The 52,655-nt window shown below is 68.4% G+C and carries 47 protein-coding genes and 4 pseudogenes; 30 read left to right on the top strand and 21 right to left on the bottom strand.

Annotation, left to right across the window (positions count from 1 at the left end):
* Positions 1-97 precede the first annotated feature (97 nt).
* Complete coding sequence (gene pcrA / locus AB4Z09_RS19315; RefSeq protein WP_442240473.1) at positions 98-2,548, bottom strand: DNA helicase PcrA; 2,451 nt, start codon at positions 2,546-2,548, stop codon at positions 98-100.
* 386 nt (positions 2,549-2,934) lie between these two features.
* Here pcrA and AB4Z09_RS19310 point away from each other — a divergent pair, with 386 nt between their 5' ends.
* The gene (locus AB4Z09_RS19310) at positions 2,935-3,228 is read left to right on the top strand and encodes a chorismate mutase (RefSeq protein WP_114718170.1); all 294 of its coding nucleotides are present in this window, start codon (positions 2,935-2,937) and stop codon (positions 3,226-3,228) included.
* Positions 3,229-3,298: 70 nt separating this feature from the next.
* Here the strand turns inward: AB4Z09_RS19310 and AB4Z09_RS19305 are convergent, their stop codons facing one another.
* Positions 3,299-4,750, bottom strand: coding sequence for an NAD-dependent succinate-semialdehyde dehydrogenase (locus tag AB4Z09_RS19305; protein ID WP_181818636.1), 1,452 nt, complete (start codon positions 4,748-4,750; stop codon positions 3,299-3,301).
* A gap of 77 nt (positions 4,751-4,827) precedes the next feature.
* Here AB4Z09_RS19305 and pgi point away from each other — a divergent pair, with 77 nt between their 5' ends.
* Positions 4,828-6,477, top strand: a complete 1,650-nt coding sequence (gene pgi, locus AB4Z09_RS19300) for a glucose-6-phosphate isomerase (RefSeq protein WP_442240472.1) — start codon at positions 4,828-4,830, stop codon at positions 6,475-6,477.
* Positions 6,478-6,489: 12 nt separating this feature from the next.
* Here the strand turns inward: pgi and AB4Z09_RS19295 are convergent, their stop codons facing one another.
* The gene (locus tag AB4Z09_RS19295) at positions 6,490-7,287 is read right to left on the bottom strand and encodes an FAD:protein FMN transferase (RefSeq protein ID WP_114718167.1); all 798 of its coding nucleotides are present in this window, start codon (positions 7,285-7,287) and stop codon (positions 6,490-6,492) included.
* A 64-nt stretch (positions 7,288-7,351) separates the two neighbouring features.
* Positions 7,352-7,960 (bottom strand): TetR/AcrR family transcriptional regulator, encoded by a 609-nt coding sequence (locus AB4Z09_RS19290; protein WP_442240471.1) that lies wholly within the window; start codon positions 7,958-7,960, stop codon positions 7,352-7,354.
* 78 nt (positions 7,961-8,038) lie between these two features.
* Between AB4Z09_RS19290 and AB4Z09_RS19285 the strand changes: the two genes are divergently transcribed.
* From AB4Z09_RS19285 to AB4Z09_RS19240, 10 genes are all read left to right on the top strand, one after another.
* The gene (locus tag AB4Z09_RS19285) at positions 8,039-8,803 is read left to right on the top strand and encodes a crotonase/enoyl-CoA hydratase family protein (RefSeq protein WP_442240470.1); all 765 of its coding nucleotides are present in this window, start codon (positions 8,039-8,041) and stop codon (positions 8,801-8,803) included.
* 28 nt (positions 8,804-8,831) lie between these two features.
* Positions 8,832-10,106, top strand: a complete 1,275-nt coding sequence (locus tag AB4Z09_RS19280) for a hypothetical protein (RefSeq protein WP_114718164.1) — start codon at positions 8,832-8,834, stop codon at positions 10,104-10,106.
* Between the two features lie 87 nt (positions 10,107-10,193).
* Positions 10,194-10,715, top strand: a complete 522-nt coding sequence (locus AB4Z09_RS19275; RefSeq protein WP_442240469.1) for a hypothetical protein — start codon at positions 10,194-10,196, stop codon at positions 10,713-10,715.
* A gap of 43 nt (positions 10,716-10,758) precedes the next feature.
* A complete protein-coding gene (locus AB4Z09_RS19270; protein ID WP_442240468.1) occupies positions 10,759-11,640 on the top strand; it encodes a DUF4097 family beta strand repeat-containing protein in 882 nt (293 codons plus the stop codon).
* Positions 11,637-12,599: an ATP-binding cassette domain-containing protein gene (locus AB4Z09_RS19265; RefSeq protein WP_114718161.1), complete on the top strand. Its 963-nt coding sequence runs from the start codon at positions 11,637-11,639 to the stop codon at positions 12,597-12,599. Before AB4Z09_RS19270 ends, AB4Z09_RS19265 begins: the two co-directional genes overlap by 4 nt.
* A complete protein-coding gene (locus AB4Z09_RS19260; protein WP_114718160.1) occupies positions 12,596-13,387 on the top strand; it encodes an ABC transporter permease in 792 nt (263 codons plus the stop codon). The genes AB4Z09_RS19265 and AB4Z09_RS19260 overlap by 4 nt, the downstream gene beginning before the upstream one ends.
* Before the next feature lie 63 nt (positions 13,388-13,450).
* Positions 13,451-14,914, top strand: coding sequence for a dihydrolipoyl dehydrogenase family protein (locus AB4Z09_RS19255; protein ID WP_114718159.1), 1,464 nt, complete (start codon positions 13,451-13,453; stop codon positions 14,912-14,914).
* A 79-nt stretch (positions 14,915-14,993) separates the two neighbouring features.
* The gene (locus AB4Z09_RS19250) at positions 14,994-15,590 is read left to right on the top strand and encodes a hypothetical protein (RefSeq protein ID WP_174908735.1); all 597 of its coding nucleotides are present in this window, start codon (positions 14,994-14,996) and stop codon (positions 15,588-15,590) included.
* Between the two features lie 7 nt (positions 15,591-15,597).
* Entirely contained in the window at positions 15,598-16,236 is a 639-nt protein-coding gene (locus AB4Z09_RS19245) for an RES family NAD+ phosphorylase (RefSeq protein WP_258557582.1), read from the top strand.
* 40 nt (positions 16,237-16,276) lie between these two features.
* Complete coding sequence (locus tag AB4Z09_RS19240) at positions 16,277-16,735, top strand: SRPBCC domain-containing protein (RefSeq protein ID WP_220181874.1); 459 nt, start codon at positions 16,277-16,279, stop codon at positions 16,733-16,735.
* Between the two features lie 19 nt (positions 16,736-16,754).
* Here AB4Z09_RS19240 and AB4Z09_RS19235 read toward each other — a convergent pair whose 3' ends face one another.
* The 4 genes from AB4Z09_RS19235 to AB4Z09_RS19220 form a co-directional block, all read right to left on the bottom strand.
* Positions 16,755-17,558 carry an IclR family transcriptional regulator gene (locus AB4Z09_RS19235; RefSeq protein ID WP_442240467.1) on the bottom strand — a complete coding sequence of 268 codons (804 nt, stop codon included), beginning with the start codon at positions 17,556-17,558 and terminating at the stop codon, positions 16,755-16,757.
* Between the two features lie 31 nt (positions 17,559-17,589).
* The gene (locus tag AB4Z09_RS19230; RefSeq protein ID WP_442240466.1) at positions 17,590-18,804 is read right to left on the bottom strand and encodes a cytochrome P450; all 1,215 of its coding nucleotides are present in this window, start codon (positions 18,802-18,804) and stop codon (positions 17,590-17,592) included.
* Positions 18,805-18,817: 13 nt separating this feature from the next.
* Positions 18,818-19,780 carry a PDR/VanB family oxidoreductase gene (locus AB4Z09_RS19225; protein ID WP_174908730.1) on the bottom strand — a complete coding sequence of 321 codons (963 nt, stop codon included), beginning with the start codon at positions 19,778-19,780 and terminating at the stop codon, positions 18,818-18,820.
* A 243-nt stretch (positions 19,781-20,023) separates the two neighbouring features.
* Positions 20,024-21,088, bottom strand: coding sequence for an aromatic ring-hydroxylating dioxygenase subunit alpha (locus tag AB4Z09_RS19220; RefSeq protein WP_114718153.1), 1,065 nt, complete (start codon positions 21,086-21,088; stop codon positions 20,024-20,026).
* Positions 21,089-21,330: 242 nt separating this feature from the next.
* Between AB4Z09_RS19220 and AB4Z09_RS19215 the strand changes: the two genes are divergently transcribed.
* Positions 21,331-22,704: an MFS transporter gene (locus AB4Z09_RS19215; RefSeq protein ID WP_174908729.1), complete on the top strand. Its 1,374-nt coding sequence runs from the start codon at positions 21,331-21,333 to the stop codon at positions 22,702-22,704.
* Positions 22,705-22,734: 30 nt separating this feature from the next.
* Here AB4Z09_RS19215 and AB4Z09_RS19210 read toward each other — a convergent pair whose 3' ends face one another.
* On the bottom strand, positions 22,735-23,370 hold the full coding sequence (locus AB4Z09_RS19210) for a TetR/AcrR family transcriptional regulator (RefSeq protein ID WP_254622827.1): 636 nt from the start codon (positions 23,368-23,370) through the stop codon (positions 22,735-22,737).
* 177 nt (positions 23,371-23,547) lie between these two features.
* Here AB4Z09_RS19210 and AB4Z09_RS19205 point away from each other — a divergent pair, with 177 nt between their 5' ends.
* The 5 genes from AB4Z09_RS19205 (at position 23,548) to AB4Z09_RS19185 (ending at position 30,602) form a co-directional block, all read left to right on the top strand.
* A complete protein-coding gene (locus tag AB4Z09_RS19205; protein WP_174908727.1) occupies positions 23,548-25,209 on the top strand; it encodes a class I adenylate-forming enzyme family protein in 1,662 nt (553 codons plus the stop codon).
* A gap of 45 nt (positions 25,210-25,254) precedes the next feature.
* The gene (locus tag AB4Z09_RS19200) at positions 25,255-26,997 is read left to right on the top strand and encodes an N-acyl-D-amino-acid deacylase family protein (protein ID WP_174908725.1); all 1,743 of its coding nucleotides are present in this window, start codon (positions 25,255-25,257) and stop codon (positions 26,995-26,997) included.
* A 68-nt stretch (positions 26,998-27,065) separates the two neighbouring features.
* A complete protein-coding gene (locus AB4Z09_RS19195) occupies positions 27,066-28,625 on the top strand; it encodes a carboxylesterase/lipase family protein (RefSeq protein ID WP_174908723.1) in 1,560 nt (519 codons plus the stop codon).
* Entirely contained in the window at positions 28,622-30,103 is a 1,482-nt protein-coding gene (locus tag AB4Z09_RS19190; RefSeq protein WP_174908721.1) for a carboxylesterase/lipase family protein, read from the top strand. The genes AB4Z09_RS19195 and AB4Z09_RS19190 overlap by 4 nt, the downstream gene beginning before the upstream one ends.
* A 58-nt stretch (positions 30,104-30,161) precedes the next feature.
* The gene (locus AB4Z09_RS19185) at positions 30,162-30,602 is read left to right on the top strand and encodes a GtrA family protein (protein WP_174908719.1); all 441 of its coding nucleotides are present in this window, start codon (positions 30,162-30,164) and stop codon (positions 30,600-30,602) included.
* Here AB4Z09_RS19185 and AB4Z09_RS19180 read toward each other — a convergent pair.
* From AB4Z09_RS19180 to cobF, 6 genes are all read right to left on the bottom strand, one after another.
* Positions 30,585-31,451 carry an Fpg/Nei family DNA glycosylase gene (locus AB4Z09_RS19180; RefSeq protein WP_174908717.1) on the bottom strand — a complete coding sequence of 289 codons (867 nt, stop codon included), beginning with the start codon at positions 31,449-31,451 and terminating at the stop codon, positions 30,585-30,587. The genes AB4Z09_RS19185 and AB4Z09_RS19180 overlap by 18 nt on opposite strands.
* Positions 31,452-31,490: 39 nt before the next feature.
* A complete protein-coding gene (locus AB4Z09_RS19175; RefSeq protein WP_174908716.1) occupies positions 31,491-31,961 on the bottom strand; it encodes an SRPBCC family protein in 471 nt (156 codons plus the stop codon).
* 21 nt (positions 31,962-31,982) lie between these two features.
* Positions 31,983-33,230 carry an aspartate aminotransferase family protein gene (locus AB4Z09_RS19170; RefSeq protein WP_254622826.1) on the bottom strand — a complete coding sequence of 416 codons (1,248 nt, stop codon included), beginning with the start codon at positions 33,228-33,230 and terminating at the stop codon, positions 31,983-31,985.
* Positions 33,227-34,276 carry an SDR family oxidoreductase gene (locus tag AB4Z09_RS19165; protein WP_174908714.1) on the bottom strand — a complete coding sequence of 350 codons (1,050 nt, stop codon included), beginning with the start codon at positions 34,274-34,276 and terminating at the stop codon, positions 33,227-33,229. Before AB4Z09_RS19165 ends, AB4Z09_RS19170 begins: the two co-directional genes overlap by 4 nt.
* A gap of 146 nt (positions 34,277-34,422) precedes the next feature.
* Positions 34,423-35,556 carry an acyl-CoA dehydrogenase family protein gene (locus AB4Z09_RS19160; RefSeq protein ID WP_174908712.1) on the bottom strand — a complete coding sequence of 378 codons (1,134 nt, stop codon included), beginning with the start codon at positions 35,554-35,556 and terminating at the stop codon, positions 34,423-34,425.
* 177 nt (positions 35,557-35,733) lie between these two features.
* Complete coding sequence (cobF, locus tag AB4Z09_RS19155) at positions 35,734-36,480, bottom strand: precorrin-6A synthase (deacetylating) (protein WP_174908710.1); 747 nt, start codon at positions 36,478-36,480, stop codon at positions 35,734-35,736.
* Positions 36,481-36,583: 103 nt separating this feature from the next.
* On the opposite strand from cobF, the gene AB4Z09_RS19150 reads away from it, so the two are divergent.
* From AB4Z09_RS19150 to AB4Z09_RS19140, 3 genes are all read left to right on the top strand, one after another.
* Complete coding sequence (locus tag AB4Z09_RS19150; RefSeq protein WP_442240465.1) at positions 36,584-37,384, top strand: thymidylate synthase; 801 nt, start codon at positions 36,584-36,586, stop codon at positions 37,382-37,384.
* Positions 37,384-37,866, top strand: a complete 483-nt coding sequence (locus AB4Z09_RS19145) for a dihydrofolate reductase (protein ID WP_174908706.1) — start codon at positions 37,384-37,386, stop codon at positions 37,864-37,866. Before AB4Z09_RS19150 ends, AB4Z09_RS19145 begins: the two co-directional genes overlap by 1 nt.
* A 112-nt stretch (positions 37,867-37,978) precedes the next feature.
* Complete coding sequence (locus AB4Z09_RS19140) at positions 37,979-38,305, top strand: cupin domain-containing protein (RefSeq protein WP_114718140.1); 327 nt, start codon at positions 37,979-37,981, stop codon at positions 38,303-38,305.
* Here the strand turns inward: AB4Z09_RS19140 and AB4Z09_RS19135 are convergent, their stop codons facing one another.
* Positions 38,306-38,920 carry a TetR/AcrR family transcriptional regulator gene (locus AB4Z09_RS19135; RefSeq protein ID WP_442240464.1) on the bottom strand — a complete coding sequence of 205 codons (615 nt, stop codon included), beginning with the start codon at positions 38,918-38,920 and terminating at the stop codon, positions 38,306-38,308.
* A gap of 214 nt (positions 38,921-39,134) precedes the next feature.
* Between AB4Z09_RS19135 and AB4Z09_RS19130 the strand changes: the two genes are divergently transcribed.
* The 3 genes from AB4Z09_RS19130 to AB4Z09_RS19120 all read left to right on the top strand — a co-directional run bounded on the left by AB4Z09_RS19130 (position 39,135) and on the right by AB4Z09_RS19120 (position 43,675).
* Entirely contained in the window at positions 39,135-40,031 is an 897-nt protein-coding gene (locus AB4Z09_RS19130) for an AurF N-oxygenase family protein (RefSeq protein ID WP_174908702.1), read from the top strand.
* Positions 40,028-41,797 carry a DUF4873 domain-containing protein gene (locus tag AB4Z09_RS19125; RefSeq protein WP_302675476.1) on the top strand — a complete coding sequence of 590 codons (1,770 nt, stop codon included), beginning with the start codon at positions 40,028-40,030 and terminating at the stop codon, positions 41,795-41,797. The genes AB4Z09_RS19130 and AB4Z09_RS19125 overlap by 4 nt, the downstream gene beginning before the upstream one ends.
* Positions 41,798-41,992: 195 nt before the next feature.
* Positions 41,993-43,675 (top strand): sensor histidine kinase, encoded by a 1,683-nt coding sequence (locus tag AB4Z09_RS19120; protein WP_174908700.1) that lies wholly within the window; start codon positions 41,993-41,995, stop codon positions 43,673-43,675.
* A gap of 76 nt (positions 43,676-43,751) precedes the next feature.
* On the opposite strand, the gene AB4Z09_RS19115 is transcribed toward AB4Z09_RS19120, so the two are convergent.
* Positions 43,752-44,378, bottom strand: coding sequence for a hypothetical protein (locus tag AB4Z09_RS19115; protein ID WP_254622824.1), 627 nt, complete (start codon positions 44,376-44,378; stop codon positions 43,752-43,754).
* A 100-nt stretch (positions 44,379-44,478) separates the two neighbouring features.
* Positions 44,479-45,117: a response regulator gene (locus AB4Z09_RS19110; RefSeq protein WP_114718137.1), complete on the bottom strand. Its 639-nt coding sequence runs from the start codon at positions 45,115-45,117 to the stop codon at positions 44,479-44,481.
* A gap of 167 nt (positions 45,118-45,284) precedes the next feature.
* On the opposite strand from AB4Z09_RS19110, the gene AB4Z09_RS19105 reads away from it, so the two are divergent.
* The 3 genes from AB4Z09_RS19105 to AB4Z09_RS19095 are packed head-to-tail and all read left to right on the top strand — an operon-like array spanning position 45,285 to position 47,118.
* The gene (locus tag AB4Z09_RS19105; protein WP_174914502.1) at positions 45,285-46,076 is read left to right on the top strand and encodes an SDR family oxidoreductase; all 792 of its coding nucleotides are present in this window, start codon (positions 45,285-45,287) and stop codon (positions 46,074-46,076) included.
* Between the two features lie 60 nt (positions 46,077-46,136).
* Positions 46,137-46,451 carry a hypothetical protein gene (locus AB4Z09_RS19100; RefSeq protein ID WP_114718523.1) on the top strand — a complete coding sequence of 105 codons (315 nt, stop codon included), beginning with the start codon at positions 46,137-46,139 and terminating at the stop codon, positions 46,449-46,451.
* A gap of 10 nt (positions 46,452-46,461) precedes the next feature.
* Positions 46,462-47,118 carry a Dabb family protein gene (locus AB4Z09_RS19095; protein ID WP_442240463.1) on the top strand — a complete coding sequence of 219 codons (657 nt, stop codon included), beginning with the start codon at positions 46,462-46,464 and terminating at the stop codon, positions 47,116-47,118.
* On the opposite strand, the gene AB4Z09_RS19090 is transcribed toward AB4Z09_RS19095, so the two are convergent.
* Together AB4Z09_RS19090 and AB4Z09_RS19085 are read right to left on the bottom strand one after the other, a co-directional pair.
* Positions 47,103-47,258, bottom strand: coding sequence for a response regulator transcription factor (locus tag AB4Z09_RS19090; RefSeq protein WP_368077035.1), 156 nt, complete (start codon positions 47,256-47,258; stop codon positions 47,103-47,105). The two genes, AB4Z09_RS19095 and AB4Z09_RS19090, sit on opposite strands and share 16 nt — an antisense overlap.
* A gap of 345 nt (positions 47,259-47,603) precedes the next feature.
* Positions 47,604-48,539, bottom strand: a pseudogene (locus AB4Z09_RS19085) (ATP-binding protein); the annotation flags it as partial.
* Between the two features lie 167 nt (positions 48,540-48,706).
* Here AB4Z09_RS19085 and htpG point away from each other — a divergent pair.
* Complete coding sequence (gene htpG / locus AB4Z09_RS19080) at positions 48,707-50,665, top strand: molecular chaperone HtpG (protein ID WP_174908696.1); 1,959 nt, start codon at positions 48,707-48,709, stop codon at positions 50,663-50,665.
* Between the two features lie 1,356 nt (positions 50,666-52,021).
* Positions 52,022-52,145: pseudogene (locus tag AB4Z09_RS19075) on the top strand (hypothetical protein); the annotation flags it as partial.
* A 74-nt stretch (positions 52,146-52,219) separates the two neighbouring features.
* Here the strand turns inward: AB4Z09_RS19075 and AB4Z09_RS19070 are convergent.
* Positions 52,220-52,390 (bottom strand): annotated as a pseudogene (locus AB4Z09_RS19070) (hypothetical protein); the annotation flags it as partial.
* Here AB4Z09_RS19070 and AB4Z09_RS19065 point away from each other — a divergent pair.
* Positions 52,377-52,655, top strand: a pseudogene (locus AB4Z09_RS19065) (rod shape-determining protein); the annotation flags it as partial. The pseudogenes AB4Z09_RS19070 and AB4Z09_RS19065 overlap by 14 nt on opposite strands.

Raw genomic sequence — 52,655 nt, 5'->3', positions numbered from 1 at the left:
GGTCTCCTCAGGCGATGACCTGCCTACCGAGCAGCCCCGACCAGAAGCAACCCAGCCACGGAGTCGAATATCCAGCCTGCCGACCGGCCTCGTTGCGTCAGAGCTTGACCATCGGCACGCCACCGATCAGCATCAAGCGGACCTTGCCCGCCGAACCGAAGTCGATCGTCACGGTCGCGGTCGGTCCGGCACCCTTCGTCTCGAGCACCTTGCCGAGCCCATACTTGTCGTGACTGACCCGGTCGCCGACCGCGAGCACGAGATTGTTGTTGCGCCCCCGGGGAGCGCCGAAGCTCGGCGTCGTACCGGCCCCTCGGCCACCACCGCCGCCGAATCCCGAACCGCTGTAACCGGATCCACCGTATCCCTGGCCGCGAGCCCGGCCACCTCCGATGGCTCCACCGGCACCGAGTACGCCGGGATCCTCGCGGCGCCAGTTCACCAGATCCGCCGGAATCTCCTGCAGGAAACGCGATTCCGGGTTGGTGACCGGCTGCCCCCAGGCCGAGCGCACAATCGCACGGGTCAGGTACAGCCGGTGCCGGGCGCGGGTGATACCGACGTACGCCAGGCGGCGCTCCTCCGACAGTTCCGCCGGGTCACCGAGCGCGCGCATGTGCGGGAACTGCCCGTCCTCCCAGCCGGTCACGAAGACCACCGGGAACTCGAGCCCCTTCGCAGTGTGCAGCGTCATGAGCGTCACGACACCCTCACCCGAGTCGGGTACCTGGTCCGAGTCGGCAACCAGCGAGACCCGCTCGAGAAACGCCGCCAGCGAACCGGGGTCGGGCAGGCCTTCGTCGTCGCGTTCACCGGCCTCGCCGGACTCGTCACCGGCGGCGGACTCGTCCTCCGCGAACGCTGCGGCGTTGCGGGCGTCGGAGCTGAACTCCCTTGCAACGCTGACCAACTCGTTGAGGTTGTCGAGCCGGGCGCCGTCCTGCGGATCGCTGCTGGCCTCGAGCTCGCGGCGGTACCCGGTGCGGTCCAGGACAGCCTCGATGATCTCACCGATGTCGGAGAGATCGTTGCCGTCGGCGTCGGTGCTCACCATCAACGCCCGCAGCCCGTCCATCAGTTCGAGAAACGATGCTATGGCCTTCTGGGAGCGGGTGTTCAGCAGCGGGACGACGCCCTCGGCGCCGGCGCGGAGGGCCTGCGCGAACCCGACCCCCTTCTGCTCGGCGTACACCGACACGCACGCCTCCGCGCGGTCACCGATCCCGCGGCGGGGAGTGTTGAGGATGCGGCGCAGGCTCACCGTGTCGTCCTCGTTCGCGAGCACCCGCAGGTACGCGACGATGTCGCGTACCTCCTTGCGTTCGTAGAACCGCGTGCCGCCGACCACCTTGTACGGAATGCCGAGGCGGATGAAGATCTCCTCCAGCGCACGCGAGGAGTTGTTGGTCCGGTAGAACACCGCGACGTCGCCGAACTTCGCGTCGCCGGCGTCGACCAGGCGGTCGATCTCCGACGCCACGAACTGTGCCTCGTCGTGCTCGTTGTCGGCGACGTACCCGGTGATGAGCTCACCCTCGCCGGAGTCGGTCCACAGGCGCTTCTCGCGGCGGCCGGTGTTCCGGGAGATCACCGAGTTCGCCGCCGACAGGATGTTCTGCGTGGACCGGTAGTTCTGTTCGAGCAGGATGGTCCGCGCGTCCGGGTAGTCGCGCTCGAACTCCTCGATGTTGCGGATCGTGGCCCCGCGGAACGCGTAGATCGACTGGTCCGCGTCACCGACTACGCACAGTTCGGCCGGCGGCACCGTGTGCGGATCGACAGCGCCCTCGGCGGCCTCCCCCACCAGTTCGCGAACCAGCACGTACTGCGCGTGGTTGGTGTCCTGGTACTCGTCGACCAGCACGTGCCGGAACCGGCGCCGGTAGTACTCCGCGACCTGGGGGAACGCCTGCAGCAGCCCGACGGTCTCGCCGATCAGGTCGTCGAAGTCCATCGCGTTCGCGGCCCGCAGGCGCTGCTGGTAGTGCGCGTACACCCGGGCCACCAGCTTGGGCATCTCGGCCGGATCCCGGTCCGCGGTGGCCGCGGCCTCCTCGGGATCGATCAGCTCGTTCTTGAGGTTCGAGATGTGCGTGGCGAGCAGCCGCGCGGAGAAGCGCTTGGTGTCGATGTCCAGATCCTTGGAGATCATCGTCAGCAGGCGCCGGGAGTCGTCGGCGTCGTAGATCGAGAAGTTCGAGTTCAGGCCGGGCAGCAGCGCCGACTGTGCCCGCAGGATCCGCACGCAACTCGAGTGGAACGTCGAGACCCACATGCTGTTGGCGCGGGGGCCGACCAGTTGGGCCACCCGCTCACGCATCTCGGCGGCGGCCTTGTTGGTGAAGGTGATCGCCAGGATCTGGCCGGGCATCACGCCGCGCTCGGCCAGCAGGTACGCGATCCGTCGGGTCAGCACCGCGGTCTTGCCGGACCCGGCTCCGGCCACGATGAGCAGCGGCGATCCCGCGTGCAGGACGGCCTCTCGCTGCTGCGGATTGAGACCCTCGAGGAGGGCGTCGGTCGAACCGTGGGCACCGCCCGAAGACATACCTGACGACATACCTGCAGCGCCGATCGTGGACCCGGAAATAGTATTCATCGCCTGTCAACGCTACCGGCGAAGTCCGACACTTCGGCAGCTACCCGATCCCGTCGACGGTGAAGGCAGTCACCCCTGCTTGGGCTGGTCTCATTTGCGTGGCAAACTGGAGTAATGATCATTGCCACGCAGGGGCACCAGCCGGGCGCCCGATGGCGCTCGCCCCGCGAGCACTGGCGATTTCCCAGCGGGTACCGACCTATGGTGCCCGCGGCCTGATCCCCCGCGCGCCCCGAGGTCCACACCGGATCCCGGGGCGTTCTTGTGAGCTGGACCCGGATTCGTAACGACTCGAGGGCACCGAACGAACCCAGTTCTGACACGAGGAGAAGAATATGAGCAGTCCGACCGCACCTCCTTCATCCGAGTCACCCGTTCCCGCGAGCGAGGCCGAGATCGATGAACTCCGCAAGGAGATCGACCGCCTCGACGCCGAGATTCTCGCGGCGGTGAAGCGCCGCAGCGAGGTGTCCCAGATCATCGGCCGCACCCGCATGGCGTCGGGCGGCCCGCGGCTGGTCCACAGCCGGGAGATGAAGGTCCTCGAGCGGTTCAGCGAACTCGGCCAGGAGGGCCATACCCTCGCGATGCTGCTGCTGCGCCTCGGGCGCGGGCGACTGGGGCACTGACCTCACCGGCACCGACACGTCCTACGAGAACCGCCCGGTCCTGCGACCGGGCGGTTCTCGTATGCCGGGGTCAGGTCAGCGCGATGTACTTGGTCTCGAGGTACTCGGCGATGCCTTCGCTGCCGCCCTCCCGCCCGAACCCGGATGCCTTGACGCCGCCGAACGGTGCGGCGGTGTCGGAGATGACACCGCGGTTGACGCCCACCATCCCGGTCTCGAGGGCGTCCGACACGCGCAGGGCCCGGTCGAGGTCGCGGGTGTAGATGTACGCGGCCAGACCGAACTCGGTGTCGTTGGCGGCGGCGACAGCCTCCGCCTCGGTGTCGAAGCCGGTGATCGCGGCCACGGGGCCGAACACCTCCTCGCGCAGGATCCGAGCGGACGCGGGCACGTCGGCGAGGACGGTCGCGGGATAGAACCAGCCCGGACCCTCCGGCGCGTCGCCGCCGAGCAGGACCTCGGCGCCGGCCTTCACGGCGTCCTCGACGAGGTCGGTGACCGTCTCGAGCTGGTCCCGGTTGATCAGCGGCCCCAGTGTCGTCTCGGGGTCGATACCGGGGCCCATCTTCGACGCTGCCATGCGTTCGGTGAGCTTCGCGGTGAACTCCTCCCGGACGGCGTTCGCGACGTGGAAACGGTTGGCAGCGGTGCAGGCCTCGCCGCCGTTGCGGAGCTTCGCGAGCATCGCGCCGTCCACGGCGGCGTCGATGTCGGCGTCGTCGAACACGACGAACGGAGCGTTCCCGCCGAGCTCCATCGACGTACGCAGCAAGCCCTTCGCCGACTTCTCGACCAGCATCCGGCCCACCGCGGTGGAACCGGTGAACGTGAGCTTGCGCAGACGGGGATCCTCGAGTAGCGGTTCGGTGACGGCACCCGAGTGCGATGTCGGCAGCACCGACAGCACGCCCTGCGGGAGGCCTGCCTCGACGAACAGTTCCGCGAGCGCGAGCATCGTCAGTGGCGTCTCGGACGCGGGCTTGACGATCATGGTGCAGCCGGCGGCCAGCGCGGGTCCGATCTTGCGGGTGCCCATCGCGAGCGGGAAGTTCCACGGGGTGATCGCCAGGCACGGCCCGACGGGCTGCTTGCTGACGAGGATGCGCCCGTTGCCGGCCGGCGCCGACTGGTAGCGGCCCTCCATCCGGACCGCCTCCTCGGCGAACCACCGGAAGAACTCGCTGCCGTACTTCACCTCGGCGCGGCTCTCCGGCAGGGCCTTGCCCATCTCGAGCGTCATCAGCTGCGCGAACGTCTCGGCGCGAACGGTGATCTTCTCGAAGACCGAGCGCAACAGCTCGCCGCGCTCGCGTGCCGGGGTCGCGGCCCAGTCCGCCTGCGCGGCCACCGCCGCGTCGAGCGCCTTGACGGCGTCACCGGGGCTGGCGTCGGCGACCTCGGTGAGGACCTCACCGGTCGCGGGATTCCGAACGGGGAACGTGGCGCCGTTCTCGGCGTCGACGGGGGTGCCGCCGATCCACAGCTTGGTAGGAACGGCACGAATCAATTCGGCTGGGTTCATGACCTCCATCATGCGCCGCCTCTCCAGAGAATGAGAGCCGACAAGATGTTCGGGTCCAGTGCCGATAAGCTGCCTCCATGAGCACAGACATCACCGGTACCGCAGCCTGGAAGAACCTGGATGCGCATCATCGAGTGATCGAATCTGCCCATCTGCGAAAYCTGTTCGCTCAGGATCCCGATCGCGGCACCGCGCTGACGGTGACCGCCGCCGACCTGTACGTCGACTACAGCAAGCACCGCGTGACCCGCGAAACTCTGGACCTGCTGGTCGAACTCGCTCGTACCGCGCGCGTCGAGCAGCGTCGTGACGACATGTTCGCCGGCGCCCACATCAACACGTCGGAGGACCGCGCGGTGCTGCACACGGCGCTGCGGCTGCCGGCCGACGCGCAGCTGACCGTCGACGGCCAGGACGTCGTCGCAGACGTGCACGATGTCCTGCGTCGCATGGGCGACTTCACCGACCGGCTGCGGTCCGGGCAGTGGCGCGGCGCCACCGGCGAACGGATCCACACGGTCGTCAACATCGGCATCGGCGGCTCCGACCTGGGACCGGTCATGGTGTGCGGCGCACTGCGCCACTACGCCGACGCCGGGATCTCGGCGCGGTTCGTCTCGAATGTCGACCCGTCGGATCTGGTGGGAACGCTCGCCGACCTCGACCCGGCCACCACGCTGTTCGTGGTCGCGTCCAAGACGTTCTCGACGCTCGAGACGCTCACCAATGCGTCGGCCGCGCGCCGGTGGCTGGTCGACGAGCTCGGCGAGAGCGCGGTGCCCAAGCACTTCGTCGCGGTGTCCACGCACGCGCAGCGGGTTGCGGAGTTCGGTATCGACACCGCCAACATGTTCGGGTTCTGGGACTGGGTGGGTGGCCGCTACTCGGTGGACTCGGCTATCGGCCTGGCAGTGATGGCGGTGATCGGCAAGGAACGGTTCGCCGAGTTCCTCTCCGGGTTCCACGCGATCGACGAGCACTTCCGGACAGCACCGCTCGAGCGGAACGCGCCGGTACTGCTGGGACTGATCGGCGTCTGGTACTCGAGCTTCTTCGACGCCGAATCCCGTGCGGTGCTTCCGTATTCGAACGACCTGGCCCGGTTCGCCGCCTACCTGCAGCAGCTGACGATGGAGTCCAACGGCAAGTCGGTGCGCGCCGACGGCTCCCCCGTCACCACCAAGACCGGCGAGATCTTCTGGGGCGAGCCTGGCACCAACGGCCAGCACGCCTTCTACCAGTTGCTCCACCAGGGCACCCGCCTGGTGCCGGCCGACTTCATCGGCTTCGCCGAGCCCACCGACGATCTGCCCACCGCGGACGGCACCGGCAGCATGCACGACCTGCTCATGAGCAACCTGTTCGCGCAGACGAAGGTGCTCGCATTCGGCAAGACGGCCGAGGAGATCGCCGCCGAGGGCACCGCGCCGGAACTCGTGCCGCACAAGGTGATGCCGGGCAACAGGCCGTCGACCACGATCCTGGCTCCGCGGTTGACCCCGGCCGTGATCGGTCAGCTCATCGCGCTGTACGAGCACCAGGTGTTCGTGGCGGGCGTGATCTGGGGCGTCGACTCGTTCGACCAGTGGGGTGTCGAACTCGGCAAGGCCCAGGCCCTCGAGCTCGGTCCGGTCCTGACGTCGACGGAAGCGCCTCCGCAGCAGGATGATTCGTCTACCGACGCACTGGTGCGCTGGTACCGGAAGCAGCGCGGCCGCACCGTCTGACGTCGGCGACCCTCACGCCGCGTGCGGATGACTCCATCCGCACGTGGTGTAGACGCGCCCGTCGTAGTCGACGAGTCGGGCGGCCAGTTCCTGCTGCTCGAGCCAGGCCACCGCACCGAGGTTCCGTCGCTGCGACGACGCCGCGGCCGCGTAGGCCCACAACGCGTCCCCGGCCATCACCGACACCTGTTCCCAGCCGCCTCCCACCCCTTCGCTCGCCCGGGTGCGATCTGCGCCGGCGGTCGCCAGCGCGGTACCCGCCGGCAGTTCCACCGCCCCGTCGCCCGGGACGGGAACCTGCCATCCGCCGGCAGGACAGTGTCCGGCCGTGGCGACGTTGCCGCCGACGCGGACCAGCACACCGCACTCGAGTTCGTGGGCGACCAGCGCGGCCGCCCGATCCGCGGTATCCGCCTTCGCGGTGTCGCCGATGTCGAACGACACCCCCCACGGTGCGAGCACGGTGGCGTCGTCGATCTGGACGTCCGCGAACGTGGGCTCCGGGTGGATGGACGGAACACTCGACGGCGGCTCGTCGAAGGCGAGCGGGCTGACCACGCCGTCGGTCATGCGGGCCACCCAGAGCGCCGATCGCAGGAGCCCGGCCAACCGGACACTGACTCGCACCGGCAGCCCCTGTGCCAGGTTGACGGCGTGGATCTCGGCGTCGCCGCGGTGGAGGCTGCAGGCGGATTCCGCCTCGGACAGGACCGCACCGACCAGCCCCGCCGCGGGTCCCAGCGCCGCGGCTTCGGTGACCTGGACCTCGATCTCCTCGTTCCAGGCGCTCCATCTCGTGTCGACAAGCATGACGTGCTCCGTGAATCGAGAAATTCGCTGCACCCAGTATGCGCCTGCACGGCAAACGCACTGGTCAACGCGTCGAGCGGACACCACCGACCGCGGTGAGGGCGAACCGGACCAGGTCTTCGATCACGCCGGGATCGGCACCGCCGGACGCCAGTGGGCCGGCCAGTACCTCGGCGGTGGCGCCGACGAGCGACGCCGCCGCCAGCGGAACGTTCTGCGGCTCGAGTTCGCCGTCGGCGATACCGTCGGCGACGGCCGCGGCGAACGCGTCGGCGAAGGTGCGGCGGAAGATGAGACGCTCGGCGTCGACCGCCGCGTCGACAGGTTCCGCGAGCAGCGTGTACGCGAGCTTCGGGTTTCGCATGGCCCGACCGCCGAAGGTCTCGATCACCGCCGCGATCCGCTCGGCGGCCGAACGACCAGGTCCCGCAGCCGCGTTCACCTCCGCAACCTCACGACCGACGATCTCTCGGAACACCGCGACCACGAGGTCCGACTTGCCCGAGAAATGCGAGTAGACGCTGCCGGTCGCCACCCCCGCGCGGGTGGCGACGGCCGCGATCGTCAGCCCCTGATAGCCCTCCTCCGACAGCACCGCGACCGCGGCCTGGAATATGGCGTCGCGTTGGGCCGCGAGACGCGCCTCGACGGCGGGGGTTCGACGGTAGGCCATGGTGGTCAGTGTTCCAGTACGGCCCGCGAACCCACGATTCAACCCTTCCGGCGCAGCGGCCCCGGGTAGCGTCGAACCATGCCGGTGCGCACTGAACGAACCGGGCCCGTGACGACCATCGTGTTGTCCCGGCCCGAGGTGCGTAATGCGGTGGACGGGCCCACCGCCGCCGCGCTGGCCGAGGCGTTCCGCGAGTTCGAGAACGATCCCGATGCCGCAGTCGCGGTCCTGTGGGGCGACGGTGGCACGTTCTGCGCGGGCGCCGACCTCAAGGCACTCGGCACGGACCGGTCCAACCACGTCACACCCGACGGCGACGGACCGATGGGACCTACTCGCATGCGACTGTTCAAGCCGGTGATCGCCGCGATCGCGGGGCACGCGGTGGCCGGCGGTCTCGAACTGGCGTTGTGGGCGGACCTGCGAGTCGCGGAGTCCGACAGCGTCTTCGGCGTCTTCTGCCGGCGCTGGGGTGTACCACTGATCGACGGTGGCACCGTGCGCCTGCCCCGCCTCGTCGGCGCGGGACGCGCAATGGACCTGATACTGACCGGCCGCGCGGTCGACGCCGACGAGGCCCTCGCGATCGGCCTGGTCAATCGGGTGGTGCCGCCGGGGCAGTCGCGGGCCGCCGCCGAGGAGTTGGCGACCGAACTCGCCCGATTCCCGCAAACCTGCCTCCGCGAGGACCGGATGTCGGCGCTCGAGCAGGAGGGGTTGTCCGAGGAGAATGCCCTGGCGTCCGAGTTCCGGCACGGCATGGTGGCGGTCACCGTCGATGCGCTCGGCGGCGCCGCCCGGTTCGCGGCCGGCGAGGGCAGGCACGGCAGTTTCGGCAGCTGAGGCCCGCTTGGCGGTAACGTCCGATCCCATGGACCGGTTGACCATGGTGGACGAGATCTTCCTGCGCCGACATCACGGCTACGGGTTGCCGATCGTGATGCAGGGTTTGTGGCGCACCGCCGACGTCATGGATGGCGCGGTCCTCGCGTCGGTGCACGACGGGCTCAGGCACGGGGCCCTGGCCCGGCGGGTCGTCCGTCCGCGGGTGCCCGGCGCCCGATTGCGCTGGGTGACCAGCACCGACTGCTATCCCCTGCGGTACGACACCGAGACCGTGCCGGTCGACGACGTGCTCCGGTGGGCCGACGCGGAGGCCGCCGTCGACGTCGACCCCGAGTTCGGGCCGGGGTGGGCGCTGTCGGCGGCGCCGGTCGCCGACGGTGGCACCGTGATCTCCCTCGTGTGTTCGCACGTGATCGCCGACGCCCGCGGACTGATCTCCGCGGTCGACGCGGCCCTCACCGGCCGATCGACCCCACCGACCATCTCGCGCACGTCGGACGTGGCGGACGCAGCGCGCCTGGTCGGTACCGTCGTCGGGCGCGGGCTGGCGGCGACGCTGGGGCTGGCGTTCAGCGCGCGCCGGCGCCGTGAACTGCGGGACTTCGTCGACCAGACACCGGAGCCCGGGTCGGGCCAGGCCCACAGGCCGTCGGCGATGTGTAGCGCGATTCTCGACATCGACGCGACCGCCTGGGACGCGGTGGCCGCCGAACAGGACGGCACCGCGAACGGACTGTTCATCGCGGTGCTCACCGCGATCGCCGACGCCGCCGGGGTTCCGATGCCCCTGAACATCTGCCTGCCGGTCGACATGCGCAGTTCCGAGACGGCCGACAACTCCATCGTGATGACGGATGTGACTGTCGGACCGGAGGATTCACTCGCCGACATCCGCGAGCTGAGCCGGGAGGCGTACTCCCGCCCGCCGATGGGCGCGCCGTCGGGGTTCCCGGAGGAGATCTCCCAACTGCTCCCCGACCGACTGGCGCACCACCTGACTGCGGGCGCGGGCGAACGCGATGCACTCTGTTCCAACATCGGGCGGCTGCCCGACTCCGTCGGGTCACTCGGCCCGCACCGCACGACCGGCGTGGCGACCCGCGCCGTCCACCCGCGCCTGGCCGTGGACCACGACGCCGGCACCATGACGCGGCTGTCGGCGTACCTGTGCTCGTACGGCGACACGTACTCGTTGTCGCTGGTCGGGGTCGATCCCGCGTACTTCGACAGCGCCGACGAACTGCGTGAACTCGCCGTCGCACAGCTCGCGAAGCGGGGGTTGTCGGCGCAGGCCTGGTGAGCCACATGGCACCACTCGGCGCCATGTGGACAAGAATTTGATGCCAAACCCTTCCCATTGGCATCATGTTGGTGCCATAGTGGTGCCATGGACCTCACACCGTACGTCTCCGCACTCCACAACGATCTCGCCGTCGCGGCCGAGGCGGGCGGCCCGGACGCCCGCGCACTCGCGGAACGGTTGACGGCACCGCTGGATTCGGCGATCCGACTGGCACTGCTGGACGCGCTCTCGGCCGCCGCGAGCGAGATCACCAGTGAACTGGCCCCCGGTTCGGTCGATCTGCGCCTGCGCGGACGCGAGCCCAGCTTCGTCGTGACCCCGCCGCCCGCGCCGCCGGCGTTCACCGACCCCGGCGAGGGCTCCGAATCCGAGCCTCCGACGCCTCGTCCCGCAGAGACCGACGAGGGGCCGATGACCCGCATCAATCTCCGACTCCCGCAGGACCTCAAGGACCGTGTCGAGGACGCGGCCCGTACCGCCGGGCTGTCCGTCAACGCCTGGCTGGTCCGGTCGGCCGCCGCCGCGCTCGACGACGGCAGCGGCGCCCGACGGCCCGAGCGGCGCGCCCCGACCGGCGGCGACCGCTACACCGGCTGGGTCCGCTGACCCCGGCTGACCCCGCACACCATCGAACCCCCGAGGATCACCAATGCCTACTTTCGCCAGCACAGAACCGATCACCGCAACCCTCCAGTTCGCCGTCGGCGACGCCACCATCACCGCGAGCGATCGTGACGACACGGTCGTGGAGGTCCGCCCCAGCGACCCGAACCGCGAGACGGACGTGCGCGCCGCCGAACAGACCCGCGTCGAGTTCGCCTCGGGCCGACTGCTCGTACGAGCACCGAAGCCCCGAGTGCTCGGCGTGTGGGGCAAGGTCGGATCGGTCGACATCACGGTCGCACTGCCCTCCGGATCGGCGGTCGAGGCCGACGCGTCGGTGGCGGCGTTCCGCTCGACGGGCCGACTCGGCGACTGCCGGATCAAGACCTCGACCGGCGACGTCCGCCTCGGTGCCACCGCCGCACTGACCGCGCATTCCGGCGCCGGCGCGATCGTGGTGGAGAGTGTGTCCGGCGACGCCGACGTGAGCACCGGCTCGGGCAAGGTCGAACTGCCCCGCGTCGACGGCAGCCTCGTCGTCAAGAATGCCAACGGGCACAACCGGATCGGCAGCGTCATGGGAAGTCTCCGGGTCAAGACGGCGAACGGCGACGTGACCGTCGACCACGCCGGCGCCGACGTCACCGCCGCGACCGCGAACGGCGACATCCGGATCGGCGAGGTCACCCGTGGCACCGCGTCCCTGCGGACGGGACACGGCGAGATCGAGGTGGGAATCCGGTCCGGCACGGCCGCGCGCCTCGACGTACACACCTCGTTCGGCAAGGTCCACAACAGGCTCGCCGAGACGGCCGGACCGGCATCGACCGACCAAACCTTGGAACTCCAGGCCCACACCGGCTTCGGCGACATCATCGTTCACCGCGCAGAGGTCGGGCAGACAACTACCGGAAAGGCAGAGCTATGACGACATCGGTCAGCACCCGATCGGCGATCAGCGTTCGCTCGCTTCGAAAGTCCTTCGGAGACAATGTAGTGCTCGACGGCATCGACCTCGACATCGCGGAGGGAAGCGTCTTCGCCCTCCTCGGTCCCAACGGGGCGGGCAAGACCACCACGGTCCACATCCTGTCCACCCTCGTCCGCCCCGACGCGGGTGACGCGACGGTCGGCGGCCACGATCTGGCACAGGAACCCGACGCCGTCCGCCGCGCGATCGGCGTCACCGGGCAGTTCTCCGCGGTCGACAACCTCCTCACGGGCCGCGAGAACCTGATCCTGATGGCCGATCTCCACCACCTGGGCCGGGACGCCGGTCGGCGCCGGGCGAGCGAACTGCTCGAGCAGTTCGACCTGGTCGATGCGGCCTCGAAACCTGCCGGGAGCTACTCGGGTGGGATGCGGCGGCGACTCGACCTCGCGATGACGCTGGTCGGTAGTCCCCGGATCATCTTCCTCGACGAACCGACGACCGGACTCGATCCGCGCAGTCGACGCACGATGTGGGACATCATCCGCGAACTCGTCGCGGGCGGCGTCACGATCTTCCTCACGACGCAGTACCTGGAGGAGGCCGACCAACTCGCCGATCACATCGCCGTCCTCGACGGCGGCCACGTGGTCGCGGCAGGCACGCCGACCGAACTCAAGCGCCTCGTACCGGGCGGTCACGTCAGCCTGCAGTTCATCGATCCGGACGAGTTGGACTCGGCTGCAACATCACTCGCCGACGCCGTTCGTGACGACGACACCCTCACGCTGCAGGTTCCCGGAGACGGCAGCATCCGGTCACTGCGGTCGATTCTCGACCGACTCGACGCCGACTCGATCGAGGTCGCGAATCTGTCGATCCACACGCCCGACCTCGACGACGTCTTCCTCGCACTCACCGGCCGACCCGAAACACGAAAAGAGGCAGTGCGATGACCACGATGACGTACACACTGACGGACTCGGCGACCATGCTGCGGCGCAGCCTCCGGCACATCGTCCGGTACCCGTCGATGACGGTATTGCTCGTGGGGATGCCGATCGTCATCCTGCTGCTCTTCGTCTACGTGTTCGGCGGGACTCTCGGTGCAGGCCTGGGAGATCCGACCGGCGGGCGCTCCGCCTACGTCGATTTCGTGACCCCGGGCATCCTGCTGATGACGGTGGCCGGCGCCGCTCAGGGAACCGCGATCTCCGTCGCCACGGACATGACCGAGGGCATCATCGCCCGGTTCCGCACGATGGCGATATCGCGCGCGTCGGTGCTGACCGGTCACGTCGTGGGCACGATGATCCAGACGATGCTGAGCCTGCTGCTGGTCACCGGTGTGGCACTTCTCGTCGGGTTCCGCCCGACGGCCGGGGTCGTCGAGTGGATCGCGGCGATCGCGCTGCTGGCGGGTTTCACGTTCGCGATCACGTGGCTGTCCGTCGCGCTCGGGCTGGTGTCGAAGAGCGTCGAGACCGCGAGCAACCTACCGATGTTCCTGATCCTGCTGCCGTTCTTGGGTAGCGGTTTCGTCCCCACCGATTCCATGCCGACCGGCTTGCGCTGGTTCGCCGAGTACCAGCCGTTCAGCCCGGTCATCGACACCCTGCGCGGGCTTCTCCTGGGCGGTCCGATCGGCGCCGACGCAGCCCTGGCGGTCGCCTGGTCCGCCGCAATCGCCCTCTTCGGGTACGTGTGGGCGAAGCGCCGGTTCGAGCGTCGCTCGATACGCTGATCCCCACCCCCTGGCCCGACCGGAAGCGGCGCGAAACCGCCCGGTCGGGCCTACCGTGGATTCATGGCTCCCGAAGAGTTCGACGTCATCGTGATCGGAGGCGGGCCGGCCGGCGAGAACGCGGCGGCCTACGCCATTGCCGGCAGCGACCGCACCGCGGCGCTGATCGAGCACCAACTGGTGGGCGGCGAGTGCTCGTTCTGGGCGTGCATGCCGTCGAAGGCACTGCTGCGACCGGTGGAGGTGCTCGGCACCGCGCGGCACATGCCGGGTGTGGAGGAGAAGGTCAACGCCTACGGACTGGATGTCGAGGCGGTCCTCACGCGCCGCGACGGCTTCGTGCACAACCTCGACGACTCGTCACAGGTGTTGTGGGCGGATTCGGTCGGCATCGACGTCATCCGCGGCAGCGCCCGCATCACCGGGGCGCGGGAGGTGACCGTCGGCGACCGGGTGCTGCGGGCCCGGCACGCGGTCGTCCTCGCGACCGGCACGACCGCCTCCGTCCCCGGCACACCGGGCCTGCAGGAGGCGCTGCCGTGGACGTCGCGCGACGCCACGAACGTGCGGGAGATCCCCAGACGACTCGCGGTAATCGGCGGTGGCGTGGTGGCGTGCGAGGCCGCGACGTGGCTGCACGAACTCGGCGCCGACGAGGTGACGCTCGTCGTCCGCGGGTCCGGGCTGCTCGGACGCACCGAACCGTTCGCGGGCGAGATGGTCGCCGAGAAACTGCGCAAGCACGGCGTGAACCTGCGCTTCGGCGCGAACGTGGAATCGGTGACTCGCATTGCCCCGTCGGACACCGGCATCGGCCGGATCCACGGCGGACCCGTCACGCTGGCGCTGAGCGGCGACGGCTCGGACCCCGAACTCGAGGCCGACGAGATCCTCGTCGCGACCGGACGCACCCCCGCCACCGCCGGGCTGGGGCTCGAGACGCTCGGTCTGCCCGATCTTGATTCTCACGGCTACGTCACCGTCGACGATCACCTCACTGTGGCGGGCGTCGACGGTGACTGGCTGTACGCGGTGGGCGACGTCAACGGTCGGTCCCTGCTCACCCACATGGGCAAGTACCAGGCGCGGGTGTGCGGCGACGTGATCGCGGCGCGAGCGGAGGGCCGGCCGCTCGACGGGCCCCGGTTCGTCGCGTCCGCCGATCACGGGCAGGTGCCGCAGGTGGTGTTCACGACGCCCGAGATCGCCGCGGTGGGCCGCACCGAAGAACAGGCCCGTGACGACGGCCTCGACGTCGAGGTGCTGGCGGTCGACATCGACGTCGCGGGTGCCGCGCTGTCGCGGGACGACTACACCGGGCGCGCGGCGCTCGTGATCGACCGGGCCACCGACACCGTGGTGGGCGCGACGTTCGTCGGATCCGGGGTCGCGGAACTGGTGCACGCGGCGACGGTCGCGGTGGTGGGCCGGGTCCCGGTCGAGACGCTGTGGCACGCGGTCCCGTCGTATCCGACGGTCAGCGAGGTGTGGTTGCGGCTGCTCGAGGCGAGACGCAATCCGTCGTGAGCACCGCGAGGACGTTCCCCACCTCCTGGCCGACACGGTCGGTACGCGGTACGCTGGTGGCACATACGGAGGTGTGACCATGCTCGTCGACCGCGACCGTGCCCGCGACACGATCCACGCGCTGTCCGATCAGGATCTGGTCGAGCTGCTGGCAGAGGAGTTCTCCCGTCGGCCCAACCTGCGGCCGGTCCGCGACGACGTGACCGCGCTGATGGCGATGGGGCCGGCGCTGGCGCTGCAGCACGAGCGCGCCGTCGCCAACCCCGCCGCAGCCGCGGTGGCGCGCACCCGCATCGTGTCCTCCGCTCTCCGGTCGCTCGTCGACGAGCACGAGATGTTCGACTCCACCACCGTCAGCCGAGCCCTCGGCAAGTCGGCCACCAGCCGCAACACCGCCAGCCGCCTGGCGGCGGCGGGCACCGTCATCGCACTGCCCGCGTCCGGGCACAATCTCTTCCCTGCCTTCCAGTTCGACGCCGAACGCCGCGAGGTGCGCCCGATCGTCGCCGAGATCAACCGAATGATCGGCGCCAAGGACGATCCATGGGGCACCGCGTCGTGGTGGCTGTCCCCCACCGCCTTCGCCGACGACCCGCGCTCCCCTGCCGAGCTCGCCGTCGCGGGCGGGCACGAGCAGGATCTGCGGGACATGGCCGACGACCTGATCCACGGCTGAGCATCGCGTGATCTACCCGGATCCGCCGGCGCTGCTGCCACCCGCCCTGATCACCACGCTTCCCGCCGACACGTCGGTGTGGCGCATTCACAGCGCCGTGCGCGGCGCCGCCGACCTCAACCCCACCCCACGACCACGCCCGCGTGCCGGCGGCAGGTTCGACAGTCTCGACGGCTCCTACGCCTACCTGTATCTGGGGGACAGTCCCGCAGCCGCGGTCGCGGAGACGCTGTGCCGGAACCTGCCGGTCGACCAGTCCCCCAGACTGATTCCGCGGGTGCAGATCCGGGGACGCGTACTGAGCGAACTGCGAACCACCCGCCCGGTGCGGGTGGCCGACCTGACCGGCACCGGGTCGGCGCGCCTGAACGCGGGCGTCTGGCTCACCAAGTGCGACCCGTCCGGCTACCTCCACACCCGGCGCTGGGCCGCAGCCGTCCTGGCCGCCAATCCCGGCATCGACGGCCTGCAATACCGGCCCCGGCACGACGAGAACAACCTCGCCTGGATGCTCGCCGGCTCCCCCGGCACCATCGCGCACCCCGCGGTCACGGCGGTCGGCGGCGTCGTTCCGCTCGATTCGGCGGACGGGCACTACCTTCTCGGGGCGCTACTCACCGCCCACAATGCCGCTCTCGCGCCCTGATCACGCCCGCCCGGGACCGCACGAGTGCGACACTCACGGTGTGTCGTCGACGCGAATCATCAGGGTCCTGCACGCCCCGCGGGAACGGGTCTTCCGCGCCCTGCTGGATCCGGAAGCGATCGCGACCTGGCGCGTCCCGGCGAACATGACCGCGCAGGTGCACCGGTTCGACGCCCACGTCGGCGGGCACTACCGCATCTCACTCACCTACGACTCCCCCGACGTGGCCGGCAAGACCACGGCCCACACCGACACGTACCACGGCTACTTCCAGTCCATCACCGACGGCAAGCAGGTGAAGGAACAGATGGAGTTCGAGACCGACGACCCTGACATGCGCGGAATGATGAACGTGTCGATCAAGCTGTGGGACCACGCCGACGGCACCGAACTGGACGTCCTGCACACAGGCATTCCGCCTGGGGTCGATCCCGCGGACAACGAACTCGGCTGGAATGAGGCGCTCGATCGGCTCGCCGGGATCGTCGAACACGGGTGACGCCCGTGCCCGACATCGTTCAGTCCGGCAGCCCGCCTCCGTAACCACGGGCCGTCAGGCCGCCCGGCTGCAACGAACGGCCGATCGACCGCGCCGCAGCGCGCACCATCTGGGACAGTGCAGTCGTCTGCGCGGTCTCGGCGTTGACGACTATCGCGAGGGCGGCCGTGGCCACACCCGGGCGTCCGAAGATCGGTGCGGCGATCGACAGCGCCTCCATCGTGACCTGACGGTCACTGATCGCCAGTTCCCGCTTGCGAACCTCCGCGAGTGTTCGACGCAGCTCGTCCGCGGAGGTGATGGTCTTCTCGGTGAACCGTTCGAGCGGTCTCGACAGCACCTCCTCCTGCACCATGATCGGCGCGAAGGCCAACAGCGCGAGTCCGATGCTCGATGCGTGGATCGGGAATCGTCCTCCGACCCGGGTTCGGACAGGAACGGCGCGCTTGCCGCCGATTCGTTCGAGGAAGATGATCTCGGAACCCTCGCGTACCCCCAGCTGAACGTTCTCCTGCGTGATCTGCGACAGGTCCTCCATCACCGGCATGGCGAGCTCGCGCAGCATGGTGCCGCGGGGCGCGAGCGACGCGACCTCCCACAGCCGCAGCCCGATCCGGTACCGGCCCGAACCGTCCCGTTCGAGCGCGCCCCACCCGGTCAGGTCCGCGGCCAGCCGGTGCACGGTGGTGAGTGGGAAGCCCGTCAGGCGGGACATCTCACTGAGCGTCAGAACGGGTTGGTCCGGAGAGAAGACCTCGAGCAGGTTCAGTGCCCGCACGGTGACGGAACCGGTTGGGCCCCGGCGACTCCCGACCACGGACATGTCCAACACCCCACTCAAGGCCTTCATCGACTCAGACGGGATGCACCCGCACCGGAATGCTAGCCCAGCCCTTGAGGGTGTTGTTCAGCCTCGGGACGGCGGCGGCCGTCGGCTCGATCCGGCGTACCCGGCGTGCCAGGGCAGTCAGGATCGTCTCGGCCTCGAGCCGCGCGATGGGCTGTCCGACGCACTGGTGAATGCCCATTCCGAAGGCGACGTGGCCGCTCGCGGCGCGCTGGATGTCGAACTCCTCGGACCGGTCGCCCCAGTGCCGCTCGTCGCGGTTTCCGGATCCGAGGAACAGCAGCACCTTCTGGCCTTCCGCGATCCGGTGACCGGCGAACTCGGTGTCCGCGGCGGTGGTCCGGAAGAACGTCTGCACAGGGGACTCGAAGCGCAGCGCCTCGTCGAACGCGAACTTCGCCAGGTTGGGCCGTTCGTGCAGGATGCTCCACTGGGCGGGGTGCGCGGCCAGCGCGTGCAGGGCGTTCCCGATACCGAACACCGTGGTGTCCACACCCGCGGTGAGCAGCGAGCGCACCAGCATCGGCGCCTGAGCATGTGTGATCTCGCCGCGGTCGGCGGCTGCCCAGATCTGCGCACCGAATCCCGTGGCCGACAGGTTGGCACGCTCGCAGCTCTCCGAGATCCACGCCTGGATCGGCTCGGCGGTCTCGAGCGCCCTCGTCACCCGGTCGTTGCGGGGGCCGAAAGCGTTGAAGGCCATCGCGCCGTACGGGAGAAGATTCTCGCGGCCCTCTGCGCGCACGCCCACCGCATCCGGGAACACCTGCAGAGGGAACACCTCGGCCAGGTCGGTGACCGCATCGAACTCGCCACGACACACCAACGCGTCCACGAGCAGATCCGCCTGCTCCTGGAGGTGGTCTCGCAGTTGGCGGACCGATCGCGGCGACAGGATCGCACTCATCGCCGCCCGCACCGGGGTATGGTCCGGCGGGTCGGCCTCGAGCAGCAAACTCGGTGTTCGCCAGGGTTTCTCATGCTGGAAGTCACTCAGACCGACGCCCCGGCCGGAAACGAACGTGCGCCAGTCGGTGAGCGCGGCGTGCACATCCGTGTAGCGGCCCATCGCGAGGACGTCGTATCGGGGCAGGCGTACGACCGGTCCGGCGGCTCGCAGCCTGGCATGGAATTCGTACGGATTCGCCAGGGTCGCATCGTCGAACGGGTCGTCGTCGAGGCCGGGCAGGTCCAGCCGCACGGTCGAGGTCTCGGTGGTCATGTGTCCGCTCTCCTCACAGGTCCAGAACGAGTCGCGGGCACGCTGCTCGCGAAACGCAGATCATCATCGTGTCGTCGGCCGCTCGTTCCTCGTCGGTGAGCAACGAATCCCGGTGCTCGACGACGCCGCCGAGCACCGACGTCTCGCAGGTCCCGCACGTACCCTCCTGGCAGGAGGACAGCACCTGGACTCCCGCCGCGGTGACCGCCTCGAGGATCGAGGTACCGGGTGGCACGGTCACGGTCGTGCCGCTGAGCGCGAGCTCCACCTCGAACGGCTCGTCGAGGACCGGGGCGCCGAGTTCCCTTGCCGCGAAACGCTCGACGTGCAGCGTTCCGGCGGGCCACTGCTCACACCTCTCGGCGACCGCATCCAGGAGGCCGGCTGGACCGCAGCAGTACACGAGGGTGTCCGGAAGCGGTGTACCGAGGATCGCCGAGAGGTCGGGCCGCCCGGAGACGTCCTGCGCGCACACCTCGACGCTGTCCGGGTAGAGCGTCGTCAGCTCGTCGACGAACGCCATCGAGCCACGACGGCGGCCGCCGTACGTGAGCGTCCAGTCGGATCCCGCGGCGTGCGCGGCAGCGACCATCGGCAGCATCGGGGTGATTCCGATGCCGCCGGCGATGAAGATGTACCGCGGCGCGTCGCGTAGTTCGAAGTTGTTCCGGGGACCGCGGACCCGGACCGAGTCACCCACATCGAGCTTGTCGTGCACGTACTGTGACCCACCGCGGCCGTCCGGCTCTCGGAGCACCGCGATCCTCCAACAGCCGGGGTCGGAGGGATCGCCGCACAGGGAGTACTGCCGCACGAGGTCCGGCTGCAATACGACATCGATGTGCGAGCCCGGAGTCCATTGCGGCAGCGCAACCCCCGCTGGGTGGCGTAGTTCGAGGACGGCGACGCCGTCGACGACGTCGCTCTTGCGATGCACTTCGAGGTCGGCCTCGAATTCGTGTGACCGGACTGTCATGAGTTCACCAACACTCTCGGAGGGATGTAGGGGGTYGCTGTCTCGTTGGTCCCGGAGCCGGTCGTGTGGCCGGTCGGGTGGCCGAGCAACCAGTTCCACAGCTCGATCGGATCGTCGGCGACCCTGGTGGCGCCGCAGTGACACGTGCCTTCGAGGCTGTCGGATCCCGGCACCCAGACGATTCGTACGACGTTGCGGCCCTTCGGCCTTACGGCGGGTTCGGTGGCCATCGATGCGCTCTCGTCAGCCGACCGGGACGGATCGAGAGGGCCGCTTCACCATCTGCTCGAGCATCCTGCGCGCGGCCAGCGCACCGGCGTCGATGTTGATGCTCAGTTCCTGATAACCCGAGGGTTCGCCCGCGATCACCGTCTCGAGCAGATCGAGGGCGACCACGTCCTGGAGCACCACGGTGCGGTTGTTCTCCCGCAGGAAGTCGGTCACGTCCTGATCATCGAGCGCGAAATCTCTCGCCACCGACCAGAAGTCGTGCGTCGAGTGTTCGGTTTCGGGGGTGATGGCGTAGACCACCTCGACGTGGAAGGCCTGGCTGTCGGGACCCTCCTCGGGCGGCATCACACCGACGGGGGCAATACGACTGTGCAACAGGTACAGACATGGTGGGGTGTACTCGACGTCCTGCCATCGGGTGATGCGCCCTTCGATGCCGGTCGACTCGGCGTAGAACGGGGGGCACTCCGCATCGTCCATGTGCCGGCTCATGCAGATGACGCCCGCATCCTCGTCCACCTCGGTGCTGATCGGTGTCGCCGCGACCTCCGGTGTACCGATGTATCCGCCGTGCAGATAGGTCTCGTGGGACAGGTCCATCAGGTTGTCCACCAGGAGGCCGTATCGCGCCCGCAGCGGCTCCATGCCTCGCACGACCGCGTAGTCGGGGCTGTCCAGCCATGGGGCACGGGGAATCTCGGCCGAATCGGGCTCCGTCGGATCGTGCGGGTCCGGGATCCAGATCCACACGAAAGAGTCCTGCTCGACGACGGTGAAGCTCTTCAAGCGCGCAGTACGCGGGATCCGACTCTGGCCGGGCACCGCCACGCAGCCCCCGTCACGGCCGTAGGTGAATCCGTGGTAACCGCAGACCACCGTGTCGCCCTCGAGGCGACTCGGCGCCTGGGACAGCGGAAACCTGCGGTGCACGCAGCGATCCGACATCGCGGTGACTTCTCCGGATTCGGTGCGCCAGAACAGGATCGGCTCACCGCAGATGGTTCGGGCGAACAACTCGCGCCCCACCTCCGAACCGTAGGCCGCCACGTACCACTGGTTTCGGGCTATCGATGTCATCGTGTGCTCCCAACTGGGCGGCGCGTCTCGCGCACCTCGACTTCGGGTGGGGCCGGCAGGCCCGGTGACTGCATCCACTGTCACGGAACCGATATGACCGAGACCACTCGACTTCCGGATATCGGAAGACTGTGTGCCGTCTTCCGATATCCGGAATGGGGGTGGAATCGAGACGAGGCGATCCGCAAATGTTCTGCCGAGTGATCCGGCTCACATCACATCACTCGATCAAGGGACCGAACATGAGTATTGATCTGCGGGAGCGCATCGATTCCAGTCCGATGTCGCGATTCCAATGGGGCGCGGTGGCGATCTGCGTCCTGCTCAACGTCCTCGACGGCTTCGACGTGCTGGTGATGGCCTTCACCGCACAGTCGGTATCTCAGGAATGGGGACTATCAGGCTCCGAGGTCGGACTACTCCTGAGCGCCGGACTGTTCGGAATGGCGGGCGGATCACTGCTACTCGCGCCCTGGGCCGACACGATCGGCCGACGCCGGATGATCCTGCTCTGCCTGGCCATCGCCAGCGCCGGGATGACCCTGTCGGCGCTGAGCCCCAACGCCCTCGCACTGGGCCTCCTCCGCGCGCTGACCGGAGTCGGAATCGGCGGAATCCTGGCCAGCAGCAACGTCATTGCGAGCGAGTACGCGTCGTCCCGCTGGCGCGGACTCGCGGTGAGCCTGAACTCGACCGGCTACGCGATCGGCGCCACGTCGGGCGGCATCATCGCCGTGGTGCTGCAGAACAGTTTCGGGTGGCGCTCCGTTTTCCTCTTCGGCGGCGTCTGCACCGCGGCCATCATTCCCGTGGTGTTCCTGCGACTGCCCGAGTCACTCGACTTTCTGCTGACCCGGCGGCCGGCCAACGCACTCGCGCGCATCAACAAGTTCGCCGCGCGAATCGGGCAGCCGCAACTGTCCGAGCTTCCGGACCCGACCGAGGACGGCACTTCGCCGACCGAGTCGGCCGGCAAACTGCGGCAACTGTTCTCGCCTGAACTGCTTCGTCCCACCCTGCTGATCTGGTTCGCGTTCTTCATGATCATGTTCGGCTTCTACTTCGTCACCAGTTGGACGCCGAAACTGCTGGTGGCCGCGGGACTTTCCGCGAACCAGGGGATCACCGGCGGCGTGCTGCTCAACCTCGGCGGAATCTTCGGGGCCACCTTGCTCGGCGCCCTGTCCGCCAGGTTCGCGCTGCGATCGGTCCTGTCCGCCTACATGGTGATCGCAAGTGTTCTCCTGGTCGTCTTCGTGCCCGCCACCAGCTCCATCGTGGTCGGATTCACGCTCGGAGCCCTCATCGGGGTCTTCGTGAACGGCTGCGTCGCCGGGCTGTACGCGATCACCCCGTCGGTGTACGGACCGTCCGTCCGAGCGACCGGCGTCGGCTGGGGAATCGGCGTGGGACGGATCGGCGCCATCGTCTCGCCCATCGTCGCAGGCAAGCTGTTGGATCTGGACTGGACGCCCACACAGCTGTACATCCTCGTCGCCGGCGCGTTTATCCTCGGAGCGATCGCGGTCAGCAGACTGCAGTCCGAATCGAAGAAGACGACACCCGCACCGGTGGAGCCGTCCCCCGCGGGGATGCTGTCGGGCGAGCCCGCCTGACCGCGCACCCCCAGGGGACGAGCGCCGGCGTCAGTCACCGCCCGGGGCGCTGAGCGCCGGGAACCAGATGTCGGTGAGGACCTCCGCCGCCTGTTCGCGGGGAACCTCGATCGTCCCCTGGAGGGCCCATCGGGTGAAGAACCGTTCGAGCTGCGCGACCAGTAGTTCGATACGCAACCGGGCCTCGTCCTGCCGGTCCTGCGGCCAGCGCGCCAGGTACTGCGTCATCGAGTTGGGCAGGGCGAGGATCCCGTCACGGGACGTCTCGCGGAACGAGGGTTCCAGGGCGACCGCCTCGTCCCACGCGGGCAGGATGTCCTTGCACTCGTCGAACCAGTCGATGGCCCGGTTCACCCAGGCCGTGAACTCGGCGCGGGATCCGGTCTCGAGCACCCGATCGAGGTCCTCGTAGAACGCGAAGACACTCGGCACCATCTTCTCCGCACTGATGGCTCGCAGGATCTCCACCTTGCCGGGAAAATGCAGGTAGAAGGTGGCGCGGCTGCAGCCGACCGCAGCGGCGATGTCGTCGACGGTGACCGCCGCGTAGCCGCGCGCGCAGAACAACTCCCGAGCACACTCCATGAGCTTGGTCCGGGTCCACCGCTTCTGTTCTTCTCGCAGACTTCCGCGCCGGCTCTTGATCTCGTCCGCAGCAACTCCCACGCCCTAGACGATGGCGCACCCGGACGGGCGCAGGCAAGTCGAATCGCCGCTCGAAGGACGGATCGTCATTCACTTGACACATCGTCAGTCAATCAGAAAGTATGACGCACATCACTATAGATGTGCGCCGGTGTCGAGCACGGCGACGATCCTTGCCCGCATCGAAAGGAACTACCCGTGACCAAGTCTGTCGACCCGCAGGCCTACATCGCGTCCGTCATGGCCGGACTGACGGGCCCGGGCGGGCCGTTCGAACTCCACGAGGAGGATGTCCTCGGCGTCCGCATGCCGGTGATGAAGAACCGCGATCGGTCCCTGGGCGACGCCCTGGCGGCCTCGATCGCATTCGGCGACCGCGACTACCTGGTCACCGAGGACCGCCGGATGAGCTACGCCGAGCACGGTGCCGCCGCGGCGGCACTGGCCCGCGCCCTGCGGGAGCGGTACGGCGTCGACAAGGGCGACCGTGTCGGCATCCTCGCCGCCAACACTCCCGAGTGGGTCCTGTCGTTCTGGGCGGCGCAGGCGCTCGGCGCGATCGCGGTGGGCTTCAATGCGTGGTGGACGACGCGCGAGATCGAGTACGGGGTCGGCCACGCCCAGCCGTCGGTACTGATCGTCGACGCGAAGCGCGCCGCGCTCCTCGACGGGCTCGACCTGGACGTCCCCGTCCTCACGATGGAGGACGACCTGCCGAGGCTGATCGCCGAGTTCGCGGGCGCCGACCTGCCGGACACGACCGTTCTCGAGGACGATCCGGCGGTGATCCTCTACACCAGCGGCACCAGCGGCCGCCCGAAGGGCGCGGTGCACTCGCACCGGAACCTGTTGGCCGTCATCGGCTATCACCGTTACAGCGACGGCCTCGTCGCGGCCTTCACGGGCGGTGACCCGAGCTCCGATGCGCCGAGCGATCTGCGCTACCTGCTCACGTCGCCGCTGTTCCACATCGCCAGCCTGCACAACCTCGTCGTCCCGCGTCTGGGCACGGGCAGCGCCGTGGTGATCTATCAGGGCTCGTTCGACGCGGACCGGGTGCTGCGTCTGATCGAGCGCGAGAAGGTGACCAACTGGGGCGCGGTCCCCACCATGGCGGGTCGCCTGCTCGAACACGACGATGTGACTCGCTACGACCTGTCGTCGCTGACCTCGTTCGCGCTCGCCTCGGCGCCGTCGTCGCCGGGTTTCCAGCAGCGCCTGCGGGAGAAGCTGCCGTTCGCCCGCAACGCACTGGTCGACAGCTACGGGCTCACCGAGTGCAGTACCGCGATCTCGGTTGCGACGCCGATGGATCTGCAGGCGTTCCCCGGCACGCTCGGCCGGCCGATCATCGGTGTCAGCGTGGAGATCCGCGACCCGTTCGGCGAGCCGGTGCCCGACGGGACCGAGGGCGAGATCTGCGCGCGCAGCCCGTACGTGATGCTCGGCTACTGGAACGACGACGCGGCCACCTCCGCGGCCATCCGTCCCGGACGCTGGCTGCACACCGGCGACTTCGGGGTGATCGAGAACGGGATGGTTCGGCTCACCGGACGCCGCTCCGATCTGATCCTGCGCGGCGGAGAGAACGTCTACCCGGTGGAGATCGAGCAGTGCCTCGACGAGCATCCGGCGGTCGCGGAGTCCGCGGTGGTGGGAGTCGACCACCCCGACCTGGGGCAGGAGGTCGGCGCGATCGTGGTCGTCCGGCCCGGGATGGAGGTGACCGAGGACGAATTGCGGGAGTTCGCGTCCGAGCGTCTCGCGTACTTCAAGGTGCCCACCCGATGGAAGATCACCACCGATTCGTTGCCGCGCAACGCGACCGGAAAGACGATCCGCACACGAATCGCTCTGTGAGCGAACACGTTCCCCGCTCCCAGCGGTGAGAGAGGCAAGATCCCGATGAGTTACGACGCGATCGTCAAGAACGGCCGGTGGTTCGACGGCACCGGCGCCCCGTCCGCAACCCGACACCTCGGTATCCGAGACGGCCGGGTGGCCACAGTCTCGGCCGCCGCGCTCGACGAGACCGACTGCCCGCGGGTGATCGACGCGGCCGGCAAGTGGGTGATCCCGGGCATGCTCGACATCCACACGCACTACGACGTCGAGGTCCTGCTGCGTCCCCAACTGGACGAGTCGGTGCGGCACGGCGTCACCACCGTGTTCGTGGGCTCGTGCTCGCTGTCGACGGTCCATGTCGGGCCGTCGGACGCCGGTGACCTGTTCGGCCGGGTCGAGGCGATCCCCCGTCGCCACGTCGTCGACGGGCTCGAGGAGCGCAAGACGTGGAACTCGGCACGCGAGTACGTCGACGCGCTCGAATCGCTGCCGCTGGGAGCGAACGTCGCGGCGTTCATCGGCCACTCCGACATGCGGGCGGCGCTGATGGGCCTGGACCGGGCCACTCGCAAGGAGATCAAGCCGACCGCGTCCGAACTCGCCGCGATGGAGCAGCAGTTGACCGAGGCGCTCGACGCCGGCTTCGTCGGGATGTCCTCGCAGCAGCTGATGTTCGACAAGCTCGACGGCGAGGTCTGCCGGTCCCGCACGCTGCCGTCGACGTACGCGACCGCCAAGGAGCGTCGCCGACTCAACGCGATCCTGCGACGCCGCCGCCGGGCGCTGCAGGGCGGCCCGGATGTGGCCCGCCCGCAGAGCATGGTGGTGATGGCACTCAGCAGCCTCGGCATCTTCCGCAAGCCGCTCAAGACGAGCCTGCTATCGGCCGCCGACGTCAAGGCGATCCCCGGTGTGGTGAAGGTCTTTCCGCTGATGGCGAAGGTCATCAACGGCCTGGGCGGCGACTTCCGTTGGCAGCACCTGCCGGTCCCGTTCGAGGTGTACTCCGACGGCATCGACCTGCCGGTGTTCGAGGAATTCGGTTCCGGCGCGGCGGCCCTGCACCTGTCGAACCAGATCGACGCGCGCCGCGATCTGCTGGCCGACGAGAACTATCGCCGGCGCTTCCGCAAGGACTACGACAAGAAGTACGGGCCCCGGGTGTGGCACCGCGACTTCTTCGACGCCGAGATCGTCGAGTGCCCGGACGAATCGGTCATCGGGAAGACGTTCGGTCAGGTCGGGGAGGATCGCGGCGGCGTGCATCCCGTCGACGCGTTCCTCGACCTGGTGGTCGAGTACGGACCGAAGGTCCGCTGGCGGACCACGATCTCGAACCACCGCCCCGAGGTGCTGAATACGCTCGCCGCCGATCCCGGTGTGCAGCTGGGCTTCTCCGATGCAGGCGCGCACCTGCGGAACATGGCGTTCTACAACTTCGGACTGCGCTTCCTGCGACGCGTGCGCGACGCCGAGCGGGCGGGTACGCCGTTCCTGTCGGTGGAGCAGGCGGTCCATCGGGTCACCGGTGAGCTCGCCGACTGGTACGGCCTCGACGCGGGTCACCTCAGGGAGGGCGACCGCGCCGACCTGGTGGTCGTCGACCCCGAGCATCTCGACGCCTCGCTCGACACGTACGCCGAGTGCCCGATCCCCGAGTACGACAACCTCTCCCGGATGGTGAACCGCAACGACGACACCGTCTCGGCCGTCTTCGTCGGCGGCGAGTACGTCTTCGGCGACGGGCAGCCCGCGCCTACCCTGGGCAGCGCACGGACCGGGAGGTTCCTCGAGGCTCGGTGACGAGCCACCTCGGGACGTCGACGTGCTCGGCGGCCGCCGGGCACGCGATCCGTCGTATAGTCGCGACCATGACCCCCGGGCTGGACGTAACCACCGTCGACGGCGTCGTTCGGGGCCGACGGGTCGGCGATCTGCTGGCCTGGCGCGGTATCCCCTACGCCGCTCCACCCGTCGGCCCGCTGCGCCTGCGGGCACCGCAACCGGTAGAGCCGTGGACCGGCGTCCGCGACGCCACCGCGTTCGGCAATGCCGCACCGCAGCACCGGATGGGCACCGCCCTGCGACCGGGCAAGTACCAGCCGATGTCCGAGGACTGCCTCACGCTCAACGTGCTCGCCCCGGCGGCGCCCAGCTCGACGCCGCGGCCCGTCATGGTGTTCGTCCACGGCGGCGCCTTCACGATGGGCACCACGGCCTTGGGGATCTACCACGGGGACCGTCTGGTGCGCCGGGGCGACGTGGTGTTCGTGTCGGTCAACTACCGGCTCGGCTCGCTGGGATACCTCGACTTCAGCGAGTTCTCCACGCCCGCGCGGCCGTTCGACGCCAATCTCGGCCTGCGCGACCAGCTGGCCGCGCTGGAGTGGGTGCAGCGCAACATCGCCGCCTTCGGGGGCGATCCCGAGAACGTCACGCTGTTCGGCGAATCCGCCGGCGCCACCTCGGTGACCACGCTGATGGCGACGCCGGCCGCCCGTGGACTGTTCGCCCGCGCCATCGCCCAGAGTTCCGCACCCGTCCTCGTGAACGACGCACCGCGGGCGCGACGCTGGGCCCGGGAGTTCGTGTCGCTGCTCGGATCGAACGCAGACGACCCCGCGGCGGCCGCCCGCGCCCTGGACGACGCCACCTCGGCAGAACTCGGCAAGGCGGGGCATCGGCTGGGTGCCAAGGTGCTCGCCGAGACTCCCGGCCTGCACCCGTTCGGGCCGACCGTCGACGGCGACTTCCTGCCCGTGGCGCCATTGCAGGCATTCACTGACGGCACCGCGCACCGAGTACCGCTGATCATCGGGACCAACGCCCGCGAGGGCACCCTCTTCCCGAAGTTCCTCGACGGTCTGCCCACCGACGAGGCACGCATCGACGCGATGTTCGAGCTCACCGATCCGGAGGCCCGGGCGCGCGTCGTCGGCGCATACGCCGGCTACCCGGGTCCGGCAGCGGCGATCGATCTGGGCGGCGATCTGACGTTCTGGAGGCCGTCGGTCCAGATCGCCGAGGCTCACTCCGTCCATGCCCCCACCTACAGCTACCGTTTCGACTTCGCGCCGCGCCTCATGCACTGGCTCGACCTCGGCGCCACACACGCGTTCGAGATGTTCGCGGTGTTCGGTTACGGCGACTCCGCCGCCGGACGTGCGCTCACCGCCCCCGGTGGTCGACGCGGACTGCGCGTGGTCACCGACCGGGTCCAGGAGCACTGGATCTCCTTCGCCTGCAACGGAATCCCTGCGCCGTGGTGGCCACGGTACGACACCGACATGCGCCGTACCCTCATCCTCGACGTTCCCACCCGCGTCGAACGCGATCCGGGCCGGGAACGCCGACTCGCGTGGGCGGACTATCGCGGATACCTCGACGAGGACGGGGACAGGCACCCTGCCGTACCCGAGCACCGGGCATGACCGGGGGCGGCCTCGAGGTCGAGGTCACCCTCGCCGAAGGCGTGGTCCGTGGGCGCCGACTTCCGGATCTGTTGTCGTGGAGGGGAATTCCGTACGCTGCACCGCCGGTGGGAGCGCTCCGGCTGCGCGCTCCGGAACCGGTACAGCCGTGGGCCGGCGTCCGCGACGCCACCGAGTTCGGTCCCTCCGCGCCGCAGCAGCGCAGACAGGGCGACGAGAACTGCCTGACCATCAACGTGCTGAGGTCGGCCGACCCGAGCAGCGCCGCCAGGCCGGTCATTGTGTTCATCCACGGCGGCGCACACACGGCCGGAACCTCGTCGGCGCCGCTGTACAGTGGCGCCTCGCTGGTCCGCCGCGGCGACGTCGTGTTCGTCTCGTTGAACTACCGGCTCGGCGCCCTCGGCTACCTGGACTTCTCCGAGTTCTCCACGCCCGAACGACCATTCGATACCAACCTCGGCCTGCGCGACCAGGTTGCCGCATTGCAGTGGGTGCAGCGCAACATCGCCGCGTTCGGGGGCGACCCCGCCAACGTGACACTGTTCGGCGAGTCCGCCGGCGCCGACGCGGTCGTCACCCTGATGTGCACGCCCGCCGCGAAGGGCCTGTTCGCGCGCGCCATCGCCCAGAGCCCGCCCCCGGCCACCTCGAACGGCCGGGAACTGGCGGCGCTGTGGGCTCGCGAGTTCCTCGACATCGCGGGCGTCTGCGGGTCCGACGTGACCGAGTTCCTGACCACCGCCGCACCCGAACTCCTCGTGCAGGCGGCCACCACGCTCAGTACCCGTGGGGCCGACGAGGTGCCCGGCACCCGTCCGTTCGCTGCGGTCGCCGACGGTGACCTGTTGCCGGAGCACCCACTGAATGCGTTCGAGGCGGGAACCGAACACCGGGTGCCACTGTTGATCGGCACCAACGCGCACGAGGGCCGGATCTTCCCGCGCTTCCTCGACATCCTTCCCACGAACCGGGATCGGATCGAGAAGATGTTCGAAGACACCGATCCCGCGATCAAGGCTCGCGCGATCGGCGCGTATCCCGGATACCCCGGCCGGCGGGCCGCCGCGGATCTCGGCGGCGACGTCGTCTTCTGGGAGCCGTCGGTGCGCTGCGCACACGCGCACACGCGCCACAGCGACACCTACATGTACCGGTACGACTTCGCGCCCCGCCTCCTGCGCCTGACCGGCCTGGGGGCGACGCACGCGACGGAACTGTTCGCGGTGTTCGGTGCACGGGGGCCCGCGGCGCGCACCCTCACCTCGCTCGGCGGCCGCCGCGACCTGCGCGTCGTCACCGACACGATGCAGAGCCACTGGCTCCGCTTCGCGCGCGGTGGGCGGCCGCTCGGGACGTGGCCGCGTTACTCGCTGGAGCGCCGTGACACCCTGATCATCGACGCGGAGTCCCGCGTGGAGACCGATCCGCTGCGCACCCGCCGCGAGGCCTGGCTCGGATACCGGCACCGTCACTGAATCCCCCGTGAGCTACGGTTGCGAACTGCAACCAAATCTCAGGCTGTGGGAGACCTCGATGTCCGTGCTCGACAGGCGTCTGGGCGGCGACGGATGGGCCGCCCAGCTCACCAGGTTTGCCCTGGTGGGCGGATCCAGCAATATGCTGTACGCGCTGTCGTTCCTCGTTCTCGACGCCTACGGGACGCTGTTGGCGAACGCCGTCGGTGTCGCGACCAGCACGGTGCTGGCCAACGAGCTGCATCGACGCCGCACCTTCCGCGCCGCCGACCGGGTGCCCTGGTTCGCCGCCCAGTGGGAGGGCGGCGCGCTGGCCCTGCTAGGCCTGCTCATCAGTTCCCTGGCCCTGGCGCTGCTGCACTTCTTCTTCCCCGACGTCGGCGGCCTGGTGTCGATCGCGCTGGTGATCGCCGTGAGCGGCGTCGTCGGCGGGCTCCGGTTCATCGCACTGCGCGGCTGGGTGTTCGGCCGCCGGCAGCCGCTACTTCAGCAGTCGTGACATCCGCCGGTCGGCGAGGATCTTGCCGCCGGTCTGGCATGTGGGGCAGTACTGGAACGACCGCTCCGCGTACGACACCTCGCGTACCGTGTCGCCGCACACCGGGCACGGCATTCCCGTTCGCGCATGCACCGTCATCCCGGCCCGCTTCTCGCCCTTGAGCCGGGCCGCCTCCTGCCCCACCGAGCGCGCCGCGGCGTCGGACAGTTCCGACCGCATCGCGTCGTACAGCGCGTCGACCTCGTCGGACGTCAGTTTCGACGCCGTCGCGAACGGCGACAGCCGGGCGGCATGCAGGATCTCGTCGGAGTACGCGTTCCCGATTCCCGCGAGCAGGGACTGGTCCACCAGCGCGGTCTTGATCCGGGCCGACGTCCCGGCGAGCAGTTCCCCGAACTCTGGACGGGCCACCTCGAGCGCGTCGGGTCCGAGGCGGGCGATGCCCGGCACCTGATGCGGGTCGGTCACCACCCACACCGCGAGCCGCTTCTTGGTACCGGCCTCGGTGAGGTCGAAGGCCGGCGTCGCGCCGTTGGGGGTGAAGAAGTGCACCCGCAGCGCCAGCGGGCCCTTCCCCGGCTTCGGCGGCGCCGTGCTGGGGTTGTCGGCCCAGCGCAACCAGCCACCGCGGGACAGGTGCGTGATCAGCCACAGCCCGTCGCAGTCCATCGCGAGGTGCTTGCCGAACCGCCGCGCCCCGGTGACGTCGCGGCCCTGCAGCGCCGTGATCGGCGGATCGACCGTCTTTAGCACGCTCAGCGCGGCGACGTCGATGCGACCGACCACCGCCCCCACGGCATGGTCACGCAGGAACTGGGCCAGGGCCTCCACCTCGGGCAGTTCGGGCATGSGCTCAGCGTAGGCGCCGGCGCCGACAGCCGGGCGGGGTCAGACAGGTTCGTTGAGCGGCCCGACGTCGACCACGGAACCGAGCAAGCCTGTCAGGATGAGCACGATGTTGCTGCGCAAGGTGGACTCCGCAACCGGGTCGAGGATCTCCGCCAGGCTCGGTATCCCGAGGTCGAATCGGGTCTCGAAGCGGATCAGCACACCGTCACGATCCGGCTCCGGGTCGAGCTGCCAGGACCCTTCCATCGTCAGGAAGTCCCCGCTGAGTTGGGCGAATTCGATGCGGCGGGCGATCGGGTCGAGCACGTCCCGCTCGGTCCAGCGCAAGGTGCCCTTGCGGAACCGGACCAGCCAACTGGAGATGACCGACCCGTCCGCCTGCGCGGGTTCGAGTTCGAGGGCGAGGACGGTTTCCGTCAGTTCGGGATAGCGGGCGAAGTCGCTGATCCGGGCGTAGGCCGCTTCGGGCTGCACGTGCTCGGCGCGGATGTGCATGACTACGTGGCGCATGAGAACTCCAAAGGATCGTGTTCAGGTGAGGGTCAGGTCCTCGAGGGCTTCGGCGAGGACGCGGAGGAAGAGTTCGACCTCGTCCGTGGTCAGGATCGCCGGCGGGGTGAAGCGCAGCACGTTGGCCGCATTCAGTGAGTGGTTGGCCAGGACGTCACGTTCCAGAAGGTTCAGGAACAGTTCCCCGACCAGGCCGCTCGAGGCCATCTCGAGGCCCAGCAACAGCCCGCGGCCACGCACATGGGCCACGCGGCCGCCGCCGTACCGGGCCACAGCCGTCCGGATGCCCGCGAGGAGGTGCTCGCCGAGCATTGCTGCGCGAGCCGTGAGGTCCTCGTCGCGGATCACGCCGATGGCGGCACGGGCGGCCGCACACACCGCCGGCGACCCCGCGAACGTGGAGGTGTGGAGGTAGGGGTCCCGGGCGAAGGGCTCGTAGGACTCCCGCGTGGCCACCACCGCGGCAATCGGCATCACGCCCCCGGAGAGGCCCTTGCCGACCAACATCATGTCGGGCACCACGCCGTCGGCGTCCACACCCCACCAGCGACCCAGCCGACCGAGACCGGTCTGGACCTCGTCCACAATCAGCAACGCCTCGTAGCGGCGACACAATTCGGCGGCGTCGCGCAGGTAGCCCGGGGGCGGCACGTTCACGCCGCCCTCCCCCTGCACCGGTTCGACGATGAAGCAGCCGTGGCCGCCGGTTGCGCGTAACGCCACCTCCAGCTCGGCCGGATCGCCGAAGGCGACCTCCATGATGTGCGGAAGCAACGGTCGGAAGGGCTGCTGCAGCACGCCGTTCGCCGTGACGCTCAGCGCGCCGAGCGTCTTGCCGTGGAACCCAGCGCGGGTTGTGATCACAGCCGTCTTGCCTTGCGCGCGAGCCAACTTCAGCGCGCACTCGGTGGCTTCCGCACCGGAGTTGACGAAGTGCACCAGGTCCAGATCACCGGGGGTGATCTCGGCCAGGGCGGCGGCGGCACCGGCACTGACGGGGTCCAAGAACACCCGGGAGGCCATCGGGTGCCGCCGAACCTGATCGCACACCGCCTCCACGACTGCCGGGTGACGATGCCCCAGCAGATAGACGCCGTAGCCACCGAAGTCCAGGACCCGACGGCCGTCCGCGACCGTGATCCAGGCACCCGACGACTCGACCTCGACCAGGTCACCGATCAACCGCCCGAGCGCCGCCCGGCCGCTGCCGAAGTGCCTCCGGTATCGGTCGGTCAGCACATCGGAATCGAGCAGCATGCCGGTGCTCATCGGACTGCGCTTTCGACCACCGGCGGCTCCGCCGGCAACAGCTTCTTGACCTGGGCCCAGTAGATCAGCGAGCGCCTGAGCGCCTCGGTGAGGGCGTCCTTGGTGGCCCGATCACCGAATCCCAGCCTGTCCAGGTCACTGGGCATGGCATCGCTGGACTGGAACACCCACACGGACTCGAGAAAGTCGATGAACATCCGTCGTCGTCCGTCCGAGATCAGGTCGTCCAACAGCGGCAACAACAACCGGTCGACGGACTCGAAGGGCATGAACCGTGGCCGCACCGCGCCGATCCAGGCGAGCCGGGACACGTACTCGCACAGCTCGGCGATATCGGTGAACGTGAGTGCTTGATCTCCCGCGGTCAGCCAGTACTCGCCCTCGGTCACGTCCTCACGAATCAGTTTGCCGACGGCCTCGACGACGATGTCCAGGGGAACTGTGTCGACCAGGGATTCGATCTCCCCCGGGACCACCGGGAGATTGCCCCTGACCGCGTTACCCAACATGCGGTGCAACCCTTGGAAGGCGGCCATTCGACCGTCACGGGAGTCTCCGGTCACCACCGACGGCCGGAGGATGACGGCCGGAACCGAACCGGCGCGGATCAACTCCTCCGCCTCCGTCTTGGATTCCAAATAGGCGGCCAGTCCGGCGAAACGCTCGTCGGCCGGGGCCTGACGAATCACGAAGGCCGTACTCAGGTAGTAGAGCGGGGCGTCGGCGTCGGCCGCCACACGCAGCATGGACGCGGGACCCTGGACGTTGACCGCCCGGAGGCGCTCCGGATCCACGTTCCATTTGGTGACCGCTGCTCCGTGCAGCACGACATCGACCCGGTTCACCAGAGCGGCGTAGTCCGTGGCCGGCAAGCCCAGCGTGGGGTGCGTGAAATCACCGGCAAACTCGCTGACCCGTGGGTCGTCGATCGGGCGTCTGCCGCGCAGACACACGATGTCGAAGTCCTCGGCCATCGCGTCGAGCACGGCCCTGCCGATGACTCCGGAGCCACCGGTGAGCAGCAGAGTTCGCTTGCTCCGGGTCATCGGGAATCAGGGGCGAAGACCCCACCCTTCGGGCCGTGACGGGAAGCGTGATCGAACTGTTCGATCTTCATGTCGGCACCCCTTCGATGCGTTTCGATTTCTTCGATAGTTCCGGGGAATCACGCTGCGCGGCAACGCTATCGGCGCTACGCGATGGCCAGCGGGTTCCCGGCGAAGTAACCCAGCAATGGGCCGGCCATCTTGGCTCGGGCCGGCGGATGGAAGCCCAGTCCGTTGACCGCGGCCGCGAGGTAGCCGATCCGGTCCGAGGTGATGAAATTCATCCCGCCGAGCAGCTCAACTGCCCGGGGCACGGCGGCCGCGATCGCATCCTGCACGGCGTACCGCACCAGGAGCGCGTCCACGAGCAGTTGCCGGCTGTTCAGCTCGTCGGTCATCCGGCGGGCGATGTTCTCCACCGACGCCATCGCACCTTCCAACGTGACGACCAGTCGGAGCCGGTCGGATTCGCTGATCCGGTCCGAACCGAGCGCCAACTCCACCAGGGCGCTGGCGGCTCCGACGTAGGAACCGGTGATGAGCAGTTCGAACCACAGGAAGGCGGCATTCTGGATGTCGTCGAGTTGTTCGCCCTCGCTCACCGACGTGGTTACGACGAGATCCGACGGAACCAGCACGTCGTCGATGGTGACCTGATCGCTTTCGGCACCGGCCAGCGCGAAACTGGACCAGAACGAGCTGACCGAGACGCCGTCGTCCTTCGCTGGGATGAGCGCGACCGCGAGCTGTTCTCCCGGGCCGTCCGGCCGAGGGAGCATGACGCTGGCGGTCAGCAGATCCATGGAGCGCGACAGGCTGCATGGCTTCTTGACCCCGCTCAGCCGGACGCCGTCAGGTGTGGGGGTGGCGGTCATGGTCGGCTTCAGGATCTGCCCGTCCGGGCGCCCTTCCGCGAAGCCGGATGCGAGCAGCAGACTGTCGGCGGCGATGGCCTGCAGCAGCATCCAGTCCATACCGGTGTTCGTCTCGCTCACCGCAACGAGGCTCGCCACCGAGAAGTGGTGCATCGTGGTGGCGACCGCCAGCGACGGTGACCGCGAGCCGATCGCGCGCTGCACCCGGACGGCCTCGAGGGGACTTGCCCCGATGCCGCCCAGATCGGCGGGCACGAGGAGGCCCGGCCCACCGGCCTCCCGGAACACCGCGGTGCCGGGGCTGCCCCGCCGTTCCAGGTCGCCCGGCGGTATCGGCGTCAGCGCCTCGTCCAGACCGGGCAGACTGCGCTGCAGCACGCCGCGGTCAGTTTCGAGAAACCTCATATCTCCTCCACCGCCGTCCAGGTGTAGGGCTCGGAGCGAGGGTGACGCTCCAAGGTCGGATGTCCAAATCTCCCGGTTTCCAACCTCGTCCGACGGCGTCCCGCTGAACAGCAACCCGAGGGTGGACCCACACACTCGTAGGGGTGAGGAAATCCCACCCTGGGGTGGGCGGGCCTGTCAGCGACGGATCAGGTAGATGTCCATGATCCAGCCCTTGCGCTCGCGCAGTTCGGCGCGCACGCGCACGATCTCGTCGTCCACCTCGCGCAGCTTGCCGGAGATCAGTACCTCGTCGGGCAGACCGAGGTACGCACCCCACCAGATCTCCACCTCGTTGCCGGGGTCCGGGACGTGGGTGAAGCTGCAGTCCGCGTCGAGCATCACGACGGCGGTCCCGACGCCGTCGGGCAGCCCCTCGCGCAGCCGGCGTCCGGTGGTGACATGGACGGGCTCGCCGATCCGGTTGAGCACGATGCGGTGCTGCGCGGCCAGCGACTGGATGCTCGTGACGCCGGGGATCACGGTGTACTCGAACCGCACGTTGCCGCGCGCCAGGACGCGTTCGACGATCCGCAGCGTGCTGTCGTACAGCGACGGATCGCCCCACACCAGGATCGCGCCGACGCCGTCCTCGGCCGCGAACTTCTCCTCGAACACCTCGGCGCGGCGGTCGTGCCAGTCGTCGACTACGCCGGCGTAGTCGGACGGGGTCCGGTCCCGCGGCGGGTCCACGATGTCGACGATCCGGTACTCGCGCTCCATGTGCTCGGCGAGGATGGTGGTGCGCAGGTCCACCAGCTCCTGCTTCTCGTCGCCCTTGCCGATGACGAAGAACACGTCGGCCCGGTTCATGGCCTTCACGGCCTGGATCGTCACCTGGTCGGGGTCGCCGGCACCGATGCCGATCACGAGAAGCTCACGCATGCGGGGCACGCTATCGTCATTGCTGCACCCGATACACACAGGACCCAGCCGGTATCGTCGGCCGCCGAAGACGGTCGATCGTGCGCAGCCTAAGCTAGGGTCCGTGATTGTGCCGACGCCCTACGAGGATCTTCTGCGCCTGGTGATGGACTCCGGCACCGCGAAGGCTGACCGCACCGGCACCGGTACGCGCAGTGTCTTCGGGCRCCAGATGCGTTGGGACCTCGGCGAGGGCTTCCCGCTCATCACCACCAAGAAGGTGCATCTCAAGTCCATCGTGTACGAGCTGCTGTGGTTCCTGCGCGGCGAGTCCAACGTCAAGTGGCTGCAGGAACACGGCGTCACCATCTGGGACGAGTGGGCCGACGCGGACGGCGAGCTGGGCCCGGTCTACGGCGTGCAGTGGCGGTCGTGGCCCACCCCGTCGGGCGAGCACATCGACCAGATCACCAAGGTGATCGAGACGCTGAAGACCAATCCGGATTCGCGCCGCATCATCGTCTCGGCGTGGAACGTCGCGGACCTCGACGCGATGGCACTGCAGCCGTGCCACGCGTTCTTCCAGTTCTACGTCGCCGACGGCAAGCTCAGCTGCCAGCTGTACCAGCGCAGTGCCGACCTGTTCCTCGGCGTGCCGTTCAACATCGCCAGCTACGCGCTGCTCACCCACATGGTGGCGCAGCAGACGGGGCTCGAGGTGGGCGACTTCATCTGGACCGGCGGCGACTGCCACATCTACGACAACCACGTCGACCAGGTCACCGAGCAGCTCTCCCGGGAGCCGCTCCCCTACCCGACGCTGAAGCTGAACAAGCGCGACTCGATCTTCGACTACACCTTCGAGGACGTCGAGATCGTCGACTACCGCCACCACCCCGCGATCAAGGCGCCGGTGGCGATCTGATGATCGGCCTGATCTGGGGCCAGACCACCGCGGGCGTGATCGGCCGGGACAACACGATCCCGTGGCGCGTCCCCGAGGACATGGCCCATTTCAAGGACACCACCATGGGTCACCCCGTGGTGATGGGCCGGCTCACGTGGGACTCGCTCCCGCCGAAGTTCCGCCCCCTGCCGGGCCGCCGGAACATCGTCGTCACCCGTCAGAGCGGCTGGACCACGGCCGGCGCCGACACCGCGAACGGCATCGAAGAGGCCCTCGCGCTCGTGGGCGACACCGCCTGGGTCGTGGGCGGTACGCAGATCTACACCGCGGCAATGCCGTTCGCGGACCTGCTGTCGGTGACCGAGATCGACGCGGACATCGAGGGCGACGCCTTCGCGCCCGAGATCGGCGACGAGTGGGTCGTCGGAGACACCGGAGACTGGCACATCTCGGAGAAGTCCGGTTTGCGCTACCGGTTCCTCACGTACGTCCGCGGCTGACGGGCCACTGTCGGACGGTGGCCGAACCGTTAGGCCGATAACCCGGTCATCTCCGGCGCGGTGGGTCATACTGCGGGGACACCGCCCCTGCAGTCACCAGGAGTGACATTTGATGGACAAGACCTCATTGACGGCCCTCGCCCGGCAGCAGCTCAAACTGGCGTCCACGTCGTCCAGTGGACGCAGTTCGCAGACCGTGTACGGCGGCCATCAACGCAGCCTGCGTCAGACCGTGATCGCGCTCGGCGCCGGCAAGAGCCTGGCCGAGCACGACAGCCCCGGCGAGGCCACGCTGCTGGTGCTCAGCGGCAAACTGGCGCTCATCTGCGGCGAGGACTCGTGGAAGGGGTCGGCCGGCGACCTGCTGATCATGCCTGCGGCGCGACACAGCGTCGAGGCGCTCGAGGACGTTGCGTTCCTGCTGACGGTCGCGAAGTAGTCAGACCACCTGCGCGTCGGTCGCGGGCACGACCGCGATCGACAGCAGAYCGCCGACGAACCCCCGCACCGCGGCCTCGTCCGTGGTGTCGACGACTCCCTCGGTGACGATGAGCGAGGCCACCAACCGGAACGCCCACTCGCAGATCGCGCGGGGACTCACCGCCACGAACTGCTGCGGGGTGAACAGGCGCTCGAAGTGCGGCACCAGGAAATCGGCGCCTCGCTCGATCAGTGGCCTCGCGCACACCGTGAACCATGGCAGGACGATGTCCGGATCGTCTCGAAGTGCCTTCTGCAGCAGCGTGTGCCGGCGCGCGTAACACACCGCGAAGACGATGCAGTCGACGAATCCGACGTGCAGTTGATCGCGCCGGCGCAGCACCGGATCGAGCACCGCGAAGAACCGGGTGATCTCGCGCTGGAACAGTGCCTCGAAGATCGCGGTCTGGTCGCCCACGTACTTGTAGACCGTCGGGCGCGACAGCCCCGCCCGCTCGGCGATCTGGGCGTGCAGTCGCGGGCTGTAGCCGACGTCGATCAGGCACGCCTCCGCTGCGTCGAGGATGCGTTCGCGAAACGCGGTGGGGCTCAGATCTTGTGCACGGGAATTCACCGCAGGGAGTTTAGTAGCGCGGCTCGCCGATCGCGCCGGGGCAGTCACGACGCGATTACTGTTCCGCAGCATCACAGACACCATTGACGACCGTCGCGGATGCGCTTACGTTTTAGGTGATATCGGCAAACGACAAACACTGCGCCGTATCGGCTACGGCGTTCGTTCCCGCCCCTGCGGCGAGTCCCGCAGGGTACGCCCAGGAGGGACGGTCATGACGCAGACGACGAGTCCACCCGATCGGGAGTCGGTCGCGGACCGACTGCTCAACGGATCGGTCAAGCGCTCGTACGCCCCGGTGGTGGACATCGACTGGGACGCACCGCTCGAGGACGGCAAGTACTTCCTCCCGCCCCACGTGCTGTCGCTGTACGGCACGCCGTTGTGGGACTCGATGAGCGAAGCGCAGCGGATCGAACTGTCCCGGCAGGAGTCCGCCAACATCCTCAGCGTGGGGATCTGGTTCGAGAACATTCTCAACCAGGCGCTGCTGCGGCACCTGCTGCACAACGATCCCGGATCGCTGCACACCCGCTACACGCTCACCGAGATGGGCGACGAGTGCCGGCACATGGCCATGTTCGGCCGGGCGATCGAACGGATGGGCGCCAAGCCCTACCGACTGCGCTGGTATCAGGCGGCCGCAGTCAACGTGCTGCCCAAGACTTTTCGCGGCACCATGCTGTGGGTGGCCGCGCTGATCGGCGAGGAGATCTTCGACGCCACCCAACGTCGCGTCGTCGACGATCCCCAACTGCAACCCCTGATCGCCCGGCTCATGCGGATCCACGTCACCGAGGAGGCCCGACACATCCAGTTCGCGCGGGCCGGCGTGCGCCGGAGGATCGCCGGAACCCATCGGATCGACAGGGTCTGGGTCGGTACGGCCCAGGGACTCGGCGGACTGCTGCTCGCGCGACTGTTCACCAATCCGGCGATGTACAAGCGGGCCGGCCTCGACCCGCGGGAGGCTCGCCGACAGGCCCTGGCGAATCCGCACTTCCGGGTGAACCAGCGTCGCGGGTTCGCCGACCTTGCCGCGTTCCTCGAGGAGACCGGCCTGATGCGCCGACCCTCGCGCGCGATGTGGCGTCGAGCGGGATTCCTGTGAAGACCGTCGCGGCGCCCCGGGTCCTGATCGTCGGGACCGGGTTCTCGGGGCTGTGCATGGCGATCCGCTTGAAGGAGGCGGGAATCGACGACTTCGTCATCGTGGAGAAGGCGTCGGAGGTGGGCGGTACGTGGCGGGAGAACACGTACCCCGGGTGCGGGTGCGACGTGATGTCGCTGATGTACTCGTTCTCGTTCGCCCCGAACCGGCGGTGGACGCGGATGTACGCCCGCCAACCCGAGATCCTCGACTACATCCGGCGGATCGTCGACGACTACGACCTGGCCCCGCACATCCGCTTCGACTCCGCGGTCGTGGCCTACGACTTCGACGAGGCCACCGACCGCTGGGCGGTCCGCACCGCCGCCGGCGACGTCTACCGACCGCGCATCGTCGCGGCCGGCCCGGGCCCGCTACACAAGCCCAGCATCCCCGCGTTCCCCGGCCGTGATCGCTTCACGGGAAACGTTTTTCACTCCGCCGAGTGGGATCACTCGGTGGACCTGACCGGCAAGCGCATCGCGGTGATCGGCACCGGCGCGAGCGCCGTCCAGTTCGTCCCCGAGATCGCGAAGCAGGCCGCGCACGTGGACGTCTACCAACGCACCGCCCACTGGGTGCTGCCGAAACTGGACCGGGCCATCACCCCCACCGAGAAGCACCTGTTCCGGACGGTGCCGGGCGTGCAGAAGACCTACCGCGGCGCGATCTACTGGAGTCACGAATCGCTGATCGCCGGGTTCATGCACCCGCGGCTGATGGGCGCGCTCGAACGCGCCGCCCGCAGTCTGCTGCGCCACCAGGTCCGCGACCCTGCGCTGCGCGCGACCCTCACCCCGGACTACACGATCGGCTGCAAACGAATCCTGGTGTCCAGCAACTACTATCCGACGCTGCAGCGCGAGAACGTCGACCTGGTGACGTCCGGCATCGCGGAGTTCACCGAGACCGGGATCCGCACCGACGACGGCGCCGAGCACGACGCCGACGTCGTCGTGTTCGGGACCGGGTTCGAGATCGCCGACCGGTTCGCGAGCGAACACATCGTCGGACGCGGCGGGCTGAGCATCCAGGAGGCGTGGCGCGACGGCATGGAGGCCTACCTCGGGGTCGCCGTCAGCGGCTTCCCGAACTTCTTCCTCATGATGGGCCCCAACTCGGGTGGCGGAAACCAGTCCATCGTCTTCGTCATCGAGGCACAGGCGCACTACATCCTCGAGTGCCTGAAGCTGATGGACGGCCACGATGCCACCCGCATCGAGGTGCGCGGCGGCACCCAGCGGGACTTCAATCGTCGGATCCATCATAAGCTCGCGGGCTCGGTGTGGAATTCGGGTGGCTGCGACAGTTGGTACCTCGACCGGACGGGACGCAACCGGGCGGTCTGGCCCGGGTCGAGCGCGTCGTACTGGCTGCGCATGCGCCGCCCCGGCGTCGACGACTTCGACCTCAGCTCCGCGGAGGACCGCGACGAGGAGGACTTCCGCGGCCCCGCGGTTCTCGAGGGCGCCGGGCTGCGACTGGCCGTCGAGGTGCACCTCACCGGGCACCTCGACCCGCTCGACGGCCACTACCACTGGTACGGGCAGGTCGCGGGGGACGATCGCATCGCCGACCTGAAACGTCCCGACGCCGGAGTGCCGACGCTCCGGATCGGGGACGGGCCCGTCGTGGACGCGATCCTCGCCGAGCGGGATCCGTGGGGTCACTTCCGGATCACCGGGGTGGGCGCGCCACCGTTCGCGCTGGACGACCTCCTGGTCTGACCCGGCGGGCCGCACAGAGCGGCCGAAAGGGAGTCCGGCGTCGACCCCCTCCCCCGAGGATCGACGCCGGACAGTTGTGATGTCGCCGGCGAGCCACCACAACTCGCTCACGACAACTTCACCGAATGCATCGAGGCGCGACTGCAACGTGTTACACCCGTGTCGGACAAATTCCTCGCCACCTATGCTGCGTGCATGGTGAACGGCGGTAACTGGGGCTTCGGGGAGTTCGACAACCTGGAGGAACTACTCGCCGACATGCGCAGTCGGCTCGTCGACAGCGTCGCGACCCCGGCAAGGCTGCGGGAACTGCTCGAGGCCGTCCTGGTGGTGGGCGCCGGACTGGAACTCGATTCGATCCTGCAGCGGATCGTGCAGGCGGCGACCACGCTGCTCGATGCGCGCTACGGCGCGCTGGGCGTGCGCGACCCCGACGGTGGACTGTCCGAGTTCGTGTACGAGGGCATCACCGCGGAGGAGCGAGCGCGGATGGGGCACCTGCCGGAGGGCCACGGGCTGCTCGGCCTGCTGATGGAGCATCCGCGACCCGTGCGCGTCGCACACCTGGGCGCGCACCCGGCGTCGGTCGGCTTCCCGCCGAACCATCCGCCGATGGACAGTTTCCTCGGCATGCCGATCATCGTGCGGGGGCGGGTGTTCGGCAGCATCTACCTCACCGAGAAGCGGACCGGTCCGGAGTTCACCGACGAGGACGAGACCATCCTCGACGCCCTCGCCACATCAGCGGGCGTCGCGATCGACAACGCCCACCTGTTCGAGGAGTCCCGCACCCGGGAACGCTGGCTGACGGCCCTCGCGTCGTCCAACGCCCGCCTGCTCTCCGGTGGGTCCATCGACGAGGCTCTGGAGCTTCTGGTGACGCGCACCCGCGATCTGTGCGGAGCGACCGGCGCGTACGTGTTGGTGGTCGAGGACGAGGATGACGCGATCGTCGAGGCGGCCTCCCGCGGCGACGGCCCGCGGCCGGGCAGCCGGATCGACCTGTCGGACTCCGGCCTGCTGCCGGTGGTCCGTGGTCGACGGCCCGCGCTGCTCACCGAGCGGGATCGGGTGGCACCGTTCGCCACCGGCAGCGACGTTCGGGTGGCCGCGCTGCCGCTGTCCACGACGTCCGGCGTCGCCGGGATGCTCGTCGTCACGCGCGAGGGCCTCGGGTGGGCGCCCGACGAGATCACCCGGCTGGGGTCGATGGCCGACTCGGCCGCGCTGGCCGTCGAGTTCGCCGACCAGCAGCACCGGCGACGGCAGCTCGACGTGCTGGCCGACCGCGACCGCATCGCCCGCGACCTGCACGACAACGTCATCCAGCAACTGTTCGCGACCGGGATGAGCCTGCAGAGCCTGTTGCTCGACGAGAACGCGCCCGTGCCGGAGTCCGCGTCGGGCACGATCACCAAGTCGGTGTCCCAACTCGATCGGATGATCCACGAGATCCGCACCACGATCTTCGACCTGCAGACCACCGGCGAACAGGCCCCCACGAGCCTGCGGCGACGGCTGCTCGACGCGATCGGCGATCTGACGACCCGCTCGGTGCTGGTCCCGAACGTGCAGTTCACCGGCGCCATCGACACCCTCGTGCCGCCGCGGATCCATCCGCACGCCGAGGCGGTGCTGCGCGAAGGCCTGAGCAACGCGCTGCGGCATGCGGACGCGACGACGATCACGGTGGCGATCGACGCCGCCGATCACCTGACGATCCGGATCTGCGACGACGGCGTCGGCCTGCCCGAGACGACGCGCCGCAGCGGGCTCGACAACCTGGCCCGCCGGGCCGAGCAGTGCGGCGGCAGCTGCGCCCTCCTGCCCGGCCTCAGCGGAGGAACCGAACTCACGTGGCGGGTGCCGCTGCGGTGAGGTGACGACCCGTTTCGCTCGTCCCACGTTGCGTCAGTTGGGTGGCTTCGACGTCAGGGAGCAGTACCGCGAGGTGTCATTGGCCGAGGGCGTCGAAGACCTCTGCCCAGTTTCCCCCAGCAACATTCATCGCATTCCGAGTCTCGAGGAGAACATCCCGAGCGATCTGCTCGAGCGTGGCCCCTCCGGCAGAGCTCTCGATGCCCTGGAGGGCCGTCATGCCCTCTTCGGTTGCGGTGAATTGCTCTTCCCACTGCCCGGCGGAGGACAACAGGAATCTCAGGTGATAGGGGTAGTCGAAGTCAGGCGCCGGCACTCCGGTTTCGGCAATATTCTTCAGCGAGGTGACGATCAAGCGCAGTTGGTCGGACTCGAAGGAGCAAGATTCCGGCTCCGCCAACCCTGAGAATTCGAGTGATCCATCAACGAGATCCCGCCAGTACTCGCGATCGTGCAGGCCGTCCCGCTGCTCCATGTGCGCCTCCGCGAAGACCGACATGAGTTCGTTGTCGTCGATCAGTGGGGAAAGCACCAGATCTTCACTGAAGTCGTAGCCGAAGAAGTACCGATGACCGTCGACCGCGATTGATTCGATTCCTCCGATGTGGCGGTAATCCCGAAGCAGCGGTGCAGGAATACTCGTCACCGCTGCTTCTGCACCATCGGGGGTTCCGCTCTCGCCGCATCCCTGGATGCCCATCATCGCTCCATTCGTCCACGAGTCCGACCTTGTTGATCGCGACCGTAGGAGAGTAGCGGGGACAGCCGACACTCAGCTGGGATCGAAGTCCGGCACCCCGTACCTAGCGGCGCCGGCTGTTCCGCAGCTCCGTGGCGAGGACGGCCGCCTGGGTGCGCCGCTGCATGCCGAGCTTGGCGAGCAGGCGCGAGACGTAGTTCTTGATCGTCTTCTCCGCGAGGAACAGGCGCTCGGCAATCTCCCGGTTCGTCAGACCCTGTCCGATGAGGTCGAAGACCGCGCGTTCCTGGTCGGACAGCTCCGCGAGCGGGTCGGTGGTGCGCTCGGAGCGGATCCGCTGCATCAGGGCGGCCGTGGCGCGGCTGTCGAGGAGCGAGCCGCCCGCGCCGACCGTCCGCACGGCCGAGATCAGGTCGGTGCCGAGGATCTGCTTGAGCACAAAACCCGACGCGCCGGCCATGACGGCGTCGAACAGGGCCTCGTCGTCGGCGTACGACGTGAGCATCAGGCAGCGCAGGTCGGGCAGCACGGCCCGCAGGTCGCGGCACAGTTCCACGCCGTTGCCGTCGGGCAGCCGGACATCGAGCACCGCGACGTCGGCGCCGCTGGACGGGATCCGGGCCAGCGCCTCCCCCACCGAGGCGGCCTCGCCGACCACAGTGAGGTCAGGCGCGCTGCCCAGCAGATCCACCAGTCCGCGCCGCACGATCTCGTGATCGTCGACGAGAAAGACCCGTGTCATCGGTGCACCTCCGTAGCTGTCGGGAAAACGCTACCGCGCCGGTCGCACCCGGGCGGTGGCGGACCCTCCCGCTCCGTGGAATCGGCCGTAGGCACCCCGCTCGGCGGGGCCCTAGCGTCCTGTCCGAGCACTACGGAGGGAGTTGGATGACGCGCGTGGCGGGTCGCATGACCGGCAAGGTGGCAGTGGTCACCGGGGCAGGAAACGGTACGGGCCGGGTCCACGTCCGGAGGCTGGCCGACGAGGGCGCCGACGTGGTCGCGCTGGACCTGCCGGGCACCTTGTCGGAGCAGGCCCTGGCAGAGACCGCCGCGAGCGTCCCGGCGGGGCGCCGGGTCCTGACCCGCACCGCCGATGTCCGGGACGTCGCCGCCCTGCGCGCCGCCGCCGACGCCGCGGTGGCCGAGTTCGGACGCGTCGATGTCGTAGTCGCCAACGCGGGGCTGTGCGACGCCCCCGGCCCGGCCCTGACCATCGACGAGTTGACGTGGCAGCGATCCCTCGACATCAATCTCAGCGGCGTCTGGAACACGGTGCGCGCCTTCGTTCCTCACATGCCCGACGGCGGATCGGTGGTCGTGGTCGGTTCCACCGCCGGCATCCGCGGGAACGCGAACCGCGCGCACTACGCGGCCGCCAAGCACGGCGCCGTCGGTCTGGCGCGCACGCTGGCGATCGAACTGGGTCCGCGCTCGATCCGCGTCAACTCGGTGCATCCGGGCGCGGTGGGCAGCGGGCGGCCACTCGCCGCCGAGGCGATCGCGCGACTACGTCCCGATCTCGCTGCACCGACCGAAGCCGATGCGAGGCAAGCTTTGTCGGATCGGAACCTGATCCCCGTACCGTGGGTCGACGCCGTGGACGTGAGTAACGCGGTGCTGTTCCTGGCGTGCGACGAGTCCCGCTTCGTCACCGGCACCGAACTGGTGGTCGACGCCGGTCTCACCCAGAAGGTGTAGCCCGTGACCTCCCCCGAGACCGCTGAGACCCTGGAGCCGGTCGTCTACGTCGTCGACGAGATGGTGGTCGCGCCCGGACAAGGCCGCGCGTTCCTCGCGTCGTACCTCGAGGAGTACGCACCCGGTGCCCGTGCACGCGGCCTCACCCTCGACCGCATCCTCGTCAGCCCACCGGTCTGGCTCGACGACCAGTCGAACACCGTGACCGTCACCTGGACGGTCCACGGCGCCGACGCCTGGTGGCAGCAGCGGTGGGCCGCGGGCCGGGACCCGGACGTGGCGCAGTGGTGGGCGTCCGCCGACCGGTCGCTGACCAGCCGTCGACGCTCCACTGCCTGCGCCGCCGCGGATCTTCCGGTGGTGACCGATGTTTGAGGTCATCAGGTTGATCAGCTTCACGGACACCGCCGACGACGCCGCACGTGACGCCGTGGTCGCGGGCCTGCGCGACGCCGTCGAACCGCACGCCCGCAGCGTCCTCGTCCGGCCGACCCTGCCGGGTGGGATCCGTGGCGGGGACCTCGTCGCCAAGTTCCGGTTCGACAGCGAATCGGACTGGCGCGGCGTCGAGAACGCCGTGGACTTCCTGTTGTGGGTTCCGACCGTCGACCAGATCGACGGCGTCACCTACACCGGCGCCGTGCGACCGGCGAGCGTCGCGTCGACGCCCACGGTCTACCGGACGCTGCTGGTCGCGGTCGACCCCGCGACGGATCCCGACCTGGTGGCGCAGTTCGAGGCCGAGACGGCCGCGATGCCGGACTACATACCGTCGATCGGCGCCTCCCAACTGAGCCGCGTGCGGGAGTCGTGCGGCACCCGGTGGACCCACGTGTGGGAACAGGAGTACGCGAGCGTGGACGGGCTGACCGGCCCCTACATGACCCACCCCTACCACTGGGCGCACGTCGACCGCTGGTTCGACCCCGAACGCGCGCACCGGATCGTCACCGGTCTGTGCCACAGCTTCTGCGCGATCGACGGGCCGGTCCTGGGTCGGGACCGACCGGTGCCGGTCGCCGGAGATCAACCGTCCGCCTGATTCTCGACGGTCCAGGCAGCGATCTGTGCGCGCGAGTTGAATCCCAGCTTGTCGCGTATGTGCTCGACATGTCCCTCCACTGTGCGCGGAGCGATCACCAGTCGCTCGGCGATCGCCTTGTTCGTCATGCCCTCGGCCACGGGGTGCGGCCACCTACCGTTCGCGCGGGGTCAGCGTGGCGCTGCTACCGGCGGGCGACGGCAGCGGCGTCTCCGGTCTCCGCTAGTCCAGGGCCCAGGCGACGACCTCGTCGAGGTTCATGGCCATTCCTCGCTCGAGTGTTGCATCGAATACCTTGTCCCCGAGCACCTCACGCGCCGCCCGCACGCACGCGTCGTGATAGGAGACCAGGGCCTGGAAGGTTGCCGACGGGCTGCCGGTCGCCGTGAACAGGGCGTCGGACGCGCCCAGTAACATCGCGGCCCGCTCGGGCCGTTCCGTGCCAGCGGTCCACGCGAGTTCGTCGAAGCACCAGGCGAAGCCGAGCGCACGGCCGCATCCACCTCCTCCCGGATCAGGATGGACTTGTCGGCCAAGGACGTCACGACGTCGAGCAGGTCACCGTCTACTCCGTCGTCCGCCACGACGCCCTCTATCGCGTCGAGCGCGACGCTGCCGGCGAACACCGACAGGCGAGCCCACAACCGCTGTTCTCGATCGGTGCACAGGCCGTAGCTCCAGTCGATACACAGCCGCAGGGTCTGCTGGCGGCTCGGTGTGGTGCGGTCGCCCCGGGTCAGCAGGCGGAGGCGGTCGTCGAGTCGTTCGAGCAGCTGATCGACGGACTGCGCTCGGAGCCGGGCCGCCGCCAGCTCGATCGGCAGGGGCAGGCCCCCGAGTCGCGCACAGATCCGGGCGACCGTGGCGCTGTTCTCGGTGGTGAGCCGGAATCCGGGCACCACGGCCCTGGCTCTCTGCTCGAACAGGGCCACCGCATCGCCGCCGATGCCGAGGGGTTCACGGCTCGTCGCCAGCACGGACAATCCGAGGCAGGCCCTGAGCAGCGTCTGCACCAGTGCGGCAACAGGACCTACGAGATGCTCACAGTTGTCGAGTAACAGGAGGGTTCGCCGGTCTGCCAGGTGATCGATCAACACCGACTGCGGTGACCGAACCGACCAGTCCTGAAGTCCCAGGGTGCTCGCCACTGCCTGCGCCAGCTGGTCGGCATCGTGGAGCTCGCTCAGGTCGACGAACCAGGTTCCGTCGACGAATGTCCGCTGCGCATCCCTTGCGACCCGGAGAGCCAGTCGCGTCTTACCGACCCCGCCGAGGCCGGTCAGCGTCACGAGGCGCGATTCGGACAGCAACCGCCGCGTCTCCTTCACCTCGAAACTGCGGCCCACGAAGCTGCTGACGTCCTCGGGCAGATTTCCCTGTTCACGGCCGCGAAGAGGGTGTGCTGTCGCGGAAGGCGCCATCTCAGTCCCTCCGCCCAGGTCGACGCGCTGCAACAGAGCCCGAGCGCTCGGGGTCCGGACGCGGAAAGCCCGATTCCAAGATACGTCGGTGTCGCCCTTCCTCGCGGAAACCACGGGCCTCGTCCTAACATTTGCGTCGAACGTTCTGCTGCCGAAGGGAACCAGGAATGACCACAGGTATCGAACAACGCGAGTTCCAGACGGAGACTCGCCAGATTCTGGATCTGATGATCCACTCGGTGTACTCCAACAAGGACACCTTTCTCCGGGAGCTCGTCTCCAACGCGTCGGACGCACTCGACAAGCTGAAGCTCGAGGCGTTCCGCGACAAGGACCTCGAGGCCGACACCTCCGACCTGCACATCGAGCTCGACGTCGACACGGAGGCGCGCACGCTGACGGTGCGCGACAACGGCATCGGCATGTCGCGCGACGAGGTGATCGACCTCATCGGCACGCTCGCCAGGTCGGGCACCGCCGAGCTGCGCCGCAAGCTGCGCGAGGCGAAGGACGCCGCCGCCTCCGAAGAACTGATCGGTCAGTTCGGTATCGGCTTCTACTCGACATTCATGGTCGCCGACAAGGTCACGCTGCTGACCCGCAAGGCCGGCGAGAGCCACGCGACGCGGTGGGTCTCGAGCGGCGAGTCCACGTACACGATCGAGACCGTCGACGACGCCCCGCAGGGCACATCGGTGACGCTGCACCTCAAGCCGGAGGACGTCGACGACCACCTGTACGACTACGCGGCCGAGCGCAAGCTCCGCGAAATCGTCAAGCGGTACTCGGACTTCATCGCGTACCCGATCCGGATGGACGTCGAGAAGCCGGCCCCGAAGAGCAGTGACGATGCAGACGACACCGACGACGCCCCGAAGACCGTCGTCGAGACCGAGACGCTCAACTCGATGAAGGCGCTGTGGGCCCGGCCCCGCAGCGAGGTCTCCGACGACGAGTACAACGAGTTCTACAAGCACGTCAGCCACTCGTGGGACGACCCGCTCGAGGTCATCCCGATGAAGGCGGAGGGCACGTTCGAGTACCAGGCGCTGCTGTTCATCCCGTCGCACGCGCCGTTCGATCTGTTCTCGCGCGAGCACCGCGCCGGCATCCACCTGTACGTCAAGCGTGTCTTCATCATGGACGACTGCGAGGAACTCATGCCCGAGTACCTGCGCTTCGTCAAGGGTGTCGTGGATGCACAGGACCTGTCGCTCAACGTTTCCCGCGAGATCCTGCAGCAGGACCGGCAGATCCGGGCGATCCGGCGCCGGCTCACCAAGAAGGTCCTCACCACTATCCGCGAAATGATGACGCACGATGACGACACGTCGCGGGACAAGTACCGGACCGTGTGGTCGCAGTTCGGCCGGGTCCTCAAGGAGGGTCTGCTGTCGGACTTCGACAACCGCGACACCCTGCTCGAGATCTCCTCGTTCCCGTCGACGCACAGCGAGGACGAACAGACCACGCTGGCGCAGTACGTCGAGCGGATGAGGGACGGCCAAGAGCAGATCTACTACCTCACCGGCGAGTCCCGCCAGCAGCTCGAGGCGTCGCCGCACATGGAGGCCTTCCGCGCCCGCGGCCTCGAGGTGCTGCTCCTCACGGACCCGGTCGACGAGATGTGGGTGACGTCGGTCCCCGAGTTCGACGGCAAGCCGCTCCAGTCCATCGCGAAGGGCGAGGTCGATCTCGACACCGAGGACGAGAAGAAGGACGCCGAAGCCAAGCGCGAGGAACAGGACAAGCAGTTCGCCGACGTCCTCGGCTGGCTCACCTCCACCCTCGACGACCACGTCAAGCAGGTGCGCCTGTCGACTCGGCTGACCGACTCCCCTGCCTGCATCGTCGGCGACGAATTCGGCATGACGCCGTCGCTCGAGCGCATGTACCGGGCGTCGGGCCAGGAGGTCCCGCACTTCAAGCGGATCCTCGAACTCAACCCGATGCACCCGCTGGTGGAGGGTCTACGGGCTGCGCACGCCGAGCGCGGCGACGACCCGAGCCTCGCGGAGACCGCCGAATTGCTCTACGGCACCGCACTTCTCGCGGAGGGCGGCGAGTTGGAGGATCCGGCGCACTTCGCGAAGATGCTCGCGAACCGCCTGGCACGCACCATCTAGACGCGTTATCAACTCGAGGCAGCGGCCCGCGGGAGTCCTGCTCCCGCGGGCGCGTTGTGCATCGAAACAATTGCGGCCGCGGAACGATCAAACGATCAAACGATCAAAGTTCCGCTCGGCTCGCATCAGCGTGAAACGCTGGTGCCGGCAGTTTGTTGTCGCACGAGGCAAGGCAACAAACCGCCGGCACCATTGGGGAGAAATTCATTTCCTCATGAGGTCGACAGGATCAGCCTGTCCGACCGCAGGCGCGATGATCGCGAGCGCGGCCGCCGTCGCAGCAAACATGATGCGGGTCCTCATCGTCGGAGTGCGGGAGATTTCCCCCTCCCGTGAATTGACATCGCTTCATGACCTTCGGGATAGGCCTACGAAGCAATTCAAAAACGGTCACCCCCAGTGGCTGCCATCCTTACTGCCATCCTTACTGCCGTCGTGGCTGCCATCCTTACTGCCGTCGTGGCTGCCATCCATACTGCCGTCGTGGCTGCCTGAACCGAGGCTTCCCAGGGCCCCGAGGCTCCCCAGGGCTCCGAGGCTTCCCAGTGCGCCGAGGCTCCCCAGGGCCCCTAGGCTCCCGAGGTTGCCATCGGAACTGCCGTCATGGCTCCCCTCATTGCTGCCRTCCTTGCTRCCGGAASCGAGGCTCCCCAGGCTGCCATCGGAACTGCCGTCATGGCTCCCSTCATTGCTGCCRTCCTTGCTRCCGGAASCGAGGCTCCCCAGGCTGCCATCGGAACTGCCRTCGTGGCTGCCTTCGGAACTGCCGTCATGGCTCCCCTCATTGCTGCCATCCTTGCTACCGGAAGCGAGGCTCCCCAGGCTGCCGCCGGAACTGCCATCGTGGCTGCCGTCCTTGCTGCCAGAGCTGCCATCGTGACTTCCGGAGCCGTCGAGGCTGCCCGACACCGGGGCGGCGAGGGATTCCACTGATCCATGGCTTCCAGATTCAGGATCAGCGTGCCCGACCGCAAGCGCGCCGACCGTGAGCGCGGTGGCCGCCGTCGCGGCAATCATGATGCGGGTCTTCATCTTCAGAGTGCGGGGATTTCCGCTCCCGTGGGTTGGCATTGTTTCACGACCTCCTCGATTGACCTATGCAGAATTTAAGACGATCCGCCCAAACCGCATGCAATCAAATTCATTGAAACGCAACCATCGCCCCTACGAAACTCCGCCAGACCCCCGACTGACGGTTGACGCCTCACATGCGTGTAGGCGAAGTCAACCTAGCATTTCGATTGGGTAGCGGAAGCCGAAATTGCCATATGCGATTTGCCGCATTCTGGGGTTTGGAGTGGTTTGTGCCAGTTACGAATCCGCTTCCAAACCGAGACTCGCCAGATCCTGGATCTGATGATCCATTCGGTGTACTCCAACAAAGACAAGGCATCGCACAGGTTCGCCCCATGTGCGACGGGGTACCTCCCTCCGCGCGCTCGCCTCCAACGCGTCCGACGCGCTCGACAAGCTCGAGCTCGGTTCGCGAGCAGGCTTCGCGAAGTGCGCAGGGTGCTCCAGCTCGCCGCCTTCAGCGCGAAGCGCCGTGTAGTAGCGCAATTCGGCGGTCCCGGTATTGACAAGGGAGCCGATCAGGTCGATCACCTCGTCGCGGGACATGCCGATGCCGCTGTAGCGCACCGTGAGAGTGCGGGCGTCGGTGTCGAGCTCGATGTGCAGATCCGATGTGTCGGCTTCGAGGTCCTTGTCGCGAAACGCCTTGATCGTGGATCTGGAGTCGGCCCGGGCATTCGTCACGGCCGTCATCGAGCAGGTCGCCCCGCACCGGCGGTACGGTCGGCGGCCGACGGCCGTCTTCTCGGCGCCGGCCGGTGTCTCGAAGGTCACCGCCATCTGTTTCGGCGGCGTGATCTCGCACCGCAGTTGCCAACTGGCCGGGGAGGAACTGACCGAGGCGCTGCACCACTACCTGCGCGAGGAGCACCAGATCATGGTCGGCGAGCTGACCGCGGAGCGCGCCAAGATGGGC

The organism is Rhodococcus sp. TAF43 (genome assembly GCF_052113525.1).
Lineage (GTDB): Bacteria > Actinomycetota > Actinomycetes > Mycobacteriales > Mycobacteriaceae > Prescottella.
The sequence above is the reverse complement of the archived record's forward strand: the minus strand, read 5'-3'. Positions and strand labels throughout refer to the sequence as shown.

Bases quoted from the DNA above. Each gene is read 5' to 3' on its own strand.
- AB4Z09_RS19310 (WP_114718170.1), top strand. From the start codon at position 2,935: ATGAGCAGTCCGACCGCACCTCCTTCATCCGAGTCACCCGTTCCCGCG.
- AB4Z09_RS19250 (WP_174908735.1), top strand. From the start codon at position 14,994: ATGCTCGTCGACCGCGACCGTGCCCGCGACACGATCCACGCGCTGTCC.
- AB4Z09_RS19145 (WP_174908706.1), top strand. From the start codon at position 37,384: ATGATCGGCCTGATCTGGGGCCAGACCACCGCGGGCGTGATCGGCCGG.
- AB4Z09_RS19130 (WP_174908702.1), top strand. From the start codon at position 39,135: ATGACGCAGACGACGAGTCCACCCGATCGGGAGTCGGTCGCGGACCGA.
- AB4Z09_RS19165 (WP_174908714.1), bottom strand. From the start codon at position 34,276: ATGACCCGGAGCAAGCGAACTCTGCTGCTCACCGGTGGCTCCGGAGTC.
- AB4Z09_RS19230 (WP_442240466.1), bottom strand. From the start codon at position 18,804: ATGACCACCGAGACCTCGACCGTGCGGCTGGACCTGCCCGGCCTCGAC.
- AB4Z09_RS19305 (WP_181818636.1), bottom strand. From the start codon at position 4,750: ATGAACCCAGCCGAATTGATTCGTGCCGTTCCTACCAAGCTGTGGATC.
- htpG (WP_174908696.1), top strand. From the start codon at position 48,707: ATGACCACAGGTATCGAACAACGCGAGTTCCAGACGGAGACTCGCCAG.
- cobF (WP_174908710.1), bottom strand. From the start codon at position 36,480: ATGCGTGAGCTTCTCGTGATCGGCATCGGTGCCGGCGACCCCGACCAG.
- AB4Z09_RS19260 (WP_114718160.1), top strand. From the start codon at position 12,596: ATGACCACGATGACGTACACACTGACGGACTCGGCGACCATGCTGCGG.
- pcrA (WP_442240473.1), bottom strand. From the start codon at position 2,548: ATGTCTTCGGGCGGTGCCCACGGTTCGACCGACGCCCTCCTCGAGGGT.
- AB4Z09_RS19290 (WP_442240471.1), bottom strand. From the start codon at position 7,960: ATGGCCTACCGTCGAACCCCCGCCGTCGAGGCGCGTCTCGCGGCCCAA.
- AB4Z09_RS19285 (WP_442240470.1), top strand. From the start codon at position 8,039: ATGCCGGTGCGCACTGAACGAACCGGGCCCGTGACGACCATCGTGTTG.
- AB4Z09_RS19225 (WP_174908730.1), bottom strand. From the start codon at position 19,780: ATGACAGTCCGGTCACACGAATTCGAGGCCGACCTCGAAGTGCATCGC.
- AB4Z09_RS19170 (WP_254622826.1), bottom strand. From the start codon at position 33,230: ATGAGCACCGGCATGCTGCTCGATTCCGATGTGCTGACCGACCGATAC.
- AB4Z09_RS19235 (WP_442240467.1), bottom strand. From the start codon at position 17,558: ATGTCCGTGGTCGGGAGTCGCCGGGGCCCAACCGGTTCCGTCACCGTG.
- AB4Z09_RS19295 (WP_114718167.1), bottom strand. From the start codon at position 7,287: ATGCTTGTCGACACGAGATGGAGCGCCTGGAACGAGGAGATCGAGGTC.
- AB4Z09_RS19265 (WP_114718161.1), top strand. From the start codon at position 11,637: ATGACGACATCGGTCAGCACCCGATCGGCGATCAGCGTTCGCTCGCTT.
- AB4Z09_RS19275 (WP_442240469.1), top strand. From the start codon at position 10,194: ATGGACCTCACACCGTACGTCTCCGCACTCCACAACGATCTCGCCGTC.
- AB4Z09_RS19195 (WP_174908723.1), top strand. From the start codon at position 27,066: ATGACCCCCGGGCTGGACGTAACCACCGTCGACGGCGTCGTTCGGGGC.
- AB4Z09_RS19120 (WP_174908700.1), top strand. From the start codon at position 41,993: ATGGTGAACGGCGGTAACTGGGGCTTCGGGGAGTTCGACAACCTGGAG.
- AB4Z09_RS19180 (WP_174908717.1), bottom strand. From the start codon at position 31,451: ATGCCCGAACTGCCCGAGGTGGAGGCCCTGGCCCAGTTCCTGCGTGAC.
- AB4Z09_RS19140 (WP_114718140.1), top strand. From the start codon at position 37,979: ATGGACAAGACCTCATTGACGGCCCTCGCCCGGCAGCAGCTCAAACTG.
- AB4Z09_RS19220 (WP_114718153.1), bottom strand. From the start codon at position 21,088: ATGACATCGATAGCCCGAAACCAGTGGTACGTGGCGGCCTACGGTTCG.
- AB4Z09_RS19105 (WP_174914502.1), top strand. From the start codon at position 45,285: ATGACCGGCAAGGTGGCAGTGGTCACCGGGGCAGGAAACGGTACGGGC.
- AB4Z09_RS19215 (WP_174908729.1), top strand. From the start codon at position 21,331: ATGAGTATTGATCTGCGGGAGCGCATCGATTCCAGTCCGATGTCGCGA.
- AB4Z09_RS19175 (WP_174908716.1), bottom strand. From the start codon at position 31,961: ATGCGCCACGTAGTCATGCACATCCGCGCCGAGCACGTGCAGCCCGAA.
- AB4Z09_RS19255 (WP_114718159.1), top strand. From the start codon at position 13,451: ATGGCTCCCGAAGAGTTCGACGTCATCGTGATCGGAGGCGGGCCGGCC.
- AB4Z09_RS19115 (WP_254622824.1), bottom strand. From the start codon at position 44,378: ATGATGGGCATCCAGGGATGCGGCGAGAGCGGAACCCCCGATGGTGCA.
- AB4Z09_RS19185 (WP_174908719.1), top strand. From the start codon at position 30,162: ATGTCCGTGCTCGACAGGCGTCTGGGCGGCGACGGATGGGCCGCCCAG.
- AB4Z09_RS19270 (WP_442240468.1), top strand. From the start codon at position 10,759: ATGCCTACTTTCGCCAGCACAGAACCGATCACCGCAACCCTCCAGTTC.
- AB4Z09_RS19190 (WP_174908721.1), top strand. From the start codon at position 28,622: ATGACCGGGGGCGGCCTCGAGGTCGAGGTCACCCTCGCCGAAGGCGTG.
- AB4Z09_RS19200 (WP_174908725.1), top strand. From the start codon at position 25,255: ATGAGTTACGACGCGATCGTCAAGAACGGCCGGTGGTTCGACGGCACC.
- AB4Z09_RS19100 (WP_114718523.1), top strand. From the start codon at position 46,137: ATGGTGGTCGCGCCCGGACAAGGCCGCGCGTTCCTCGCGTCGTACCTC.
- AB4Z09_RS19160 (WP_174908712.1), bottom strand. From the start codon at position 35,556: ATGAGGTTTCTCGAAACTGACCGCGGCGTGCTGCAGCGCAGTCTGCCC.
- AB4Z09_RS19280 (WP_114718164.1), top strand. From the start codon at position 8,832: ATGGACCGGTTGACCATGGTGGACGAGATCTTCCTGCGCCGACATCAC.
- AB4Z09_RS19110 (WP_114718137.1), bottom strand. From the start codon at position 45,117: ATGACACGGGTCTTTCTCGTCGACGATCACGAGATCGTGCGGCGCGGA.